Here is a 57,355-nt window from a genome sequence, read left to right on the forward strand (position 1 = left end):
CAGATCCACCGGGTGCAACGGCAGATCTCCGGCCCGCGCCAACTGCCTCGCGATCGTCGACTTGCCCGCGCCCGGCGCCCCACCGATCCAGAGCATGCTCGTCATCCGCCCAGGTTCGCAGACGACCGGCTCGCAGCCTCAGCCTGTGGTTGTTCGGGAGAGGGTTGCTCGGGCGAGGTCGTGGCCTAGTTTGCGGCCGGCGTAGTGGTCGAGTCTGGTGTGGACGCCGGCGTAGATGCGGCTGAGGCCGGCTTCGTCGGCGACGGCCTGGAAGGTGGCGAAGTGGCGGGTGACGCCGGGGAGGACTTCGGAGGTGACGGCGAGGCGGTGGCCTCGCCCGAACTCCGCGGTCAGCACTGTCGCGCTGGTCTGGGAGATGACGCTGTGGGCGCCGGGATAGGCCGGATCCGGCGGTGTGGTGCCGAGGCTGTTCCAGGCCGGGTCCGCCTCGGTGGCGGGGTTGGTGTCGTCACCGGCCAGGCGGATCGCGGTGATCGGTCGCCAGACGCGGTAGTGGTATTTGGCGTCGTAGAACGCGATGACCGCGTCGGCCAAGGCCAGGTTGAGGTGGGCGAAGATGCGGGCGGTCTCCGCCAGATCCTTGCCCTCGGCAAGCACCACGGTCTGGGTGATCTCGTTCCAGTAGTTCCAGATCGGTGCCGCCCAGAAGTGGGCCTGCTCGGTCTGATCGCCGGTACGGCTGGTGCTGGTGTCCTGGCCGAGGCGTTTGACCTCGTTGGTCGCGGCGGCGTACCGGCGGCTGCTCAGCTCCGGATAGGCCTCCGGCAGGAACCGGTCGACGCGGTCGACGACGAACGGGGTGACGTGTGCCCAGTGGGTGAAGACGGCCGGCAAGAACCCGGGCGGTGCCGGCCGGTACTGGCCAGGTTCGGTGCCCGCCGGCAGCGGCGATGGAGTGGCCGACGACCCGTCGTTCCTGCGCAGGTCGAGGAGCCGCCGGGCGGCCAGGCGTCCCACTCCGATCCCGGCTTCGCGAGCGTGCCGCTGTTCAACTGTGGCCAGGTCAGCTGCCAACTGCCGGTCAAGCGACGCAGCCTGGGCCGGGTACAGGGCGACCAGTACGTCGTGGGCCGCCTGCGCGGCGGCCGCGACCGCCGCCCCGGCCGGGTGTGCGAGCAGGTAGGACCTTCCCGAGCTGGTGACAGCGTGGTGGATCGCGGCGTGCAGGATCGCGAAGCTGCGGGTCGGGTGGACGGTGGCCGGCTGAGCACCAGCGGTGCGGAGGATGCGGAGCAAAGTCTGATTCCAGGCGACGACCACACCGCCGCCGCTCCGGCCGCCGTGGTGCGTGCGGAGGTTGGGGGTGGCGGCGGCCGTAGTACTGGCTCCTACGGCCGATGCCGCCACGATCGTGCCGCCGGCGAGGAGGAGATCTCGACGCGAGACCGGAGATGTCACGATGACTCCAGGGAGAGATTTCGATGGACACCAACGGATAGGCGGTGGGGTTACAGCCCGGCCCGTGTAACCCCCTCGCCTATTACCTGGTGTGGTGTCGATCCTGACTTGGAGTGGGCGGTGACGCGTGGCGGGACAACGGTTCTGGGGTCGGCGGAGGGCGGACAGTGAGCCCGCTCCGGATGACGGTGTGGCCGCACCGGTTCACCTGCACGTGGTGAGCGACGACAGGTACCCGGACTGGGAGGCGGTCTACAACGACAACGTCGACCGGGTCTACCGGCTGATGTACGCCAAGGTGGGCAACCGGCCCGACGCGGAGGATCTGGCCGCGGAGGTGTTCGTCACCGCGCTGCGGCCGTTGCGGTTGGCCGCGAGCGTCGGCGAAGTACGGGCGTACCTTCTCGCGACCACGCGGACCGTGCTCGCGGGGTACTGGCGGCGAACGCTCGGCCGTGAGATCACGGTGCTCGAGGAGGACTGGGCACTGGTCGAGCCGGCCGCCGACTCGGGCCACACCGGTGCCGGGGCTCGCGCTGAGGCGATCCTGGCCGAGTTACCCGAGCGGTACCGGCGCATTCTGCAGCTACGGTTTCTCAATGCGTGTTCGCTGAAAGAGGCCGCGGCGGAATTGGGAGTGACGGTGGGCAACGCGAAGGTGCTTCAGCACCGGGCGCTTCGTCAGGCCGCGGTGGTGGCAGACAGGATGGAGGCGTGACCATGCGTGGAGTGCGCCGCTTCGTCAAAGACCTGCTGCGAGGGCGTCGGACCAAACCCTTCACCGTTGACCGGACCGACGAATCGCAGCTCCGGACCGCGATCGCACTGAAGGCCGGCGGCGCTGACACCGGGCCGAGCCCGGAATTCGTCGAGTCGCTTCGCGAGCGGCTACGGACGGAACTGGACGACAACCCACCGGTTGAGCTGCCCCGGGGCAACAGCCGCCGCCGGTTCGTGACGTCGGTTGCGGCGGCGTCGGCGGCTTCGATCGGGCTCGGCGCCGCGATCGAACGGGGACTGAGCGGCGCCGGCAGCGCGGTCACCGCAGAGCCACCACCGGCCGACCAGACCCTGATGCCCGACAACGGGGAATGGCGCGCAGTCGTCGCCGCCAAGGACCTCCCCGACGGCAGCGTGCGGCCGTTCGACGCCGGCACGATGATCGGCTTCGTCCGTCGCACGAGCGAAGGCCTGTACGCCGTATCGGGCGTCTGCACCCATCTGGGCTGCAAGCTGGCCTTGGACGGACCGGCGCGGCAGCTGAACTGCCCGTGCCACAACGCCGCGTTCGCCGTCGACGGATCGGTCTTGCACCACCGCCTCCCGACAGCGCTGGCGCCCTTGCCGAAGCTGATGGTCCGCGAGTCCGAGGGAGTGATCCAGGTCTTCGTGCCGCCGCAACCGGCGTAACCCACGCGCCTATTGACAGGCATGAGAAACAGCCGTGGAACACGACGCTTCATCACCGCGCTCGCCGCGGCCGTCAGCCTGACGGCCGTGGCCGCGTGTGGCGACACGAAGCCCCAGTCCCAGCCCATCCCCTCGGCGTCGGCCGGGGACACCTCGTCGGCGCCTTCAACGATGCCGGGTATGTCGATGTCACCCACCGATGCGCCGACCGGTCCGGCCGTCGCGACCCAGTCGGTGAAGATCAAGGAGTTCGCCTTCGGTCCGGCCAGTATCACCGTGAAGGTCGGCGCGACCGTGACGTGGACGAACGGTGACCAGGATCCGCACACGGTCACCAGCCAGGCCAAGGACGGACCGTTGAAGTCGGCAACGATGAACAACGGCGACACCTACCAGTACACCTTCACCAAGGCCGGCACCTACAACTATCTCTGCACGATCCACCCGTTCATGACCGGCACCGTGGTGGTGACAGCGTGAACGCCGACGGCCAGGACTCAGCACCTGTCGAGGACGACCTGAGTCCCGAAGGGATGACGCGACGCCAACTGCTGCGGCATACCGCATGGTTCGGGGCCGCTGTGGTGCTCACCGTCACCGGCGGCGAGGTCATCAGCCAGATCGCGCGGCCGGACGACGTACCTCCCGCGCAGGCTGCGCCCGGCGCACTGCGGTTCATCCAGATCAGTGACAGCCATCTGGGCTTCAAAGGCCCGGCCAACACCGGGGTCGAGGAGTCTTTCGCCGAAGCCATCCAGCAGATCAACGCCTTGCCGTACCGCGCGGACTTCGTCATGCACACCGGTGATCTCACCCATCTGTCCACCGCCGGCCAGTTCGACCAGGTCAAGCAGATGATGAGCGAGCTGAAGACCGGTCACGTGTTCACCGTCCCCGGCGAGCACGACTCCATCGACGACGCGGGCCAGAAGTACCGCAAGGCGTTCGGTGCCGGGACTGCCGGCGACGGCTGGTACAGCTTCGACCTTCAGGGCGTGCACTTCCTGTCCCTGGTCAACACGCTGAGTCTGGAAAAGCTGGGCCATCTCGGCACCGAACAGCTCGAGTTCGTCGAGAAGGACGTGGCCAAGCTGTCCTCGGACACCCCGATCGTGGTGTTCAGCCACATCCCGCTGTTCGCCCTCTATCCGCAGTGGGGCTGGGGCACGGACGACGCGACCCAGGCCCTCAGCTACCTCAAACGGTTCTCCTCGGTCACCTGCCTCAACGGCCACATCCACCAGCTCTTCACCAAGACCGAAGGCAACGTCACCTTCCACAGCGCGACCACCACCGCCTATCCGCTGCCGCGTCCCGGCGAACGCCCCGCCCCGACGCCGGTCACCCTGCCGGCCGGAAAGCTGAAGGACGCCCTCGGGATCCGCGAAGTCAGCTACCTCGAAGGCACCCGGAACCTCGCGGTCAAGGACGTGAAGCTCGCATGAGGAAGGCCTTCGCGACTCGTCTGGCGGTAGCCCTCTGCCTGGCGACCAGTGGCTACATCCACGCACAGCTCTACGTCCGCGGCTATCACGCCATCCCCACCATCGGGACGTCCTTCCGGTGGGACGCTGCGGCATCGTTCGCTGTTGCCGCGCTCCTCCTGGTCGGCAGCCCCCTACTTCTTCGGCTCGCCGCAGCCGGCTTGTGCCTGAGTGGACTGGCCGGCTTCACCGTCTCCCGCACGATCGGCCTGTTCGGCTTCACCGAACGCGGCTGGCAGCCCGCCCCACAAGCTCTCCTGAGCGTCCTCGCGTGGATCGTCGCGCTGGCGCTCCTCCTCACCTCCTTCCTCAGCGAGCGAAGACACCGCGGAGAGAGACACGACACTCTGAGCGAGCCAGTCAGGGCGTGAGGACGATCCGGCCGAACACGGTGCCTCGGTCCATCAGGTCGTGTGCCTCGGCCGCGTGATCGAGGGGCATGGTCTGGTGGACGACGGGGTGCAGTTCGCCGCGGACGGCGGCCTCGAAGAGGTCGGCGCGAACGGCCGCCCGGGTGGCCGGAGCTGTCGTCGCGAGGCTGAACGTGGCGACGGACCGCGACTGCTGGAACGTCTGGAGCAGCCGCATCCCGAAGTCGGCCGGCGGGAACCCGGCCACCGCTCCGACGAGGATCAGGCGGCCGTTCGGCGCGAGCCGGTCGATGAAGGTGGGCAGGGCGTCCCCACCGACGATGTCGATGACGACGTCGTACAGTTCCGGCGCGCCCTGCCCGCCGTACCCGGCCCGATCCAGCACATGTGTTGCCCCGAGTCTTTCGAGTTGCCGACCCCGGTCAGCAGCTGACGTGGTCACCGCGACTACGGCCGCTCCCCCGCGCGCCGCGAGCTCCACTGTCGCGATACCGATGCTGCCCGCGGCTCCGCGGACCAGCACCGACTCGCCCGCGACGAAATGTGCGTGGGCGAGGGCGAAGTGGGCGACTGCGGCTGCGCTGCCGAGGGTCACCGCGCTGATCGACGTGAGGCCCTCGGGGAGGGGCGTCACGTCCTCGAGATACGCGAGCGCCTGCTCGGCGTACCCGCCTTCGGTGCCGGTGAAGGCCCAGACTCGCCGTCCGATCCACACCCGGTCGACGTCGTCCCCGACCGCGGTGATGGTCCCCGCGACCTCGCTGCCGGGGATCATGCCTCGGGCGAACCCGGCGCCGAGAGTACCGCGACGGATCACCGCATCGACGCCGCCGACGCCGATCGCCTCGGTCGCGATCACCACTTGGCCGGCTCCGGGCACCGGCTCCGGTACGTCGACCAGCGCCATCCCGCTCGGGTCGCCGAACTCCCGGATCGCTATTGCTCGCACCACTTTCTCCTTTTCACCGCGCTACAGTTCGACGGTAGTGGACGCCTCCGTCCACTTATCCCAAGTGAGAACGCCAGGTCAGCAGATGTCTCAGATGCTTCGCGCCGACGCGCAGGACAACCGCGACCGGATCCTCACCGCCGCGCGGACCCTCTTCGCCGACCGCGGACTCGACGTCGGGATGCGCGAGATCGCCCGCCGTGCAGAGGTCGGCCCGGCGACTCTGTACCGCCGCTTCCCCACCAAGCAGGCGCTCATCGACGAGGCGTTCGCCGCCGAAATGGGGGCCTGCCGGAGGATCGTCGAGGAGGGCTGCGGCGATCCCGACCCGTGGCGCGGGTTCACGTCCGTGGTGAAACGCCTCACCGCGCTGAACGTGCGCAACAAGGGCTTCGTCGATGCCTTCCTGTCCACCGGCCCGCCGGGAGCGGCGTTCTCGGAGCATCGACGCGAACTGCTCGCGATGCTCAGCGCGCTCGCGAAGAGAGCACAAGCCGAAGGCAGACTCCGCACGGACTTCGTCATCGACGACCTGGTACTCGTCCTGCTCGCCGGCCGGGGCCTGGCGTCCACCCTCACCAGCGCCCGGGACGCAGCCGCACACCGCTTCGCCACCCTCGCCATCGACGCCTTCCGCAGTACGTCGAAAAGAGCTGACGCGGTATAAAGAAAGTGCGTGTTGACACCACCGTGAAAGGTCTGGCTCGAGGAGGTGCAGTCGTGACCACGCGACCGATTCCTGACCTGTACGCGATCCTCGGCGTGCCTGCTACAGCCTCGGACGACGAGCTCGATCGCGCGTTCCGCCGCCTCGTCCGCCGGCTTCACCCCGACACGCGCACATCGTCAGGGCCGGACGCTGCCGCCGACCAGCGCCTACAGGAAATCCTCGCCGCGTACGACTGCCTGCGGGACCCGGTCCGCCGAGCCGCCTACAACCGCACCCGGCCGGCGACCACACCTCGACCTCACGTCCGGGTCACACCCCGGGCCCCGCTTCGGATCAAGCCCGCCCTCCGGGTCGGCCCGGTGCGCTGGCAACCGCTCCAGAGCCGGCCCCGGAACCGCGCAGAGTGAGGGCGGCCGACGACAACGGTGGCGTTCAGTCTCGCGGCAACTGGTCGTCAGGATCCTCCTCGGCCGGTGTCTCGTCCTCGTCGGGTTCGCCGCTCTCGGCCAGCGGCTCGTCGTCGGGGTCGAAGGTGTCGTTCGCCGCATCGGGGGCCGGGTTGTTGTCCGGGTCTTCCGGCCCCTCGAACGGCATCGGGGTGAACTGGCTGCTGCTCATCAGCGGACTCCTTGTCGATAGCGATTGCCTTCCCGCAGTACCCGGTCCGGTCGTTCGCCACGCTCGCGCTGACATTGTCGTTCGGTGACTGGCTCAGCGGGTCGCGAGGCTCAGCGCCGTCCATGAGGTCGCGGGCAGGGTCACAGTGACCTTGCCGCCGTCGAGCCGAACCGAGTCGTTCTTGGTCGGCGTCACGCGGTCCGGGTGCTGCGCGGTGTTGACGGCATCACGGTCGTCGTCATGAATTCCCAGGGCGTCCAGTACTTCGGTCACCGGCGTGCGGCTGGTGTCGATGGTGATGTCGACCGGGCCGTCGATCGAACGGTTGACCAGGAAGACCGCCAGCTTTCCCGACTCCTCGTCGTACGTCGCGACCGCGTCGACGCTGGGGACTTCGCCGTACTTCGCGGTCCTGATCGACGGGGACTCCAGCTCGATCCGCAGCACCTGCCCCGCCGCCAGCCCGGACGTGATCGCGAACGGGTGGAACGTCGTCTGCCGCCAGGCGGATCCGTCGGGCTCGGTCATGATGGGCGCGATCACGTTGGCCAGCTGGGCGATACAGGCCACGCCGACCCGGTCGCTGTGCCGCAGCAGGGAGATCAGCAAGTTGCCCACGACAACGGCATCGGTGACGTTGTACTCGTCCTCGATCCGTCGCGGTGCCACCTCCCAGGCATCACCCGGGCCGTCGGTCCGCCGGGAACGCTCGCCGTACCAGACGTTCCACTCGTCGAAGGAGATGGTGATCTTCTTGTCCGTCTTGAGTTCGGCGGCGACATGGTCCGCCGTCGCCACCACGGCGTCGATGAAGCGGTCCATGTCGACAGCGGAGGCGAGGAACGAGACGGTGTCGCCTTCCTCGTCGTTGTAGTAGGCGTGGGCCGAGATGTGGTCGACGAACTCGTAGCACTCCCGCAGTACGTCGCGCTCCCAGCTGCCGAAGGTCGGCATCGCGCGGGAGGACGAGCCGCAGGCGACCAACTCGAGGTCGTTCTCGACCATCCGCATCGCGCGCGCGGTCTCGGCCGCCAGCCGTCCGTACTCGGCGGCGGTCTTGTGACCGATCTGCCAGGGCCCGTCCATCTCGTTGCCCAGGCACCACAGTTTGATCCCGTACGGCGACTCCGCGCCGTGCTGGACCCGGAGGTCGGACAGCGCCGTGCCGCCGGCGTGGTTCGCGTACTCCTGCAGGTCGAGCGCCTCCTGGACACCGCGGGTGCCCAGGTTGAGGGCCATCATCGGCTCCACGCCGGCCTTGCCGCACCACCGGTCGAACTCGGCCAGGCCGAACTGATTGGTCTCGACGCTGTGCCAGGCCAGGTCGAGCCGGCGCGGACGGGCTTCTCGCGGTCCGACGCCGTCCTCCCAGCGGTAGCCGGAGACGAAGTTGCCACCGGGATAGCGGACCAGGGAGACGCCGAGTTCGCGGGTGAGTTCGAGGACGTCCTTGCGGAAGCCGTCCTCGTCGGCGGTGGCATGGCCGGGTTCGTAGATGCCGGTGTAGACGCAGCGGCCCATGTGCTCGACGAACGAGCCGAAGATCCGCCGGTTCACCGGCGCGACGCGGAAGGCGGGGTCGAGGACGAGAGAGGCAGAGGTCACGGAGTGGCTCCTGTCGTGGTCGGGGCCGGCTCGCTCAGCGGATGCTGGGCCAGCCGTTGGATCCCCAGCTGAGTTGACGGATGTCGAGACGGACGGCGCCATTGGCATCCGCGTCGTAGTAGTGGTGGGCGAGCCAGTCGCCCGAGACGGACTGGCCGCCGGGCCCGATCTTGCGGCCGGCGCTGCTGAGAATGACGGTGCCGCCCCCTTCGAGCATCGGCTTGCCTGCCTGGTCGGAGTACGGGCCGGTGACGGACCGGGAGCGGCCGACGGCGATCTTGTAGGTGCTCTCGGTGCCGCGGCAGCAGAAGTCGAACGAGACGAACAGGTAGTACCAGCCGCCGCGCGAGACGATGTACGGCGCTTCGATCGCGTTCGGCGGAACTCTCCGATCAGCCAGTCGCAGCGGCGTTGCCTGGTTCGGCGCGGCCAGGCCCGAGGGCCACTGCAGCCGGATCATCCGGATACCGCTCCAGAACGATCCGAAGGCGAGCCAAGGAGTCCCCTGGCCGTCCGTGACCACACCCGGGTCGATCGCGTTGTAGTCGTCGGTGGTCGTCGATCGTTGCACAAGGCCCCTGTCCACCCACCGGTACGCCGGATTGCCCGGGTCCAACGTGGTGTTCGTGGCCAGTGCGATCACCGAGCGGTTCGAGCCGAAGGTCGAGGCGGCGTAGTAGAGGTAGAAGGTGTTGCCGTGCTTCACCACCTCCGGTGCCCACAGGTTCGAGACCCCGGGCACCTCGGAGCTCAGCCAGGAAGGGATCCGTTCGAACACCGTGCCCGCGAAGGACCAGCGCCGGCCGTCGCCGGACTTGCGGAGCTGGATCGTGCCACCGGCGATGCGCTCGTCACCGGTCGAGAAGACGTACCACTGACCGCCGTCGCGAATCAGCGCGGGATCGTGCGCGGTGAGGTCGCCGGTCAGTTCGCCGCCACCCGGGCCGGCGGTCGCGCTGGGCGCTGCGGTGAGCACAGCGAGCAGGAACAGACAACCGAGGAGAGCTTGGATGCGCCTCATCCCTTCACCCCCGCGTCTCCCACTCCCCGGATCACGTGGCGCTGGAAGAGGCCGTAGATGATCAGCAGCGGCAGACCCCCGAGCACGGCCGAGGCCATGATCTGGGCGTACCGCAGGCCGTAGGAACCCTGGACGTTGGCCAGTCCGACCGGGATCGTCATCATCGACGGGTCGGTGGTGACGATGAACGGCCAGAGGAAGTTGTTCCAGGCACCGATGAAGGTGAAGATCGCGACCGCGCCGAGGATCGGCCGCGACATCGGCACCATGACGCTCCAGACGATCCGCAGCCGGGTGGCTCCGTCCACCCGGGCGGCGTCCTCGTAATCACGCGGTACGCCGTCGAAGAACTTCTTCAGCACGAAGACCATCACCGGAGCGACCACCTGCGGCAGGACGACACCCCAGTAGGTGTCGACGAGTCGCAGCGTCGTCATCTCGGCGAACAAGGGCACGATCAGGACCTGCGGCGGCACCAGGATTCCGGCGACCAGGAGGCCGAACAGCACCTTCCGGCCGGGAAAGGTCGTCCGGGAGAACCCGTACGCCGCCAGCACCGAGACGAGCAGGGTCAGGGCGGTCACCAGGACCGCCACGATCGTGCTGTTCAGGAACCAGCGCAGGATCGATCCCTGGTCGAGAACACTCCGGTAGGCGGCCGAGGTCGGATCGACGGGGAACCAGGTGATCGGCGTCCTGGTGGTCTCCGGCTCGGGCTTGAGGGACGTGTCGAGTGCCCACAGCAACGGCACCAGCCAGAGCAGGGCGAGCAGTGCCGCTCCGACGATCGAGGCGACCTTGGCGAAGCTGAATCTCGGCTGCACCGGTCCACTCACCGCCGGCCGCAACGAGATGGCCTGGGCTGTCATCGAAGGTCCTCCTTGCGGCCGGAGAAGAGCTTGAACTGCGCGATCGAGACGATCACGATCACGACGAAGAACAGGTAGGAGATGGCCGACGCGTAGCCGATCCGGTAGCTGGTGAAGCCGCTCTCGTAGATGTACTGGATGATCGGCCGGGTGCTGAAGTTCGGGCCGCCGACGGTCATCAGGTAGATCTGGTCGAAGATCTTCAGCGACGCGACCAGTTGCAGGACGACGATCAGTCCGGTGGTCCGGCTCAGCAGCGGCAGCGTGATGCGGAAGAGTTGCTGCCGGTCGCCCGCTCCGTCGATCGCGGCGGCTTCGTAGAGGTGCTCCGGGATCCCTTGCAGGGCAGCCAGATAGAGCAGGAAGTTGAATCCGACGGTCCACCAGACGGTGGTGATCACGACGGCGAGCATCGCCCGGTTCTCGGTGTTCAGCCAGTCGATCTCGGCGAAGCCGGCCGACGTCAGCAGGCCGTTCACCAGACCGAATCCCGGCTGGTAGATCCACACCCAGATCAAGGTGACCACCGTTGCCGGCAGGACGAACGGCGCGAAGTACGCGAACCGGAGGAACCAGCCGAACACACCGGTCCGGTTCGCCAGCAACGCCATCACCAGCGCGGTCAGGACCAGTGGTGGAGTGCTCATCGCGGTGAACACCAAGGTGTTCTTCAGCGATGACCAGACGGCGGGATCGTGGAAGACCTCGCGCCAGTTGGCCAGCCCGAGGAACTCACCGCCGACGCCGGCCAGGCTCTTGTTGAAGAAGCTGTTCCACAGTCCGCTCAGCGTCGGCCAGAGCAGGAAGAATCCGAACAGCACGAGGAACGGGGCGACGAACAGCAGCCCGCCCCACTTCTCGGTCCACGGCTGCCCGGTCGGCGTACGGGGGCTGCCGGTCGACGTACGGCGGGTCCCGGTCGGCGTACGGGGGCTGGTTTGCACGGCCATGATCTGCTCCCGTTAGACAGGGGACGGGGTGTCGAGAAGCTTCTGGACGGCGGCTTTGAACTGATCGAGTGCCTGCCGCGGGCTGGACTGCCCGGAGAACACACCGGAGAACGCGGCACCGGCCTCGTTCTGCAGTTGAGCGCCCGATCCGCTGAACCAGGCATCCGGATCCAGCAGCACGTGGTTCGCCGCGTCGCGATAGTCCGCCTGGGGCCGCAGGGCGAGGTATTCGGCGCTGGTGGCGACCGGCTGGTACGCCGGGATGTGCCCGCCCTCGGCCCATTCCACGCTGTGTTTCAGCATCCAGGCGATGTACTCGACGGTGGCCTGGGTACTGGCCGCGCTCCGGCCGTTCTGGTGCGGCATCACGAACGTGTGCGCATCGCCCGCGCAGGCGGGGACGTCGTAGACCTGCGGGAACGGCGCCATCCCGAACTTCATCTTCGCGGTCTCGTACGTCGTCACCTCCCACTCCCCGTTGAAGCTCAGCCCCGCGTCACCGTTGGTGAACATCGCGACCAGGGCCGCGTACGGCGACGAGCGCGGGACGAGGCCGTCGGCGGCGAGTTTCGCCATCAACTGCAGGGCTTCCAGGGCCTTGGCGTCGTCGAGTGCCAGCCGCGTTCCCGACTCGTCGAAGAACCGGCCCTCCAGTTGGCCGTAGAGCGTCCACCACAGTCGCCACGGGTTCGTCGTCTCGACCGAGGCCGCGAACTTGCCGGTCGTCTCCTTGACCGCCTTCATCGTCTCGATCAGCGCATCGACACCCTTGATCGTCTTGATCCGGCCGTCGGGCCCGAGCAAACCGGCCCGCCGGCAGATGTCGGTGTTGTAGTAGAGGACGAAGGGGTGCTGGTCGAGCGGTACGGCGTACAGCTTGTCCTCGATCAGACAGCGTTCCCAGGTCTGGGGCAGGAAGTCGGAGGCGCTGATACCCGCCGCGCTCAGCCGGTCGAGCGGGATCGGGTCGAGCAAGGTGGTCGGGCTGAAACCCCGTAGCCGGGAGAGATGGAGCGTGGCCACCTCGGGCGCCCGGCCGCCGGCCGCGGACATCGCGAGCTTGGTGTAGAACGGCGGCCCCCAGGCCAGCGTGTGCGCCTCGAAGGCAATATCCTTGCGTTCGGCAACGAATTCCTGATGGATCTGGAGCAGCCGGGCGCCGTCGCCGCCACCGAACAGATTCCATTCGCGGACCCGCGCCGGGCCGCTCGCCGCGCCGCAGCCCGGCACCGCGAGCGCACCGGCCAGGCCGAGCGCGCCGGCCAGCACCCGGCGTCTGGTCGGGCCCGGTCGAGGGGACACTGGATGGTCGGGCATGGCGGTTCCCCTTCCGGCCGGGCGGTTTCTACACCGGTGTAGAACGGATCATGCCCGGGCTCCACCCATGCCGTCAAGAGCGCGAAAGGCGTTGCTGGTCAGGAAATGTGAACGCGAACACTCGCGGTCGACTCGCGGACGTTCAGCGCGTACGGCGCGACGATCTCCCGGTGCGCCGAGGCGTCGCCGGACATCCGGGCGACCAGCAGTTCGACGGCGGCCGCGGCGATCTCGGTCCGGCCCGGATCGATCGACGTCAAGGTGGGAGTGCTGTACTGCGCCTCGTCGATGTCGTCGAAACCCACCACGGCCACATCGTCGGGGACACTCAGACCGTGCCTGATGAGTACGCGCAGCGCACCCAGCGCGAGGGTGTCGTTGAGACACAGCACCGCGTCGAACTTCGAGCCGGTGGACAGCAACTGCTCCATCGCCTCGGCTCCGTTGGACCGATGCCAAAGACCCGCGGGTACGGCGAGCTTCTTGATCGGGCGGATCCCCGCAGCGGCCATCGTCGAGAGATACGCGCCGTACCGGATGGCCGCAGTACCGACCACCTCGCCGGGGTGGGTGCCGATGACGGCGATCCGGCGCCGGCCTAAGGCGATCAGGTGCTCGACCGCTGCCTGGGTGCCGGCGACATTGTCGATCACCACGTGGTCGACCGGTCCATGGAAGATGCGCTCACCGAGCAACACCACTGGTGTGCTGGTCCGCAACTGGTCCACGTCCTCCGGCCCGAGGGCCAGCGGGCTGAACAGCAGGCCGTCGACCAGCTTTCCCCGTTCGCTGGACAACACCGTCAACTCGCGTTCGCGGCGGGCGCCGGTCTGCTCGATCATCACCGTCAGACCACGCTGCTCGGCCGCCTCGATCACGGCGTCCGCGAGCTCCGCGAAGTACGGCAGGCTCAGCTCGGGCACGGCCAGCCCGATGATCCCGGTGCGGCCGGACCGGAGATTCCGGGCCAGCACGTTCAACTGGTAGCCGAGGGCATCGACCGACTCGAGCACCTTGGAGCGGGTGGCCTCCCTGATGTACGGGTAGCCGCTCAGCACATTGGACACGGTCTTCGGGGAGACGCCTGCGTGCCTGGCAACATCCCGCATCGTGACAGCCATCGAGCCCCCTTCCACCGACGTCCGCCGACAAACCGGCCCGTGCTCCACACCGTAGTACAGGCCTCCCGCGGATCGAGCACAGTCCCCGGCTGCTCAGCCCTTCACGCCGGAGGAGACGATGCTGCGGATGAAGTAGCGCTGGGCGAACAGGAAGATGAGTAGGGCGGGCAGGACGTACAACGCGGCGGCGGCCGCTTGCACGGTGGGGATCGCGTTGCCGTGCGGATCGCGGTACCACGCGGTGATCGCGACCGACAAGGTCGTGTGATCGACGTCGAGCAGCAGCGCCGGCGCGATGTAGTCGCCCCAGGTCCAGACGAAGGACAACAGGAACGACGTGAGCAGCACCGGCCTCGACAGTGGAAGGAAGATGCGGACGAAGATCCGGCCCCACCCGCAGCCGTCGATGATGGCCGCGTCCTCCAGTTCCGACGGGATGGCGGCGAAGAACTGCCGGAACAAGAAGATCAGGTACGGCGACGACGCCACTCCCCACAGCACCCACGGCCAGTACGTGTTCACCAGACCCAAGCGGGAGAACAGGACGTAGGTGGGCAGCAAGGTGAGGATCTGCGGCAACATCATCGTCGACAGCAGCACCAGGAACAGGCCACGTTTGCCACTGCCCCGAAGTCTGGCGAACCCGAAGCCGACCACCGCGCTGGAGGCCGTGACCAGTACGGCATACATCGTCGACAGAAAGAGCGAGTTGACAGCGTACGCCGGGAAGTTGATGTCCGTCAGCGCGTGGGTGAAGTTCTCCCATTGCGCCTGTCGGGGCAGGATATGGGTCGGCACCGCGGCCCACTCGTCGCGGGTCTTCAGCGCGGCCAGCAGCAGCCAGACGAACGGCCCGACGAAGAGCACGGCAAGCGCCATCAGGAGTACGTAGACGGCTCCGGCGCTCAGCCGCGGCTTCCGGGACGACACCCGGTGCACCCCGGTCGGCGCGGGTCGGCGTACATGCACGTGCTTCTCCTATCGGTCCGATTCGGTGTCGACCTGGTAGTGCACCCACGACCGGCTCGAGCGCTGGATCAGCAGCGTGAAGGCCAGGATCACCAGGAAGTAGACCCACAACATCGCCGATCCGTAGCCGAACCGGTTGCTGGTGAAGAACTCCTGGTACACCTGCACCATGTACAGGTGGGTACTCTGCGGCACCTGTCCCACCCCGGAGATGCTGTTGGTCTCCGCGAGCAGCAGCGGCTGGACGACGATCTGCAGGGTCGCGATCACCCCGGTCACGACCTGGAAGAAGATCACCGGCGAGATCATCGGCACGGTGATGTGCCGGAACACCCGCCAGCGGTTGGCGCCGTCGACGACGGCGGCCTCCTCCAGTTCCGTCGGGACGCCCTGGAGCGCGGCGAGCATGATCACCATGCCGCCACCGAGTCCCCACAGGGTCAGGATGATCAGTGCGTAGAAGGCCATCGGGTCGACGAGCCAGGCGATCGGCTTGATCCCGACGACGTGCAGGATCGCGTTCGCGATGCCGGCGTCGCGGTTCAGCACGAGTTTCCACATGATCGCCATCGCCACCACCGGCACCACCGAGGGCAGGAAGAAGATCGTCCGCCACAGGCCGACCGCGATCAGCCGGCGGTTGAGCAACACGGCCAGTCCCAGCGCCCCGGCGACGCTGAGCGGTACGGCGATCGCGGCGTACGCGATCGTCCTGAGCATGGCGTGCCAGGCCTCGGCGTCGCCGAAGAGCTCGACGTAGTTGCGGAATCCGACCCACCGCCAGCGCGGTGAGCTGCCGTCGAAGTTCGTCAGGCTGACCCCGAACGCGTAGCCGAGCGGCACCGCCGTCAGCAGCAGGAAACCCAGCACCCACGGCGAGACGAACAGGTAGAAGGTTCGGTTCGAGTACCGCGACCAGCTGTTCCGGGCCATCTCGCCGTCAGCCGATCTGCTCTTTGCCCTGCTTGAGCACCTTGTTGATCTCGTCGGTGATCGCCTTGCAGGCCTCCTCCACCGTCGCCTGCTTCTTGATCGCTCGCTGCAGGTGCTTGTCCAGCGCGAGGTTCCAGGCATCCACGGTGACGTACGGCGAATCCGGGAGCGGCGCGGCGTACTGCAACTCGTTCTGCGCGGTCTTGAACGCCTGCTTCTGATACGGCAACTCCTGCGGCAGCTTCGGCAGCAGGGACTTCAACGCCGGCAGGCCCCAGCCACTGCTGGCCCGCTCCTGCGCGGGCGGTCCGGCCATGAAGTACTCCATCAGCTTCCACGCCTCGTCCTTGTGCTTGGACTTCGCCGGGATCCAGGCACCGATTCCGGCGTACGTCGGGCTGATCCGGTGATCGCCCATCACCGGCGCCGGAGCCATCCGGACCACCGGCTGCAGGGCGGCCTCCTTGACGAAGTTCCCGCCGTACCAGTAGCCGTCCTGGCTGATCGCCATCCGCTTCGCCATGAAGGTGGACAGGTCGGCGCCGTCCGGCAGCGGGGCCAGCGAGGTCGGGCCGACGCCGGCCTGGGCGAAGTCGACGTACCACGCCACCGCACGGCGAGCGGCCGTGGTGGTGAAGTCGGTGCGGGCCAGATCGTCGGTGTAGATCTTCTCGCCCTGCTGGAGGATCATCGTCGCGAGCGGGGCGTAGAGGTTCCAGGCCCATTCCAGACCGAGACCGTAGACGCTGGTCTTGCCGCCCTGCTTGCTGGTCAGCTTCTTGCCGATGGCAAGCAAGTCGTCGTAGCCGACCGGCTCGGTCTCGCTCAGGTGCGCGATCTTCTGCCGGTCGAACAACTGGGCGTTGTACCAGAGGGTCGCGTCCTGACTCCAGTCCTTGACGATGCCGTAGTACGCGCCCTGGCCGATCTTGGTGCCGTCCCAGCGATAGCTGTCGTTGACCGACAGCAGATCGTCCTTCTTCAGCACCTGGCTCTTCTCCAGGTACGGCGTGAGGTCGGTGGCCAGCCCCCGGGCATTGACGTTGGCGCTGCCGACAGCGGCACCGCGGACGAGATCCGGCGGAGCGCCGGAGGCCAGCATCGCGTTGAGCCGGGTGGTGTCGTTCTGCAGGAAGTTGATCTTGATGCCGGGGTTCTTCGCCTCGAAGTCGGCGATGTGCTCCTTGGTGAGCTCGTTGTTGTTGTACATCACGGTCAGCGTCACGGTGCCCTGACCGTTGCTCTGACCGCCGGTACCCGAGGACGTACCGGACGAATTGGCATTGCAGCCGCTGAGCATCCCTCCGGCGGCCACGCCACCGACCACGGCGGACGTTCCGGCGAGGAGCCGCCGCCTGCTGATCCGAACCGAATCCATCATCTCGACCTCCTGGGTACCGGGACCAGCGTCGAACCGGTCCACCCCATTTTCTGGGAGCGCTCACAGTCTCGGTGTGCGGTATATCCCTGTCAATACTCCAAAAGCTACGACATACCCGTGTCATGATGTGTGCTGTTTCTGTTCGCGCTCCCAGATTGGGCGTCCGCCGATGAGCATCGTCGTACCGGTCCACCCGGAATCGGCCGGCCGGGCCGAGCCCGTCCTGCCGCAGCTGAGCGATATCGCCTTCGGCGGTGACTACTACCCCGAGCAGTGGCCCGAGCACAGGTGGCCCGAGGACGTGGCGCTGATGCGCGAGGCGGGCGTCAACCTCGTCAACCTCGGCATCTTCGCCTGGGCCCTGCTGGAACCGACCCCGGGGATCTACGACTTCGGCTGGCTGGACCGGGTGATCGACCTGCTGCACGAGGCAGGCATCGCCGTCGACCTGGCCACCCCGACCGCTGCCCCGCCGCCCTGGTTCTTCCACCAGAACCCGGCGGCCCGCATCGTCGACCGCGACGGCCGCGTCCTCGGCGCAGGCGGCCGGCAGGCCTTCTGCCCGAACTCGCCGGCCTATCGGCAGGCCGCCACTGCCATCACCGAACGCCTCGCCACCCACTACGCGGGCCACCCGGCGATAACCATGTGGCACGTCCACAACGAGTACGGCGGGGCGAACACCCACTGCTACTGCGAAACCTCGGCGGCGGCTTTCCGGACCTGGCTACGCCGTCGCTACGGCCGGTTGGACGATCTCAACGAGGCCTGGGGAACGGTCTTCTGGGGGCAGCTCTACAGCGACTGGGCCGAGATCGAACCGCCGTACGCGGCGCCGATGGCCGTCAATCCGGCCCACCAACTGGACTTCTTCCGGTTCAGCTCCGACGCGCACCTCGACAACTTCCTTGCCGAGCGCAACATCGTGCACCGGCTCACACCCGGCGTACCGGTGACGACCAACTTCATGATCAACAACTGCAAGTGGATCGACTACCGCCGGTGGGCCACCGAGGTCGATGTCGTCGCCAACGACCACTACCTGTACGCCGACCGGCGCGACGGCCACATCGAGCTCGCGATGTCGGCCGACCTGACCCGCTCGGTCGCCGGCGGTCGCGGCTGGATGCTGATGGAGCACTCGACCAGTGCGGTGAACTGGCAACCGCGCAACGTCGCGAAGCGCCCCGGAGAGCTGCGCCGCAACAGCCTGAGCCACCTGGCCCGCGGTGCGGAGTCCGCGCTGTTCTTCCAGTGGCGGGCCTCTCGCTTCGGGGGCGAGAAGTTCCACTCGGCGATGGTGCCGCACGGCGGCACCCGAACCCGGGTCTGGCGGGAGGTCTGTGAGCTCGGCGAGGAACTGGCCAGACTCGAAGAGCTGCGCGGCACCCGGGTCGTCGCCGACGTCGGAGCGGTCTGGGACTGGGCGTCGTGGTGGGCGCTCGAACTGGAGTGGCGGCCGTCGGTCGACCTGTCGTACCTCGAACGGGTCGGGGCGTTCTACGAGGCGACCTGGCGCGGGCACCTCACCACCGACTTCGTCGACCCCGAAGGAGATCTTTCGCAGTACGGGACCCTCCTGGTCCCGAGCCTGTACCTGACCACGGTGGAGGCGGCGGAGAATCTCGCCGCCTTTGTTCGCAACGGCGGGACGCTCGTGGTCTCGTACTTCTCCGGCATCGTCGACCAGTTCGACACGGTGCACCCGGGTGGTCATCCGGGCGCCCTTCGCGACGTCCTCGGGTTGACCGTCGAAGAGTTCCTGCCGCTGCGTTCAGAGGACAGGGTGTCGCTCGACAACGGAGTCATCGGGGACGTCTGGGCCGAGCACGTCGTACTGGACGGCGCCGAGACGGTCCGCCAATACGTCGACGGGCCCGCGGCCGGCGGTCCCGCGGTTACTCGCCACCACTACGGGAAAGGCGTGGCCTGGTACATCTCGACCCGGCTCGCCGCGCGCGACCTCAGCGCCGTACTGCGGGAGGCTGGGCTCCCACCGGTACTTCGGTACGGCGGGCTCTCCGACGACGTCGAGGTGGTGCGCCGCCTCGGACCCGAGTACGAGTACCTGGTCGCGATCAACCACGGCGACCTCGACGCGAGGCTGCCCGGCGACGGCGACGAACTGCTCACCGGCGCGCCGGCGGCGGGTCAGCTCGTCGTACCGGCGGGTGGGGTGCGGGTACTCCGGTCACCGCGACGCAGAATGTGACCATGAGTTCCTCCACTGGGCCCCGGCGCCCGACCATGGAAGACGTCGCCGAAGTGGCCGGCGTTTCCCGCGGCACGGTGTCCCGAGTGCTCAACGGCGGCCACTACGTCTCCCCCGACGCGCTGACCGCTGTCCAGCGGGCGATCCGCAAGACCGGGTACGTCGTGAACCAGCACGCCCGGAGCCTGGTCACCCAGCGGTCCGACTCGATCGCGTTCATCCTGTCCGACCCGCAGGACCGGCTGTTCGAGGACCCCAACTTCGCCATCCTGCTCAAGGGCTGCACCCAGGCGCTGGCCGAGCGCGACATCACCCTGCTGCTCACGGTCGCGGGCACCCAGGAGGACCGCAAGCGGGTCGGCCGTTGGGTCACCGCCGGGCACGTCGACGGCGTCCTGCTGGTGTCCGAACACGCCGGCAGTCCGCTGATCAACGAACTGCGGGCCCGTGGCCTGCCGATCGTGGCCGCCGGCCGGCCGATCGGGCACGAACGCGACATCTCCTACGTTGCCGCCGACGACCGCGACGGAGCCCGGCAACTGGTGGAGCACCTGCGCTCGCGCGGTCGTCGTCGGATCGCCATCATCACCGGCCCGATCGACACCCCGGGCGGCGTCGACCGGCTGGCCGGCTATCAGGACGTGCTGGGGGAACCGGACCCGCGACTGGTCGCGAACGGTGACTACACGCAGGACTCCGGCGCCCGGGCGATGGAAGAATTGTTGCAGCGGGCACCGGACCTCGACGCGGTCTTCGTCTGCTCCGACCTGATGGCGCTGGGCGCCGTCGCCGTCCTCCAGCGGGCCGGCAAGCGGATCCCCGAGGACGTCGCGGTCGGCGGCTTCGACGATTCCAAGGCCGCCGTCAGCGCCACTCCGCAGCTGACCACCATCCGTCAGGACTTCGCCCGGGTCAGCGTCGAGATGGTCCGCCTGCTCCAGGACAGCATCACCTCCGGCGGCCGCTCCGCGGTCATCCTCCCCACCGAACTCGTCGTCCGCGACTCGACCTGACCTTCGCCGTTCCTGGGTGTTGTGGGTTGTCAGGCGGACTCGCGGACGACCAGTTCGGTGGGCAGGATGACGCTGGCCGGGCCGTCGCCTTCGATCTGGGCCAGCAACTGGCGCACCATCATGTCGCTGATGCGCTGCCACGGCTGCCGCATCGTGGTCAACGGCGGGTTGGTGGCAGTGGCAACCGGCGAGTCGTCGAAGCTGCCCACGGCGATGTCGCCCGGGACACTCAGCCCCGCCCGCTCGATCGCACTCAACGCGCCCTCGGCCATCAGGTCCGACGCGACGAACACCGCGTCCAGATCCGGCACCCGGGCCAGCAACTCCCGCATGCAGGACTCGCCGCTCGCCCGGCTGTAGTCCCCGGTCGCCACCAGCGACTTGTTGTAGCGGATGCCGTGCTCGGCGAGCATCTCCCGGTACCCGTGCAGCCGCTCGAGCCCACCAGGGCCGTCGGCAGGACCGGCGATGGTCGCGATCCGCCGGCGGCCGGAGTCGATCAGGTGGCGCATCATCGTCCGGGCGCCCTCGCGGTCGTCGGCGACCACGTAGGACACCGCACCGGCCTGGTCGTGCGGCTTGCCGCAGCACACGAACGGCAGCTCGGCCTGCTGGAGCAGCTCGATCATCGGCGTACCGCGGTGCGAGGTGAACAGCAACACGCCGTCGACCTGATGGGCGGCCAGATAGGGAGCGATTCGCCGGCGTTCCGCTTCGGTACCTGCCGCGATCAGGACGAGCGGGATGTCGTGCGCGGCGAGCGCGGTCGTGCAGCCACGCAGCAGGGTGGCCAGGTTGGGATCCTGGAACAGCCGTTCATGGGTCTCCGACAGCAGGAACGCGACCGACCCGGCGCGCCTGGTCACCAGGCTCCGGGCCGCGCGGTTCACCACGTAACCCAGCTTGCGGATGGCCGCGTCGACCGCCTGATGGCTGGCCGGGCTGACATTGTGGCCGCCCTGCAGGACGCGCGAAACCGTACCGCGGGAAACGCCCGCGTGGGCCGCGACGTCGTGGATGGTCGGCGGCCGCTTCTGCCGTGGCGCTGTGTCGGTCATAGATCCTCAACTGCAACAGATGGTGACCGAACTCTACCGTCCGCACGGCAGAGGGGTTCGTCAGCGCGCTGACGAACCCCTCCGGCACGGCTGCCGTCAGCCGGTCTTCACCAGGCTGAAGTCGTCGACGTTCACCCAGTTGCCCGCAGTGGCGTCGGACTGTACTCCGACCTGGATCGACCCGTTGCTCACAGTGATGCCGGTGACACTGATCTTCGTCCAACTGCCGATCGACTGACTGATCGAGCGATTCAGCTCGGTCGCGCCGAAGTTCCTGGCGAAGACGGTCGCCTTGCGCTGCCCGCCGCTGCTCTTGACCCAGGCCGACAAGGTGTAGGTCCCGTTCGGAACCGAGATGTTCTGGTAGCGGGTGGCGCTGTACGCCGAGGACGAACTCTGCGCGATCGCCCAGCGGCCGGTGTGCCCACCGAGTTTGTTGCTGTTGACCGCGCCACCGACAGTTGTCCACCCGGCCAGGTTGCTCTGCGCGACCCGGTCGGCCTCGGCGCTCGGATTCAGCACGTAGTTGTTGGCGCTGCCGACCGACCACGTTCCCGCGGCGGCGTCGACGTTCCACTGGTTCAGCGAATGGAAGACCGGAGTCGTCCCGTTGAAGGTGACCGGCACCCAGTCGTTGTAGCCGAGGCCGTTGCCGGCGAAGTCGCTCCAGCGATCGCCGCCGAACATGACGAACGATCCCGCGGACCCGGTCACCGAGAACGCCAGGCCGGTCTGCGTCACGTGGGAGAAGTCGGCGTCGGTGCCCTGCATCACGAACTCCGAGGAATACGGGCCCATGATGTTCTTCGAGGTGATGCAGTACGTGTGCGAGGCGTTCCAGCCGTGCAGGTCGGACGAACAGAAGTAGTACGTCCCGGCGTTCTTGAACATGATGTTGCCTTCACGGCCGCCCGACGAGCTGTTGTAGATGTTCTTCGCGGCTTCGACGTGCAGGAAGTCGGACGTCCGCAGCGGGGACACGTACAGGTGGGACCGGCCGGACTTGTTGCTGAAGATCACGTACGCCCGGCCGTCGTCGTCGGTGAAGATCGACTGGTCACCGGACATGCCGGTGGAGACGTTCGTGATGCTCGACTGGGTGCCGGCCTTGGTGAAATGGCCGTTCGGCGTGCTGCTGGTGGCGAACACGAGCCCACTGTCGAGTTGGGAGACCAGTACGTACTTGCCGGTGGTGGGGTTGCGCGCAACGCCCACCCGGCCGATCCAGCCGCCGTTCACGTCGGCGGTCGTCATCGCGTTGCCCTCGAACTTCCAGTTCGCCAGGTCGGTGGACGAATAGATGGTGATCGCGTTGAAGGAGGTGTTGCTGTTCTTCCCGCCGGCCGGGTTATTGTAGTAGCTGACCGCGCCGCCGTACTTCACGCCGTACCAGTAGTAGGTGCTGCCGACCTTCAGGACACCGCCGCCCTGGGAGTAGATCGGGTTCCCGGCAGTGTCCTTCCAGAACACATCATTCTGGATGGTGGCGGCGGCCTGGACCCTGGGCGCGGGAGTGGCAGCGGCGCCGCCGGCCGACGCGAGGGTCACCGCGAGGGGTAACGCCATCGCGGCGATGGCTCGTCTGGAAATTCTTCTCAGCATTGCAGATCCTCCGTTGTGGACGGTGTTCTGGGGCGGGTCGTCCCATCAGGATTCGAAGGCGCCGAGGTCCGGCGCTTGTCCCTTGTACGGCAGACCGACGTTGGTGCCTTTGTCGATCAGGCTGCTGTTCGCGGCGAGGCGGAGGTTGGGCCGGACGGGCAGGCTGCCGTCGGCCTGGCGAGGCGCGTCCCAACCGGATGTAGAGACGCTCTGGAACTGCGCGTCCGACAGCGCGACGTTCAGGTTCCACGAGTTGTACGCCGCGTTCGTGCCGGACATGTTGGACAGCAGCGTGCCCGCGTAGGCGAGGTTGTTGCGCAGGTTGCCCTTGCCGGTCGCCGCGCCGCTCGACGTGATGCCGAGCATGTTGAAGTCGGGGTGGTTGCTGTAGCCGGTGTTGTCGAAGTAGTCGTTGGCCAGGGTGTGGTGGTTGGCGTAGAAGCCCGCCGTACGGTTGCTGAACGCCACCGAGAAGCGCACGGTGTGCTTGGCTCCGTTGCTCACGTACTTACCGCCGTAGCCGCCCATCTTGAAGCCGTTCCCGTTGCCGGACGCCGTCGTGGTCCCCGGCAGGTAGCCGTTGCGCCAGGCCCATGAGTTCTCGATGGTGACGGAGGAGAACGCGTTGATGAGGTCGAACCCGTCGTCGGAGTTCCACCAGGCGCGGCAGCCGCGGAACACGTTGCCGGGGTGATTGGCCGAGATGTGCGCACCGAAGCCGTCGGCGCTTTCGCCTGCTCCGTTGGAGGTGCGAGGGTCGTAGTTGTCGTGCGAGTCGGAGTTGAGGACCAGGTTGCCGCCGCCGTCCTGGATGAACAGACCGGGTCCCATGTTGTGGTGGGCGTTGATCTGCTCGAAGACGTTGTTGCTGCCCGAGATCCAGATTCCCCACGACTCGTGGTTCAGGTTGTTGTTCTGCGGCACACCCTTGACTTCGAGTCCCTTGAGATGGATCCAGTTGCCGGTGACATCGAATCCCTTGATCCGGCAGTTGTCGCTCACCCGGGAGAAGTCGAAGACGGGCGTCTCCCCCGGCGCTGCCCAGTAGCGGATCGGGTTACCGGAACTGCCGCTCTTGTTCAGGGTGATCGCGTCCACTCGGTCGGTCCCGCTGCTGCACCCCCGGTTCGCCCGCGTGTAGGTGTAGGTGCCGCCGCGGAGGTAGACGGTGTCACCCGGCTGGGCAACCGCCTGCGCATGCGCGATCGAGGCCCAGGGGGCGGTCTGGGTCCCGGTCGCGCTGTCGCTGCCGGTCGGTGCAACGTAATAGACCTTGCCGGCCGCGGCGCTCCCCGCGGCCGGCGCGTTGCCGAGAGTGGCGACAGCCGTCACTGCGATCGCCGAAGCCACCAGCGCACGGGCGAAAATCATGGGTTTCATGTCCTCACTCCAGCCTTCATGTGAACGTACACAGGCGGCTACTCAGCGTTCTAGCTAAGGATGGAAGCGCATGTTGGGGATGATTGCAAGATCGGGCCCGCAGATTCCTGGGAACGTGCACAGCCGTCGCCTTCGCATCTGATCGACTGTGATCGTTTGCGATCGCAGCATTGACAGCAGACCGTCCCACCGACTGCGATGGTGAGTCACACTCCACCAGGGACGGCGCCGACAGTGTGCGCGGTCCCGCAGCGCTGTGCCCGCCCCTTTTCAGCGAGGAGACCGCCCCATGGACTCACCAGCAAAGATCCACCGTCGAACCCTGCTCGCCGCGGCCGGCGTCGCAGCCGCGAGCGGCGTACTCACTACCGGCCCAGCACAAGCCGACGCGACCGTGCGCGTCGACCCCGCCGTCGACCAAGGCGCGTGGGAAGGCTGGGGTACGTCGCTTGCCTGGTGGGCGAATGTGTTCGGCGACCGCGACGACTTCGCCGACCTGTTCTTCACCACCAAAACGGTCAGCTACAACGGGGCCTCGCTGCCCGGCCTCGGTCTGAACATCGCCCGCTACAACCTCGGTGCGAGCAGTTGGAACCAGGTCGACGGCGCGAGCATGGTCGCCTCACCGAACATCCCGCGATTCAAGCAGCTCGAGGGCTTCTGGCAGGACTGGCGCAACGAGGACCCGGCGTCCTCGGCCTGGAACTGGAATGCCGACGCCAAGCAGCGCGCGATGCTGGTCAAGGCGACCCAGCGCGGTGCGATCAGCGAACTGTTCGCCAACTCGCCGATGTGGTGGATGTGCTCGAACCACAACCCCTCGGGCGCGGCGGACGGCGGCAACAACCTCCAGTCCTGGAACTACCGCCAGCACGCGCTGCACCTGGCCACCACCGCCCGCCACGCCCGTGACCAGTGGGATGTCACCTTCCGGACGGTGGACGCGTTCAACGAGCCGTCGTCGAGTTGGTGGAAGGCCGACGGCACGCAGGAAGGCTGCCACATCGACGCCACGATCCAGCGCAGCGTGATCACCAACCTCCGCACCGAACTGGACCGGCTCGGCCTGACAGACACAGCGATCTCGGCGTCCGACGAGACGAACTACGACCTCGCCCGGACCACCTGGAACAGCTTCGATTCGGCGACCAAAGGCCGGGTGGGCCAGGTCAATGTGCATGGCTACCAAGGTTTGAGCGGTCGTCGCGATCTGCTGGGCAACGACGTCCGTGCCGCAGGCAAGGTTCTGTGGAACTCCGAGCACGGCGACAACGACGGCAGCGGCATGATGACGGCCCGTTGCCTGCTGATGGACTTCCGCTGGCTGAAGCAGACGGCGTGGTGCTACTGGCAGGTGATGGACCCCTCGGCCGGCTGGGGAACGATCCGGTACGACGGAAGCTCGGGCCGGCCCGGCGCGGTCGAAACGAAGTTGTACGTGCTCGCTCAGTTCACCCGGCACATCCGGCCCGGCATGCGCATCGTCAACGCCGGCGTGGATTACGCGGTGGCGGCCCACGATCCGGCCGCACGCCGTTTGGTGATCGTTGCCGCAAACAACGGTTCGGCGCAGACCTTGACGTTCGACCTGTCCCCGTTCGGCACGGTGCCGAACGGCACGGCCACTCGCTGGTCCACGCTGACCTCAGGCTCCGGTGACCGCTACACCCGACGGCAGGACCTCACAGTCAGCGGCAAGCTTGTCCGCGTCCCGTTCGAAGCGGGCGCAGTACAGACGATCCAGGTAGACGGAGTAGCCCGGTGAGCTGATCAGCCGGAGCTGTCGAGGTCTTGTCAGCGAGACGCGGGCCTGCTTAAGATCCGGCCCAACCCGATCGGCTCTTCCAGTACCATCCGCCCCCACTGGTCGAAGCGCTTCGACGCTTCCACCACTGCCCCAGGAAGTGAGCATTCGTATGGGTTCGAGAACAGCAAAGATCAGAATCGCCGTCCTTGCCGCCGTGCTGGCGACCGCCGTCGCGGTCCCTGCCTTGACGGACAAGGCATCGGCCGGCACCAGTGCGCAGACGTCGAGCGCTTCGCAGATCGTGGCCGATCTGGGCGCCGGCTGGAACCTGGGAAACCAGCTGGAGGCCAACTCCAACGGGTATCCCAGCGAAACGGCTTGGGGTAATCCGACCGTGACACAGGCCCTCATCGACAAGGTGCAGGCAGCCGGCTTCAAATCGATCCGGATTCCCGTCTCCTATCTGAAGAACATCGGCGCCGGCCCGAACTACGCGATCAACTCCACCTGGCTGAACAGGGTCCAGCAAGTCGTCAACTACGCCTACTACCGTGGCATGCACGTCATGATCAACCTGCACGGCGACGGCTACAAGTCCGTCACCGGCTCCTGGCTGATCTGTGACGCCTCGGACCAGACGACGATCAAGGCCAAGTACGCCAAGGTCTGGCAGCAGATCGCGTACCGGTTCCAGAACTACGACCAGCGACTGATCCTGGAATCGATGAACGAGGAATTCGACGGCCAGTACGGCAACCCGACCCAGCCGTGCTACTCGAACATCAACGCCTACAACCAGCTCTTCGTCGACACCGTCCGGAAGACCGGCGGCAACAACAGTTCGAGATGGCTGCTGGTCCCGGGCTGGAACACCAACATCGACTACACCGCGGGGAACTACGGCTTCAAGCTGCCGACCGACCAGTACCGGTCCTCCAGCATCCCCAGCACCGAACAACGCATCATGATCTCCGTGCACTACTACGCGCCCTGGGACTTCGCCGGCGAGGAAAGCGGCAACATCACCCAATGGGGCCGCAACGCCACCAACCCCGCCAAGAGGTCGACCTGGGGCCAGGAAGACTACCTCGACGCGCAACTGAAGCTGATGTACGACAAGTTCGGCAGCCACGGGTATCCGGTGGTCGTCGGCGAGTACGGCTCGATCGACAAGACGTCGTACGACGGATCCAACAACCGGTATCGCGCGGACTTCGCCCGCGCCGTCACGGCTACCGCGAAGAAGTACGGCGCGGCGACCGTCTACTGGGACAACGGTGCGAACGGCCGGTACGGTTTCGGTCTGTTCAACCGCAGCTCGAACACGATCACCCAGCAGGGCATCATCGACGCCATCAAGACCGGCGTCGCCACTGCCAAGTAGCTTGCCGTCCAGCACCCAGCTGAAAGAGCCCCGCCTGCTGATTGCAGGCGGGGCTCGTTGGTTTCAGCCTCACGTAACCCTATTTCAGGTAGGCCGAGAGGGGAATCTGCTGGTCTCGCAGGGCTTTGGCGACAACGCCGGCGATCTGCCGTGCACCCGCCGCCTCGAAGTGGGTGTGGTCGTTGCAGAAGAACGCACCCACCGGCCCCGACCTGTAGTCGCCGTTGTTCGGGCAGAAATGAAGGGTGTTGTAGAGCGTGTAGCTGAGCCGGTGCAGGTCCACGACCGGCACCTGGTTGGCGCTGGCGGCGGAGTTCGTCTCACTGATGAAGCCGCGGTTGCCCACAGCCGTACTGCCGGAGCAGGTGATCGCGGCGACCGGGGTCAGCAGGATCGGATGAACACCGCGAGCCTTGGCAGCGCTCGCCATCACGCCGAGCAGTTCCCGGTAGCGGGCCGAACCCACGTGCCGCGGGCAGTTCCTGTCCCCGTCGTTGATCCCGAACTGGATGACCAGGTAGTCGCCGGCCTTCATACCGTTCGTCGCATCCAGCATCGCCCGCCAGCGCGAGGAGTAGGTGGCCGGACTGACCACACACTCCCCGGCCGAGTTCATCCTGGTGGTGACATTCGGGTCGTACAACCAGGTCTGGATGCTCCGGCCGGCGACGGCGCTGTTCTTGACGGTGACGTTCGCGTTGAAGTACTGGGCGAACTGGCTGCCCCACCCGACCGGACAGGTCGCGCCTGCCGACGGCGCCGCCATGGTGGAGTCGCCGGCCATCCACACGGTGACCGGTGCTTGCGCTGACGGTGCCGCCGCGGTTGCCGTCGGCGAGGAGCAGCCGGTCTGGTCGAACTGGAGATAGCCGGCCAGGATCGGTGTCAGCCGCTGTGAGATCTTCACGTGACCGGCCTCGGTGGGATGGACGTTGTCGCTCGTGTCGGTGGCCGGATTGATCCACCCGGTGGTGTCGACGAAGTGGACCCTGCCGTCCCCGGCGGCGGTGCGGGCCGCGACGGCGTTGCGGGTCTCCGGCACGTAGCGGTTGCGGAAGGTGCCCATGGCAAAGATCTGCGCGCTGGGATAGGCGCGCCGGACGCGCTCGAGCATGACGACGTAGCTCTGCTGGAATTTCGTCGTCGACACGCCGTGCCCGACGTCGTTGGTGCCGAGGTTGATCACGACCGCGGACGCCTGATAGGTGGAGAAGTTCCAGTCGTCGGTGCTCACCCAGGCCGAGGACCGGCGGAACCAGTCCATCATTCCGTAGCAGTCCTGGCTGACCAGGCAGGCGCCACCCTGCGCGACCTGGGTGTGGCCGGCCTTCAGCGCCTCGCCGGTGAGCCATGGGTAAGCGGTGAAGGGCCGGTTGGCGTTCGGCTGGCCGACGGTGATCGAGTCGCCGATGAACTCGACGAGCTTCGGCGGCCTGCTGATCGGTACGGTCTGTGCGCCGCCGGCCAGCACGAGTCCGCCGAAGACCGGGTCGCCGGTGTAGGAACCGGCCCGTTCCCGATAGCCGATCCGGATCGTGTGCGAGGTTCCCGACAGGCCGGTGGCGAGAGTGACCGTGCCGGAGACGTTGCGCCGCCATTGCGGCGGCTTGTGGTCGATGGAGTAGTACAGGTCGATCGTGTTGCGTTGCCGTACGCCGATGGAGCTGCCGGTGAAGCCGGTCTCGACATACCCACCGGCCCAGCCCATCGAGTACCAGGACGCATTCGACTTGTTCCAGCGCCCGTAGTACTGCAGGTTCGAGTCATCCGGCCGCCCGTTGCCGGCCGCAACGGTCTCGGCTGCGGCCGGGTTCGCGGTCGACTGCGCTGCCGCGGGCGGCATGATGCCCATTCCGGTGATCAAAGTGACGGCGACGAAGGCCGTTCTGAGTTTCATCGGTGCACTCCCTTGACGATGTCGACGACGGCGGTCACCGGTCCGTGGTCGGTCAGGCCGGACACAGTCACCTGGCCCGGAGCATCGGTGGCGCCGGGTGGTAGCGCCTGCCAGCGGACGGCGACGTCGGTGAGCTTCCTGCCCGCGATGGTGAGAACCCGCACGGTGGCAGGCAGTGCCGCCCGGGTGCCGACGACGGTGGTGGCAAAAACGGTGTCTTCGAGAACGTGCCTGGCTCGGCTCGCGTTGTACACGTTGATCGACGCGTACGGTTCCCAGGTGTTCGGCAGTCCTGGCACCGCCCGGAACATGGCCTGGTAGCTCGCGGGCTCCCAGGTCAGGACGCCGCTCCCCCGGTTCCCGACGACGTCGTTGGCAGCCTGGAAGACGCGCTGGATCGCATCCGCCTGGCCCTGGACGGTCTGCGGGAACGGTGAGTTCGGCTGTGGCGTGTCGCCGCCCGACGCGGGGTAGGCGGTCTCGGCGACCTCGAGCTCGTACTGCGGGTAGGTGGTCGCCATCGTGTGCAGATTCACCTCGAGGTCCTCGAGCGTGCCGTGCCACTGCGGGTAGTAGGAGATCGCCAGGACGTCGGGGCGCTGGCCCTTGGCCTTCACCCGGGTCAGGAACTGGTGCCAGAACTCCATGGTCTTGGCCAACCGTCCCTTGTCGACGACGACGTGGATCTCCACCTTGGTCCGCGGCGACGCGTCCCGGACGGCCTTGATCCCGGAGGCCGCCAGCGTCGTGAACCGGTCCCAGGACTCGTTGTAGAGCCGTTGCTCGATGGGATCCGTCGACCCCCAGTACTGCCAGAGCAGACCACCGCCGGGCTTCGACTGGTAGATCGCGGCCTGGTCGACGAAGTACGGCGGACTCGTCGTACCGATGGCGGCGGCTTCGCTCCCGTACAGGAAGCCGTTGACGATCTCGTTGCCAACAGCAACCTTGTCGGGTGTGATGCCCTGTTTCACCAGCCGGCGCAGGTAGCCGGCCGTGAAGTCGTACACGGAACGATTGAGGTCGTTGAAGTCCAGTCGGGCCCAGGCTCGTGGTTTGGGCTGCTTACTAGGGTCAGCCCAGGAGTCGGCGTAGTGGAAGTCGATGCCGAGGCCCATTCCCCGCTGCTTGACCCACCGGGCTGATTCCAGCGAACGATCGGGGCCCTGGCGCGGGACCGCGGTCGGCTCGCCGGTGCTCTCGGCCCGCGGTTCGTTCCAGATCCGGAGCCGGGCGAACTGCATGCCGCGATCCTTGGCGACGTCGAGGAGTCGCGGACCGGCGCCACGGTCGGCGCCGAGCGGGTCGACCCAGTAGTCCCGGGTCTGGAAGTCGTCCACCGAGGACAGGTCGGCGCCGAGAACGAGATCGTCGCGCAGGTAGTTGAAGACCTGGAGTTCGCTGACACCGACCTTCGCGCCCCCGGGGAGCGCGTCGACCGCGAGCCGGACGAAGCGCGTGCGTGGCCGGGTGAACAGCTCCACGGCTCCTCGCGACCGGACGCGGTTGTGCGACCGGTCGGCGATCCGGGTCCACCGGCCGCCGTCGGACGACGCCTCGACGACGTACCGGTGGACGCCAGGGTCGGCGAAGACGACCCGCACCTTGCGCAGGTTGTCGTAGGCGCCACCGAGATCGACGGTCAGCCGTTGCCGGCCCGGCGCGGCGGCGAACCAGGAAGTCGCCGGGTCGCCGTCGATGGCCCGCCCGGCCATGGACGAGTTGCTGGTCGCGGTGGCCGAGGCCCAGAACTTCGCCGCGACATTGCTCTCGATCGGATGGATGTCCGCCGTACCGGAGACGGCCTGCGCTGGGCCGGCAGGCACCTGCGCCGCACCCAGCACGATGGCGAATCCGGTCACGGCCGCCGCGGCCTTCTGTCTGCTACCCATGTCAGCGGCCCATCGCGAAGCTGGGGTGTGGGGGCTGGTTGTAGCCGGTGTTCTGCCAGGCGACGGCCAGGCGGTACTGGCGGTCCTGCATCAGCGACGGGTGACTGATGCTCGTGGTGTCGGTGGTGGAGTAGATCCGCAGGGCCCGGTTGTCCGACGTACGCCAGATCACTTCCTCCCTCCAGTCGCCGAACAGGTCGGCCGACAGAGCGGGGGTCGACTTCGTGCCGTTGTTGGCCACGACGCCGGAGCCGGTCAGGAGGCGGGTGTCTCCACCCGTGCCGTACTTGTCGATGTGCGTGCCGTCGAGCAGTTCGCGTTGTGCGTCGCCGTCCCACCAGATGACGAAGTTGATGGAGCCCGGCTTGCGGGCCGCGACCTGGCTTCCGTTGGTGGCACTGCGCAGGCCACCGACCGCGGCGGACCAGGCTTCCGCGCCCGGGTTGCCCGCCCAGATGTCCTCGGCCACCGCGCGTCCGTTGTCGCAACCGCACGACGGAGCGCTCCACAGGATCTGGCCGGTGCGTGCGTCACCCATCCAGTGCGCCACCTCGCTGGTCGTCTCCGAAGGCTTGAACACCTCCAGGCCCGGACGGGACGGGATGAAGTCGCCGACGTGGTACGCGTCGCCGTGGTGGGTGTTGTTCTGCCACAGGCCGCGCCCGTTGTCGTCGATCGCCATCGAGCCGTACAGCACCTCGTCGCGGCCGTCGGAGTCCACGTCCGCGATGGACAGGTTGTGATTGCCCTTGCCTGTCCACTGACTGCCCGCCGTGTTGGAGTCGAAGATCCAGCGCTGGGTCAGCGCTCCGTTGCGGAAGTCCCAGGCGGTGATGACGGAACGGGTGTAGTAGCCGCGGGCCATGACGATGCTGGGTCGCGAGCCGTCCAGGTAGGCGGTCGCTGCCAGGAAGCGGTCGACGCGGTTGCCGTAGTTGTCACCCCACGACGACACGGTTCCGCGCGGCGGCTGAAAGTTGGCGGTCGCGAGCACGGCACCGTCCGTACCGCGGAACACCGACAAGTACTCCGGTCCGCTGAGGACATAACCGGACGAGTTGCGATGGTCGGCGCTCGCATTGCCGATCACCTGCCCGGTACCGGACCTCGTACCGTCACCGGTCTTCACGGCGACCTCGGCGCGGCCGTCACCGTCGTAGTCGTAGACCTGGAACTGGGTGTAGTGCGCACCGGCCCGGATGTTGCGGCCGAGGTCGATCCGCCACAATCGCGTCCCGTTCAGCTTGTACGCGTCCAGATAGACGTTGCCGGTATAGCCGGCTTGGGAGTTGTCGTGAGCGTTGGTCGGGTCCCACTTCACGACGATCTCGTACTCGCCGTCACCGTCCAGATCGCCGACGCTGGTGTCGTTGGCGGTGTAGGTGTAGCTCTCACCGGACGGTGTCTTGCCGCCGGCCGGCATCTGCAACGGCACGTCCCGGCTGCTTGCGGTTGCACCGGCAACGCTGTTGAGGGTCAGCGAATCGTCACCAGCAGACTTCGCCTGCCGCTCGACCCCACCGACCACAGCCCGTACGACGTACTTCGCGCCCGCGGCGCCGGCGGCATCCTGGTAGCTGGTCGGACCGGTGACCGGTGTCTTGGTCAGCAACGTGCCATCGCGGTAGACGTTGAAAGCGACACCCGCCGGGTCGTCGGCGAGCAGCCGCCAGCTCACGCGATTGCCCCTGGCCGTGTGCACACTGATCACACCGCGATTCAGCTTCTCCAGTTGAGGTTTCGCCGGCTGAGCAGCAACTGCAGGTGCGCTCGCCACTGTGTTCGGCCGCAGGTAGCCGACCAGCGACAAGTTGAGCTCGCGGACACCCTGGACGACGAGACCGGCCATCTGAGTCGCGCCGTACACCGAGAAGTGGGTGTTGTCGCCCGCTTCTCTGGTGAGGTACAGCTGCTGGGATGCTGTCGGGCCCAGTGACTCGACGAGCGCCTTGCTCTTGGCGGTCAGGTCGATCACCGGGACGCTCGCAGTCTTGCCGAGGGCCCGGATCACCGCGGGCAGGTCCACGCCGCGACTGTTGATGTGCAACGCGGTCCCGGTCAGCCGGGTGCCGCTGAACAACCGGCGTACCGGCGGTGTCACCAGCACCGGCGTCCCGCCGCGCTCGCGGACGCCGTTGACCATCTTCGTGAGGTTGTCCCGGAAAGTGGTCGCGGTGGTGTCCTTGTCGTTGTGCCCGAACTGGATCAGGACCAGATCCTTGCTCTTGATCAGCGGCTTCATCTTCGGGAACAGCGCACTGTTGGCCAGGAAGCTGCCCGAGCTCTCGCCGGAGTCCGCGTAGTTCGCGACCACGGCGCCGTTGCGAATGCTGGTCGGCAGGCGCTGGCCCCAGCCGGTGTACGGCGCGGTCGGCTGATCGCAGACGGTCGAGTCGCCGGCCAGGTACACCACCAGCGGAGAGACGGCCGGCTTGACTGTCAGCGAGCCGATCGCGGGTGCGGTGCCGTCGAAGGTGATGCTCAAGCCTGAGGTCCCGGTGCCGCCCTGGCCGGTGGGCTGACCTTCAGGGTTTCGGACGTTGACCGTCGACGTACTGCGGATCACCTGGCCCGCGCTGGTCGAGACCGCCGTCAGCATCTGCCGGCGCGCCTCCACCCACATGGCGGCGTTGGCGGCCCGGGTCGAAGAGCCGAGATCGACGGTGACGTCATAGTTGCCGGGGGCAACATCGAAGTGACAGCGGATCGGCGCCGTTCCCGAACACCCCGTCGGCAACGCGGTCGGTGCCGTCTGTGCTGTTGGTGCGGCCACGCCCGGCAGCGGGCCCAGGGCAGCGGCGGTCAGCGCCGAGGTGAGGATCATGATGCGAGTGAGTTTCATGGCTTCTCCCGGCTAGACGTTCAGGAATCCGTCGAGGGCGGCGGTCGGCCGTCTGGTGCCGGAGCTCCAGGCGGTCATGGTGTAGCCGGTGAAGGGCGAGTAGCCCTCGGGCTCCCAGTAGAAGGTGCCGAGGCCACCGAAGCCCTTGATGCCGGTGGCGAACTGATGCAGCGCGTCCCGGGTCTGGGTCGCCCTGTCCACGGGTCCGCCGAACTCGACCTGCATGATCGGTTTGCCGTAGGTGGACTGGATGGTCCGCATGTTGCCCAGGATCGGCGCCACGTTGCTGCCGCCGGCGTACGACGAAAGGCCGGTGACGTCCCACTTGCCCCCGTTGCCGCGGTAGGCATTCATGAACGTGCGAATGCTGTCCATCTTCTGTGGCTGAGCCAGATGGATCATCACCGGTGTGGTCGGGAAGATCTGCTTCGACGCGTCGTAGGCCGCGTTCAGCAGGCCGGTCATCTGGCCGGGCTTGCTGACGCTGCCGACCGGGTGACAGATCCCGGAGTTCTGCTCGTTGCCGATCTTCACCCAGCCTGGCGTCACGCCGGCGGACTTGATGACGTTCAGCGAGGTGGAGACATAGCTGCGCAGAGCGCTCAGCATCTGGCTGTAGGACATGTTCGCCCACGCCTTGGGTGGATTCTGCACGCCGACCGAGTTCCAGGTGTCGCCGAAGTGGAACCCGAGCAGGACCTGCAGACCGGCATCGCGGCAGCGCGCGGCCATCTTCGCGGTCTCCTGGATACTGCAATGCCCGTTGGCGGGATCGCTGGACGGATTCACCCACGTGCGCAGGCTGATCGCGCCGATCCCGTAGCTCTTCAAGATCGTGAACAGGTCCTGGCGCTGCCCGGCCTTGTTGTTCCAGTAGTAGCCGTGCGCCTCCATCTGCGGCATCCAGCTGATGTCCGCGCCCTTCACGAAGGTGGCGTCCGTGGTCGCTTCGGCCAGGCTGCCGACGCCGAGCGCAAGGGCGCCGGCGCCGGCGGCCGCACCGGCCAGCAAGGTGCGTCGGGAGATCCCTGGCGGGGCGCTGATGATGGGTTGTGCTGGTTCGTGGTCACTTCTCGACATGGGGCGGTACCTCTTCCTGGGGGCGGAGGGAAGAGCGCTAGCGAGATCGGGCTTTACTGGTGCCTGTGAACGCGCACACGCTCCGCAATCGCATAATCACCATGATGAAAGCGCAAGTTCACTGACCTGACAAGGCTTTGTGGTCGCAAATCTGTGCACGTGCACAGGGGCTTGCGAGATGGTTTGATCCACGCTAATTTGTTTGGCTCCCATCCCAACTAACCCGTCGCCCGAGTCGCTTCGAGGTGGCGGACAGGCTGGTCGGGACGCCCGTGGCCGCGCCGTCGTCGCCGTCCCGAGTCAGTGCCGCGACACTAGACTCGCCAGGGTGGAACTCAGCGGTGGCCGCAGGCGGCCCACCATCAAGGACGTGGCGGCTGTCGCCGGCGTTTCGCGCGGCACGGTCTCGCGAGTGCTCAACGGCGGCCACTGGGTGTCACCCGAGGCACTGACGGCAGTCCAGTCCGCGATCAAGTCAACGGGGTACGCCGCCAACCGGCACGCCCGGAGCCTCGTCACGGGCCGCGCGAACTCGGTGGCGTTCCTGCTCACCGAACCACAGCAACTCCTCTTCGAGGACCCGAACTTCTCGGTGCTGCTGCGCGGCGCGGCCGACGCCCTGGCCAAACGCGACATCCCGTTGCTGTTGATGGTCGCCGGAACGCCGGCGGAACGGCGGCACGTCACCGACTACATCACGGCCGGCCACGTCGACGGCGTACTGGTGATCTCGTCCCACGCCGACGACCCGGTGATCGCTTCGCTGCTGCGCGAGCACATTCCCGTGGTGGCCTGCGGTGTACCGCTCGGGTACGAAGGCCGGGTCGGCTACGTCGCCGCCGACGACGTGACCGGCGCCCGGGAAATGGTGAGGTATCTCCGCGACTCGGGTCGCCGGCACATCGCCACCATCACCGGGCCGCTCGACACCCCCGGTGGTGTCCTGCGCCTCAAGGGCTACCGGGAAGAGCTGGGCAGGGCGTACGACGAAGGCTTGGTTGCCCACGGCGACTATTCGAGACTGGGCGGTCAGCGGGCGATGGCCGACCTGCTCGCCACCCGGCCCGAGATCGACGCGGTCTTCGTCGCCTCCGACCTGATGGCCGCGGGCGCCCTGACCACCCTGTCCGCCCACGGCAAGCGAGTCCCTGAAGACATCGCGGTCGGTGGTTTCGACGACTCCTGGCTGGCCGCCACCCTGTCGCCCGCGCTGACGACGATGCGGCAACCCTTCGAGCGGATCAGCAGCGAGATGGTCCGCCTCCTGACCGAGATCGTCGGCGGCGAGCAACCGGCCGCCGTCCTCCTCGCCACCACCCTCGTCCGCCGCGAATCCGCCTGACTCGACGGCTCGACCACGGCTGCGGCCGCCGCGTCCCAGCACGCCGCCATACCCATCGGGTTGACATGGGTGGGAGCGTTCACACATCTATCCAGGTCATGGCCGCATTGCTGCAAAGCGCATCAGACTCTTGACATCCTCTCGGGCGGCTTCAAGACTGTGCACGTTCACAGCATGCGAAACCGCCCTCAGATCACGCAGGCTCTCCGCCCCCATCTCTGCCTGTTTGGAGTTCACATGACCATGCGACGTCGTACGTTCCTCAGCATGACTGCCGCCGGTGCCGGCCTGACACTGCTCGGTGCAGGCGAGGCGCTCGGCACCCTCCTTCCCCAGGCCGCCGCACCGACCACGCCGTTCGCGGTCGGCGTACGCAAGTACAACTGGACCCGTGGCAGCCGCCCGTGCACCACCTACGTCTACTACCCCGCCACCGGCACCCCCGGCGGCAGCCCGGTGACCGATGCCCCGGTCGCCGCCGGTGTCTTCCCGATCTACAACTTCACGCACGGCTTCGGGAGCAGCCCACAGAACTCACTGTTCATCATCCGGGCACTCGCCGCGGCCGGCTTCGTCGTCCCCGCCCCGTACTTCAACCACAACTTCACCGACGTCAACAACGGCAACACCTCCAAGGACGTCTCGCAGATCCTCACCAACACCCTCGCGCTCAACACCAGCGGACCGCTGGCCGGGCACATCAACACCGGCATCGGCGTCGGCATCTCCGGTCACTCCCTCGGCGGCATGGTCACCCACGGCCTGCTCACGCGCTGGCCCGACCACCGTGTCGTCTCCGCCAACCCGCAGTCCTGCGTCGACATGGGCAACCCCTCCAGCACGGTCTCGGCCAAAGTCTTGTTCGTCCACGGCGACCACGACACGACCTGCGCCTATTCCTCAGCCCGCCAGGCCTACAACGAGATCACCTGGCCGAAGGCGTTCCTCACCTTCATCGGCGGCACCCACACCAGCTTCTGGAGCGACCAGCGCTTCCCGCGGACCGTCGTCGACTGGGCCCGCTGGACCATGTACGGCGACACCGCCGCACGCGACCGCCTGCCGGCCGACGCATCCGGCACCAAGATCAAGTGGGAATCCCGCCTCTGACGCCTTCAACCACGGGGTACCGCTCGGACGCCAGGCGAGCGGTACCCCAAACCTACCGACGTACGCGCTGACGCCAGACGGCTACGCCGCTGTCGGTCAGCACCTCCAAGGCCCCGTCTCGCCGATGCGGGCCCGCAAGTTCAGCAGCTCCTCGACAGCACGCGAGATGGTCAGCGTTTGGCGGGGCCGGTGCTGTCGCGGATCACCAGGGAAGTGCGGAGGAGCTGGGCGGAGTTCACCGGGGCTGTGCCTTCGGAGATCGCTCGCAGCAGCAGGTTGGTCGCTTGCTGCGCCATCTCCCGGCTCGGGATCGCCACGGCGGTCAAGGCCGGATGCGTCAGGCCGACGGGAGCTGTGTCGTCGAATCCGATCACCGAAACGTCGCCGGGCACCGACCGGCCCGACTCCTTCACCGCCTCGAGCACGCCCAGCGCGAGCAGATCATGTGAAGCGAAGATCGCCGTCAGCGACGGATCCGCGGCGAGCGCCGCCTGCGCGGCGGCAAAGCCACCAGCAGGCGTCGCCTCCGGCGGCGCGAAGACCATGTCGTCGCGGACCTGCACCCGATGCTGCGCGAAGGCGTTCCGGAACCCGGCCAGCCGGCGCTGATGTGTGGGCAACTCGACCACTGCCGCCACCCGCTGGTGGCCCAGACTGCGCAGATGCTTGCCGGCCAGGAATCCGGCGTGCTCGTAGTCGATGGTCACCACCGGCAGCGAGTCGGGTACCTGCGTCTCCCAAGCACACAAGGCGATCGGGAACCGGGGGTCGGGCAGCAGCGCGAGCGGATCGGTCAGGTCCCGGTCGCCGGCGATCAGCAGCGCGTCGACCAGCCGGCTGGACAGTCCGGCCAGTTGCCGCTTGGCGCGCTCGCCGTCGGCGCGCGTCGTACAGAGCACGAGGTGGTAGCCGTGCTCGTCCAGCACGTTCTCGACCTCCTCGACGATCTCGGAGTAGAACGGACTCGCGACGGTCGGCACGATCAGGCCCACCGTCATCGTCGTACCGGTCGCCAGCGATCGTGCCACCAGGTTGGGCTTGTAGCCCAGGTCGGCGATCGCCGCGCGGACCCGCGCCGCCGTGTCCGGGCGGACGGCCGCCCGGCCGGTGACCACGTTCGAGACGGTCTGTTTGGTGACGCCGGCCCGGGTGGCCACGTCCTGCATCGTCACCATCGGGCAACCTCATCTGTTGGACCGGTCAACTGACTGGTCCGAGTATCGGTCCCAGCGCAACCGACCGTCAACCGCGAGACGCCTTAGGAAGCACATTTTTCTATTCAGCTCGATCTTGTTTACCGGTCAAATGACTCGTACTGTCCCGCTAACCCGCAGAGACGGCGACGTCCCGACCCCAAGGAGTTCTCGTGTCACGTTCTCGGAAGACAGCTGTGGTGGCGCTGGCAGGCCTGGGGATTGTCGTCGGCGGGATCGGTTCGGCGGCGTCGGCGACGCCACCGACCGCGACGTACACCATCAGCGTCGGCGCCAAGGGCACCTGGAGCACGCCCACCGACACCCCGGCCGGCACGTACATCGACAAGGACGGGACGTTCTACTTCCAGCAGTCCGCGGCGCTGTACGGCGCTACGGAGCCGCGCAAGTGGGACTTCTACACCGGCAGCAACCTCGACACCGCCACCAAGTCGAGCGTCCTCAGCAACGCGATCAATCCGGCCAACTCCAGCGACAAGAACAACGACACCACCTGGCGCTGCAACAACAGCCCGACGGGGCTCGAGGCAACCTTCGCTCCGGCCGGCTCGGGTTACTCGCAGAAGAACTTCTGTGACCTGGCCGGGGTCTGGGTCGACCCGGACACCGGCGACTGGTACGGACTGGTGCACAACGAGTTCACGCCGCAGCCGTTCGGCGACGGGCTGCACTACGACGCGATCGACTACGCCGTCTCCACCGACCAGGGCAAGACCTGGACGATCAAGAGCCACGTCATCACCTCGCCGTACAGCACGAAACGCAACGACAGTACGGCGTTCCCGAACCAGACCTACTCGTACGGCGACGGCGACCAGCGGCTGTTCGTCGACACCGCGTCCGGCTACTTCTACGTGTACTACGGCTCGCGGATCATCGACAAGTCGGGCGGCTGGAAGAACTTCCGGCAGCACGTCGCCCGGGCCAAGATGTCGGCGAAGATGGCACCCGGCTCGTGGCAGAAGTGGTACGACGGGTCGTGGTCGCAGGCCGGCGTCGGTGGCCTCGAGAGCAACCTCGTCCCGGTCGACGCCGCGAATCCCAACGGCTACACGCCGTTGGCGAAGGAGTACAACCCGGCCAGCACCGGCAGCGTGGACCAGCAAGTTGCCGCAGGCACCCTTTCGCCGACCTCGCCGCTCTTCGTGATGGACATCGCCTACGACGCCTACCTCGGTCTCTACATCGGCGAGCCGCAGGCGGTACGACAGGACGGCAACGAGCCGCAGCACTTCTACGTCACCGACGATTTGACCAGTCAGAAGTGGTACTCCATCGGCGACACCGGCAGCTACACCACGGCCTCGTGGTACCGCTGGTTCCTGGACAGCGTGAACAAGACGAGCTCCACGATCATCGGCAAGAGCTTCCGCTCGTACTGTTCCTTCGGCTGCTCCGGCGGCTCGTCCGGCGAGTACGTCAACCTCACGGTCACCTCGACCTCCCCCGCCGCCGCACCCTTCGACCTGACCAAGACCTATCGGATCGCCAGTGCCGGCGGCCGGATCCTCACCCAGCAATCCGGGACCACGGCAACCACGTCCGTCGGCACCGCGTCGGGCTCGGCCCTCGAAGCCTGGTACTTCGTTGCCGCCGGCGACGGTTCGTACCAGATCCGCAACTCGTCGACCGGCCAGGCGCTCGGTATCGACGCCGGTACGACGAGCAGTCGCGCCTGGGGCACCAAGCCGAGCGTCACCGCGGTCGGGTCGACGGCCGGCCAGCAATGGTGGCTGATCAAGAACACCGGCGGGACCTTCCGTTTCGTCAACCGGCACAGCGGTCTGGTCCTCGGCCTCTCCGCGGACTCCGGCCGCTTCGCCGAGACCACCCCGACCCGGGACTGGACCAACACGACCGGTAACGCCGTCGGCGGCACCCGCACGGGGGCCGAGCAGACCCTGGCCGTGACCGCGGTCGGAACTGCACCCCAGAACCTCAACGGCGTACACACCGTCACCACCAGCGGGAAGGCGCTCGACGACCCCGACCGCAGCACCGTCGCGGGGACGCAACTGATCACCTGGACCAGCCACGGCGACACCAATCAGCAGTGGACTTTCACCCAGCAGGCCGATGGTTCCTACACGCTGAAGAACAACTCCTCCGGCCTCTGCGCCGACGTCAACGGCGGCGCGACCACCGCCGGTACGGCCATCATCCAGTGGACCTGCACCGGCAACCCGAACCAGCACTGGATCGCCACCAAACTCGCCAACGGCGCCTACACGCTCAAGTCGGTCAGCAGTGGCCTCCTTGTCACCACCGCCTCCAGCACCGACGGCGCGAAGGTCACACAACAGCCCGACACCACCGACCCGCTCCAGCAATGGACGATCAGCTAAGTGCGTTTCGGCCAGGTGAGTGCGGTGACGACGATGGATCCGGCGGTCAGCGCGATGCCGAACCAGAAGACGCTCCGCACTCCCGCATGGTCGGCGAACAGGCCACCGACCAGCGCGCCCAGGGCGATCGAGGTGTTGTAGGCCATGGTGTTGAGTGACATCGCGGCTTCGAACGTACTGGGCGCGGCGGCTTGGGTGAGGTTGAGCTGACACAGCTGCACGATGCCGAAGGACATGCCCCACAAGGTGACCGCGACGACTGCGGCAGCAAGCTGGTGACCGGCCGTCAGCAGCAACAGCAACGACACCACCACGCCCCCGCTGCCGACGACGAAACCGGCACGGAAGTTGCTGGTGACAACATGTCCGGCGAGGAAGTTCCCGGCCGCGCCACCGATCCCGTACAGCATCACCAAGATGGTGACGGCGGTCGGTGTCGTGGCGGACTCGCCCTCGAGGAACGGCCTGATGAAGGTGTACGCCCCGAAGTGGCCGAGGACGAACAAGACGACCATGACCATCACCAGTCGAAGCTGTGCGTTCGCGCGCGGCAGCCCGAACACCGCCCGGACCGGTACGGCGTTGTCGGACGGCAGGGACGGGACGAGGACGGCGACCGCGGCGAGGACGAGAAGACTCAGACCGGCCCAGATCAGGAACGTCCTGCGCCAGCCGGTGAGGCTCTCGACGAAGATGCCGAGCGGGATGCCCACGACAGCGGCGATGGAGATGCCGGACATCACCACCGCCGCTGCCCGGCCGGCCAGCGGTCCCGGCACCATCCGCATCGCCATGCTGACCCCGATGGCCCAGAACACCCCGCTGGCGAAGCCCATCACCAGGCGGGTCGTCAGCACCAACGGGAAACTCGGGGCAACGGCGGTGACGAGGTTCCCCAGCGTCAGCACCACCAGCAGCAGCGAGAGCAGGAGCCGGCGGTTGACCCGCCGGGTCCAGGCCACGATGAAGGGAACGCCGAGGCCTGCCGATACGCCGTACAAGGTGACCATCAGGCCGGCGACTCCCACCGGGACCCGCAAGCTGGAACTCAGCGGGGTGAGAAGGCCGACGGGCATCAGTTCGGTGGTCAGGAAGACGAAGAGACTCGCGGTGATCGCGGCGACGCCGAACCAGGCTTTCCCGGTCGCCTGCGGCTGGTGAGTCATCGATCGGTGCGTCATTCCAGCAGTCTCGGCCGAGCGCTATTGATGAGTCCAACACATGCTCTTCATCTCATCGATCGTGATTTAAGATAGATGGGTGGAACTGCAGCAGTTGCGCTATGTCCTTGCGGTCGCGGAGACCAACAGCTTCACGCAGGCTGCCCGCCGCTGCCTGGTGGTGCAGTCCGCGCTCAGCCATCAGATCGCCCGGCTGGAGCGCGAGCTGGGCACCAGGCTCTTCGAGCGCACCAGCCGCAGAGTGCGGCTGACCCCCGCGGGCACGGCCTTCCTGCCGGCCGCGCGACAGTGCCTCGATGCGGCCGACCGAGCGGCAGCCGAGGCTGCCGCGGCTGTCGGTGAGATCCGCGGGCGGCTCGCCGTCGGACTGATCCCGACGGTCGCCGCCGTCGACATCCCCGCTGCGCTGGGCACGTTCCGTGAGCAGCACCCGGACGTCCGCATCTCGCTGCGGGTGGGCGCGAGCGAGGATCTTGTCGAGCAGGTGAAGGAAGGAAGCATCGAGCTGGCCTTCCTCGGACTGCCGACGACGGCGCGGCCGACCGGTGTCGAGGCACGCGAACTCGCCCGCGACCGGCTCGTCGCCGTGGTCGCACCGGACCACCCGCTCGCGGGACAGGCCACCGTCAGTCTTCGCAGGCTCTCCAAAGAGGTCTTCGTCGACCTGCCCGCCAGAACGGCCGGCCGCGCGCAAACCGACCAGGCCTTCCAGGCTGCCGGCCTGGACCGGGACGTCGCCTTCGAGGTCACCTCCGCCGATTTCATGGCCCGGCTGATCGCCGCGGGCCTCGGCGTCGGCCTGTTCGCCAGCAGCTACGCGCCACAGCTGACAGGAGTGATCACGATCGAAGTCACCGACGCACCAGCCCGCATCGAGTACGTCGTCTGGAGCCCCACCGGCCGCACGCCGGCAGCGACCGCCTTCTTGACCTTGCTCGACATCCGGTGAGGCATGAGCCGGCAGTGGGATCATGGCGGGATGATCGGACGTCTGCATCATGTGGTCATTGACTGCCCGGATCCGGCTGGGCTGGCGCGGTTCTACTCGGAGCTGCTCGGGCTGCCGGTGACGTACGAGAGTGATGACTGGGTCGTGATCGCGCCCAGCGACACGAATTCAGGGCTGGCGTTCCAGTTGGCTCCCGACCATCAGCGACCACAGTGGCCCGATCGGGAGCGGCCTCAGCAGTTCCACCTCGACGTGATGGTCGACGACATCGAGACCGCCGAACCGTTGGTACTGGCTCTGGGCGCGAAGAGGTTGTCGGAGCATGTCTTCGAGGATCCGGCCGGTCACCCATTCTGCATCATCCCGCGGCCGGGCTGGGCAGCGCCGGTCAATCCGGCCTGAGCCCGCAGCCGGGCAGCACCGCGTTTCCGGCCGGGGTACCCGGGGTCGAAGGGGGAACTCATGGCCATCGACGACGGAAGCTCGACTCCGGACTTTCCGCTGTGGAAGTTCCGGACTGGCACCGAGTTCGGCGACCAGGCGGACGTGATCGGCTACCACGTCGTCGGGACCGATGAGGAGATCGGCTCGGTGGCCGACTTCGTCGACGCGAACGACCAGCCGGCCTTCGTCGTCGACACCGGCGCGTGGGTCGTCGGGCAGCGGATCCTGTTGCCGGCCGGCGCGGTCGAGTCCATCGACCATGCCGCCCGGGAGATCAGGGTCGACCGCACCGGGACCGACATCAGGGAAGCTCCGCCGTACGAGGTCAGTACCGGCGAGAGCGAGGAGTACCGCAATCGCCTCACCCATTACTACTGCGACCTCTACGCCGATCACCACGAAGATCATTCCCCGCCAGGCTGACCCGACGGGCACTTTCCGAAACGTTTAGCCCCCTTTTCACGGCGGATTCCGGCGTCCTACGCTGCCACATCTGGGAGCGCTCCCAAACGCTCCCGGACCCTTTCCTGCCAGGCATTCCGAAACCCGCCCTTCGGAGGCTCTCGTGCGAAGCCGCATCCTGCGAGTGGTGACCGCCCTCGCCATCCTGTTCACCGCTCTCATCAGCCCGCCGCCGGCCGCGTCGGCGGCGGCCGCCTTCAACTACGGGGAGGCGCTGCAGAAGGCCGTCTGGTTCTACGACGCGCAGCGCTCCGGCAAGTTGCCGGCGAACAATCGCGTCAATTGGCGCGGCGACTCGGCACTGCAGGACGGCAGCGACGCCGGGCTCGATCTCACCGGCGGCTTCTACGACGCGGGCGACCACGTGAAGTTCGGGCTGCCGTTCGCGTTCAGCATGTCGATGCTCGCCTGGGGCGTGGTGGACAACCGCGACGCCTACGTGAGCTCCGGCCAGCTCGGACCGCTGCTGGCGAACCTGCGCTGGGGTACCGACTGGATCATCAAGGCGCACCCCTCCCCCACCGTGGTCTACGGCCAGGTCGGCGCGGGCGACGCCGACCACTCCTGGTGGGGCCCGGCCGAGGTGATGCCGATGGCACGCCCGTCGTACAAGGTCGATCCGTCCTGTCCCGGGTCGGACCTCGCGGGTGAGTACGCCGCGACGATGGCCTCGGCCTCGATGGTGTTCCAGCAGAGCGATCCGGCGTACGCCGCGACGCTGCTCACGCACGCCAAGCAGCTCTACGGTTTCGCCGACACGTACCGCGGCAAGTACAGCGACTGCATCACCGACGCCGCCAAGTTCTACAACTCCTGGAGCGGCTATCAGGACGAGCTCGTCTGGGGTGCGATCTGGTTGTACCGGGCAACGGGTGACGCGGCGTACCTGACCAAGGCCAAGACGGAGTACCTGAAGCTCTCGACCGAGCCGCAGAGTTCCGAGCGGTCCTACCGGTGGACGATCGCATGGGACGACAAGTCCTACGGTGCTTACGTCTTGATGGCCAAGCTGACCGGTGAGCAGATGTACGTCAACGACGCCGACCGGTGGCTGGACTACTGGACCACCGGCTACAACGGCAACCGAATCCGCTCCTCGCCCGGCGGCCAGGCAGTGCTCGACACGTGGGGTTCGCTGCGCTACTCGGCCAACACCGCGTTCGCGGCCCTGGTGTACTCCGACTGGCTGTCCACGCGGGACAGTGCGAGAGCCAGGACGTACCACGACTTCGGCGTACGGCAGATCAACTACGCGCTCGGCGACAATCCCCGAAACTCCAGCTATGTCGTGGGTTTCGGCACCAATCCGCCCCGCAACCCACATCACCGCACAGCACACGGCTCCTGGAGCGACAACATTCAGGACCCCGTCATCAGCAGGCACATCCTGTACGGCGCGTTGGTCGGCGGCCCGCAGTCCAACGACGACGCCTACACCGACAGCCGCAGCGACTACGTGATGAACGAAGTCGCGCTCGACTACAACGCGGGCTTCACCGGTGCACTCGCCCGGCTCTACAAGGAGTACGGCGGCACCCCGTTGACGAACTTCCCTGTTGCGGAGACCCCCGACGGCCCAGAGCTGACTGTGCAGGCCGCGGTGAACCAGGCAGGCGCCCAGTTCACCGAGATCAAGGCCTTCGTGATCAACAAGAGCGCCTGGCCTGCCAGGAAGTTCAACGGCACACTGCGCTACTACTTCACGCTCGACGGTGCCACTACGCCCAGCCAGCTGAGTGTCACGACCAACTACAACCAGTGCGGCGCCGCGAGCGCTCCGACGCAGTACAGCGGTTCGACGTACTACGTGGAGATCCCGTGTACCGGCGTCGCCCCGGCCGGCCAATCGGCGTACCGCAAGGAAGTCCAGTTCCGCATCACCAGCTCGGGGACCTGGGATCCGACCAATGACTGGTCCGCCACGGGTCTGGGGGCAACGGTCGCCCAGACCGACCGGATGGTGCTGCGCCAGAACGGCAACGTGGTCTGGGGCGTCGAGCCGAACGGCACAGTCGACCACGAGCCGCCCAGCACACCGACATCCCTTGCAGCCACCGCGGTGAGCGGCAGCAGTGTCACCCTGAACTGGGCCGCGTCTACCGACAACGTGGGCGTAAGCGGCTACGAAGTGCTCTCCGGTACGACGGTCATGGGCGCCACCGCCGCGACCAGTCTGCAGGTCACCGGCCTGACCCCGGACACCTCCTACACGTTCTCGGTCCGCGCGAAAGATGCCTCTGGCAACCTTTCGGCGGCGAGTGCCCCCGTCGCCGTCCGTACCTCCTCGGCGCCGGCGAGCACGCTGACCGTGCAGCAGAAAGGCACCTCGTCGGCGGTCGCGAACCAGCTCGGAGTCACCCTCCAGGCGACCAACCGCGGTACGACGAGCATCGCACTGACCGGCGTGAAGCTGCGGTACTGGTTCACCGGCGACGCTCCCTCACCCAGCTATCAGGTGTGGTGCGACTGGGCTCAGGCCGGCTGCGCCACTATCGGCGCCCAGGTGGTCAAGCTGGGCACCGTCCGCACCGGTGCGGACGCCTACCTGGAGGTCTCGTTCGCCGGGGGCAGCCTCGCACCCGGCGCCAGTACCGGCGACATCCAACTGCGCGTGGCGAAGACGGACTGGTCCGCCTTCAACCAGGCCGACGACCACAGCTACCGGGTGAGCAGCTCGCTCACCGATTTCGATCGGGTCACCGCCTACTCCGGCGGTGCCCTCACCTGGGGTATCGAGCCCTGACCGAGGAGGATGTATGAAAGACCGGACGAGAGCGAGACGGTGGCGCATCAAGCCGTTCGCCTTGGTAGCAGCGGCCGCGACAGCGGTAGGGATGATGCCGATCGTCGCGCCACCGGCTCACGCCGCGGTGGCCTGCTCGGTGAACTACAACGTCACGAGTGACTGGGGCGCGGGCTTCGTCGCCGACGTGACGATCAAGAACGAAGGCGATCCGATCAACGGCTGGACCCTCACCTGGACCTTCCCGGACGGCCAGCAGGTGACCAACCTGTGGAACGGCGGCTACACGCAGTCCGGCGCCAAGGTCACGGTGACACCGGTGGACTTCAACCGGAACATCGGCACCGGCGGCACCGCGACCGTCGGCTTCCAGGGCACGAGAGGAGCAACCAACGGCAAACCGTCGGACTTCGGGGTCAACGGTGTGCCCTGCACTGGTGGCAACAAAGCACCGACGGTGGCACTGACCGCACCGACCTCGGGACAGAGCTTCCAGACCGGGCAGGCGATCCCACTCGAGGCCACCGCGTCCGACAGCGACGGCACCGTGTCGAAGGTCGAGTTCCTAGCCGACGGCGTCTTGGTCGCCACCGATCAGACCGCGCCCTACCAGGGCTCGTGGTCGGGCGCGTCCGTCGGCGATCACGCCGTCACGGCTCGCGCGACCGACGACCGCGGTCTCGCCACCACGACGGCGCTGGTGCCGATCAAGGTGCTGGCCGGGCCGTCCATCGTGGCCACGCCCGGGACGATCAACGTCAAGCAGGGTGGCACGGCCACGTTCGGCGTGACCCTGGCGAGTCAGCCCCCGTCCTCGGTGACCGTGGCAGTGGCCCGTACCTCGGGCAGTACGGACCTCACCGCGGCACCGACGTCTCTCACCTTCACCACGACGAACTGGAACACAGCGCAGAACGTCAAGGTCACCTCGGCGGCGAACGGCGGCGACCTGGTGACTGCCGTCTTCTCCGCCACCGCCACCGGGTACGCCGCTGCTTCGGTGACCGCCAAGGAGGTCTCGGCGAGCATTCCACCTTTCCAGGAGGCGTTTCTGACGCAGTACAACAAGATCAAGGACCCGGCCAGTGGCTACTTCCGCAAGTTCGGCGACCTGCTGGTGCCGTACCACGCGGTGGAGACGCTGATGGTCGAGGCACCGGACCACGGGCACCAGACGACGTCGGAGGCGTTCAGCTACTACCTGTGGCTCGAGGCGAGCTACGGCAAGATCACCGGCGACTGGGCTCCGTTCAAGGCGGCCTGGGCCTCGATGGAGAAGTTCATCATCCCGGCCAAAGCGGACCAGCCGACCAACGACAAGTACAACCCGGCCAAGCCCGCGACGTACGCGCCCGAGCACGACAAGATGACCGGGTACCCGTCGCAACTGGACTCGGGCATCGCGGTCGGCTCCGACCCGATCGCCGCCGAGCTGAAGTCGGCGTACGGCAGTGACGACGTCTACGCCATGCACTGGCTGCTCGACGTCGACAACACGCTCGGTTTCGGCCGATGCGGCGACGGTACGACGGCGCCGTCGTACATCAACACCTACCAGCGCGGGTCGTCGGAGTCGGTGTGGGAGACCATCCCGCAGCCCTCCTGCGACACCTTCAAGTTCGGTGGACCCAACGGCTACCTGGATCTGTTCACCAAGGACAGCTCCTACGCCAAGCAGTGGAAGTACACCGACGCGCCGGACGCCGACGGTCGCGCGGTCCAAGTGGCGCTGCTGGCCAACCAGTGGGCGACCGCGCAGGGCAAGCAGGCGGAGATCGCGCCCGAGCTGGCGAAGGCAGCGAAGATGGGTGACTACCTGAGGTACGCGATGTTCGACAAGTACTTCAAGAAGATCGGCAACTGCGTCGGGGCCGCCGCCTGCCCGGCCGGCACCGGCAAGGACAGCGAGCACTACCTGATGTCCTGGTACTACGCATGGGGTGGCGCGACCGACACGTCGGCAGGCTGGGCGTGGCGCATCGGTGACGGCGCCTCACATCAGGGCTACCAGAACCCGCTGACGGCGTACGCACTGGCGAACGTGCCCGCGCTGAAGCCGAAGTCGGCCACCGGCCAGCAGGACTGGGCGAAGAGCCTGGACCGCCAACTCGAAGTACTGCAATGGCTGCAATCGGCCGACGGCGGTATCGCCGGTGGTGTCACGAACAGCTGGGAAGGCAATTACGGTACGCCGCCCGCGGGCACCCCGACGTTCTACGGGATGTTCTTCGACCCGCACCCGGTGTGGCGCGACCCGCCGTCGAACCGCTGGTTCGGCTTCCAGGTGTGGCAGATGGAGCGGACGGCGTCGCTGTACCGGCTGACCGGCGACCCGAGGGCGAAGAAGATCCTCGACAAATGGGTGCCTTGGGCAATCACCAACAGCACGGTCGGCACGAACGGCGCGTTCCAGATCCCGTCCGACCTGTCCTGGACGGGTGCTCCGGACACCTGGAACCCGACCGCGCCGGGCGCGAACGCGAACCTGCGGGTGTCCGTGCTCAACCGCAGCCAGGACGTCGGGGTTGCGGCGTCGTTCGCCAAGACCCTGCTGAACTACGCGGCCAAGTCGGGCAACACCACGGCAAGGACCACGGGCGAGGGTCTGCTGACGGCGTTGCTGGCGCACCAGGACGCCAAGGGCATCGCCGTTCCGGAGACGCGGACCGACTACAGCCGGTTCGACGACAAGTACGACGCGACCACTGGCGAAGGCCCGTACGTCCCGTCGGGCTGGACCGGCAACATGCCCAACGGTGACGTGATCGACCAGAACTCCACGTTCCTGTCGATACGGTCGTACTTCAAGAACGACCCGGAATGGCCGAAGGTGCAGCAGTACCTCGACGGCGGCCCGGCACCGACCTTCACCTACCACCGCTTCTGGGCCCAGGCCGAAATCGCCACCGCCTTCGCCCTCCAGGCCGAACTGTTCGGCTGACCACCACCAAGCGCGTGCCCCCGACCCATGGCCCCGGGCCGGGGGCACGCACCGGCCGACCCTCAGCCGCCGAACGCCCAGGCGACCATCAACGGGAACTCGGCCTGCCAGAACGGATCGCCGTGATCGCCGGCCCGCTCGGTCAGCACGACCTCCGCATCGACTGCTCGCAGCGCATCGGCCCACCGGGTCGCGTTCTCGAGAAACCACGGCTCCTGCGTGCCGGCCACAAGATAGGTCCGCGGCAGCGAACCCGGCAGCACAGCAGGCGGCCGATAACCACCGCCGGGCGAGGCACAGAAGACCGCGCCGTACACGTCCGGATGCCGAAGCCCCATCGCGAGCGCGAGCTCCCCACTCGCCGACACCCCGCACACCGCCGTACGTTCGGGAGGGAAGGCGACCCCGAAACGCGAGCGCACCCAGGCGCGGACGTCGTCGAAGAAAAAGCTCTCGTGCGCTGCGAACCGGTCCTCGTCGAACGACGGTGAGTACTCACGGATCCGCGCCATCTCGTCCGGATCATCCGTGTGATGGGCACCGACGATCATCGTGGGCGGTCCGTCGGCCGCCTCGAGATACCCACCCCACTGCGAGATCAGCTGCCCGTCACCGGCGAAGACGACCGCCTCCGGCGGTTCCGGCGGCACGTACGCCGTGACGCGGCGACCGCCGTCGTACTCGAACACCTCGCTGACGAGCTCACCCGCGATGGGCTCAACCCGAGCCGGCCCGGACCCTTGATCATCCATCGACCGAACCTACCGTCCCCGGACCGGCTCCGGCAGATCGCTTGAACAACCTGGGGTGCCTGGTCGGTCATTCCGTCTCCGGCGGCGCCGCCACCATCGCGGTCGCTCAGGCGCCCGAGCTGATCTCCGCTGTGGTCGAGTTGACGCCGTTCACCCGCAAGCAGTCGTTCAAGCTGGGCGACCTGCGCGTCGGCCGCTACCGCAAGGGCATGTTCCGGCTGTTCGGCACCGTGTTGTTCGGCAGTCTGTCGCGGTGGCACGGCTACCTCGACCTGGCGACCCCGGGCACCAAGCCGGCCGACTGGACCGACTGGCTGGCCCAGATCGACGCCAAGCTGAACGATCCGGGCCGGATGAAGGCGTTCCAGAAGATGGCGCAGTCGGCACCGACCGATGCCGGCGCCCAACTCGGCAACGTGCGCTGTCCCGTCCTGGTCATCGAGGGCTCGCTCGACCCCGACTGGGCGGACCCGCGCCAAGAAGGCGAGGCGATCGTCGCTGCGCTGCCGGCCGGTCTTGGCCGGCTGGAGATGATCGAGGGCGCAGGCCACTACCCGCACGTCCAGTTCCCCGACCAGGTGGTGGCTCTGGTGTCTGCGTTCGTGCAGGCCAACAGCCGTGCCTAGAGCCGGTCTCGGGCCGGCCGCGGTCGTCTCGGCCGGCGCGGAGCTCGCCGACGAGGTCGGCTTCGCGGGGCTGACGATGGGGTTGCTGGCCGACCGCCTCGGCGTACGGACCCCGTCGTTGTACAAGCACGTCGATTCCCTCGAGGCACTTCGCCGCGGGATCTCCATCCAGTCCAAGCACGAACTCGCCGGCACGCTGGCCCGCGCGTCCGTCGGCCGGTCCGGCCCGGACGCGGTCCACGCCTTCGCCGACGCCTACCGCCGCTGGGTCCTCGACCACCCGGGCCGGCACGCCGCCACCGTCCGCGCCCCCGCACCTGACGACGAGGAAGACCTCGCCGCCGCCGGTGCACCCGTCCAGGTGCTGTTCGACATCCTGGCCGGCTTCGGGTTGCGGGACGCCCAGGCGATCGACGCCGCCCGCGCGCTGCGATCGGCCGTCCACGGCTTCACGAGTATCGAGAGCTCGGGCGGCTTCGGCCTCCCCCGCAACATCGACCGCAGCTACCGCTTCCTCATCGACACCCTCATCGCCGGCCTGCAAACTCCTCAGTCCTGACGATCGTTTCGGCCTTGGCCGGCAGGGAATCGGGTAAGAATGCCGAGCCTGCGACACAGCGAATTGATCCGGTACCTCGTGGTGGCCGTCGCGATGCGGGTGGCCAACGACGGTGCCGTGGTCGGTCTCTCCTTGCTGGCCTTCGAGGTGTTGCCGGGGACCGCGGAGCCGACGACGATCGCCGGCTTCCTGGTCGCCGCCCTGGTCGCGCCTCACCTGGCCGGGCCGTGGATCGCCAGCATGCTGGCGAAATGGCGAGACACCAGGCCGCTGCTGGCCGGCGCCTTTGCCGGGTACGGCGTCGCGGTCGCCGCAGCCACCGTCCTGCTCGGATCGACCGCAGCCGTGTTCCCGATCCTCGCCGCGCTGATCGCGGGCTGCGCGGGACCCTTCCTGGGCGGCGGGCTGACCAGCCGGCTGCCGAAGGATGCCACTCGGGCGCTTGCCCTGGACAGCGCGACCTGGGGAATCGCGACCGCCGCAGGACCGGCCACAGCGGCAGCACTGGCGCTCACCGTCGGCACCCGGACCGCGATGCTGATCTTCGCCGGTACTGCGGTGCTGGCGGGTGTTCTTGCCCTCGCGCTCCCCGCGGTCACCGGCTCACTGACTGACGCGCCAGTACTACGAACAGCCGACGTGGTGCGCCTGGTGAGCCGGAACCGCTTGCTGATCCGTGCGATTGCCGCCATCGGCATTGCCGGGCTGGGGATGGGAACCCTCCGCGTCGCGGCTCCGCTGCTCGGTCTGGAACTCGGTCGCGGCTCTGCGCAGGGCGGTGTGCTCATTGCCTTGTACGGTCTCGGCAGTCTCGCCGGCAGTCTGTTGGTCGCCGCGCGGCCGTTCAAGGCGAGGCCCGATCGTGCGACCGGATTGTGTCTGGCCGTGATGGCTCTCGCGCTCGCTGGAGCTGCCGCGGCACCGGCGTACTGGCTGGCCCAGGCGTCCTTTGTCCTCCTCGGCCTCGCGAACGGGCCCTTCCTCGCCGCCACGCTCACCGCTTGCGTCGGGGCCGCTCCGACCGAGGCGCCTGCCCAGGTCCTGATCCTGAGCTCCACCCTTCGAATTCCGGCGGCCGCCGCGGCGGGTGTCCTGGCCGGCTTCGCCGGTGGCGCAGGGGCGTCACCGATCCTGCTCGCGTCGGCAGTGGCTCTGGTTCTCGCCGCTGCCGCAGCAAGCTTCCTTCGACCGCTTCCCCAATCCCCGGCCCTCGACGCCGAACCCGCCGGTGAGCCGAGCCGTTGCGGCCAATAGTCCGCGGTTGGTCTGTTGATGCTGACATACTGACAAACGGGATATTGGGTGGGCTTGTCAGGAGGAATCGGTGCAGAGTCTCGATCGGCTGGTGGAGATCGACAGGTCGAGTCCGGTGCCGCTGTACTTCCAGATCGCGCAGCGGCTGCAGGAGTTGATCGAGTCGGGCCAGCTTCCTCCGGGCACCCGGCTGGACAACGAGATGATGGTGGCCGAGCAGCTCGGGTTGTCGCGGCCGACGGTCCGGCAGGCCATGCAGTACCTGGTGGAGAAGGGGATGCTGAGCCGCAAACGCGGCGTGGGCACCTCCGTCGTCCACAACCGGGTGCGCCGCAAGGTCGAGCGGACCAGCCTGTTCGAGGACCTCCAGCGAGCCGGCCGCCGGCCGCGCACCGAGGTGCTGTCGTGTGAGGTCGTGCCAGCGCCGGACAAGGTCGCGGCGGCGCTCGGCCTCGCCGCCGGCGCCGAGGTGCTCGCGATCGAGAGGCTTTGCTTCGCCGACGACGAGCCGCTCGCGATCCTGCGCAACCATGTCCTGCCAGATCTTGGGGTGACGGCCGAAGGCCTGGCCAGTCGCGGGCTGTACCAGCTGCTGCGCGCCGCGAAGACCGAAGTGAAGGCGGCCGAGCAGACCGTCGGGGCCCGCAAGGCGACACCGGAGGAAGCGACCCTGCTGAACGAGCCGGCCGACGCCACCCTGCTCAAGGTGCACCGGACCGCCTTCGACGGCAGCGGACGGCCGATCGAGTTCGGCCGCGACCTGTACCGCGCCTCGCTCTACTCGATCGACATCTCCTTCGGCTTCGACTGAGCCTTCAAACGCTGCGTTTCAGTGGCTGCGTTTCAGCATCGCGTCGGACAGTGCGTCGGCGCATTCGCCGAGCCGCAGCCCCACCACGTCGAGCCGGCGCAACAGCTCCCGTCGCTTCAGCAGATCGGTCGACACCTCCTGCTCGAAGAGGTCCGCCACCGAGGACTGATAGAGCTGACGCACCCGGCCGGCACATTTGCGGACGGCGAGCGTCGTCATAGTCGCCTCGGCCAGCGGCGGCAGGCTCCCGATCTCCGCCGCACCGCCGACCTGGTCGTCACCACCTGCACCCGAGGCGCCGTAGCCGACCTCATCGACAACCACCTACTCCGCCCGACCTGATCCCCAACATCGGACGCTAGAACGTCTGTGGCTTCCCCGCGGTCGGGGGCTTTCCCGCGGTCGGCGGCTTCCCAGTGGCCGGCGGCAACGTGCCGAGGAGCGCGGCGAGGCTCTTCGGGTCGCGGCGGGCGATGTTGTGGCCGACGGGGATCTCGTGAACCTGCCAGGCAGGGTCGTTGCGCAGCCGGTCGGTGAGTTCCAGGAAGGGGCTGCCTTGCCACGCGCCGCCGCTGACGTAGGTGCGACGGAGCGCGGGACTCGGGTTGCCTTCGAGCCTGATCGTCTGGACGAAGCTGGCCAGGGGATGCCGGCGCGCGCGGGGATCGAGCCCGTCCGGTACGGCGACCCACCGGCCGTCGGCGGCGGCACCGACGATGAACAGCTCGCGGAAGGTGTCACTGGTCAACGACCAGCACGAATCTCCGTCGGCCGGGACGTAGGCGTCGATGAAGACGAGCTGATCAAGGCGATCCCCGAGCCGGTCCGCGACACCGGCGATCACCATCCCGGCGTAGCTGTGCCCACACAGCGCGATCGGCTGCTCGTTGCTTCGTGCAACGACCTCGATGACCTGCGCGATGTGGTCGTCGAGATTCGGCGGCCGGTCCCGCTCGACCGGCCCGTCGGCCTCCAGCCCGGCCAGTGTCACCGCCTCGACCTGATGACCGTCCGCGCGCAACTCGGCCGCCACCGCGTCGAACACCCAACCGCCCTGCCACCCACCCGGCACCATCACGAACATCACCGCCTCATCTTAGGCCCCTGGACCGATCGGCGCGTCTGATATATGAATGAGTCATGCATGAGAGCAATCTGTGGGCTGCCTGGACGGTGCGTAGTCATGATGCGTTGACGGCCGGGTTGCCCAGCGGGCTCGGGTTGCGGGATGCGTCGGCGTTGACGTTGATCGGCAGCCACCCGGGCTGCTCGGCGGATTGGTTGTGGGCCCGGATCGGGCTCACCCAGTCGGGCACCGTCCGGTTGGTGGATCGGCTGGAGGGGCTGGGCTATGTCGCGCGGGAACGGGCCGGGAGAAGCCTTCGGTTGAGCCTGCTTCCGGCCGGTGAGGAAGCCTTGCTGGCGTGGAATCAGGCGCGCGAGGACGCCAGCGCCGCCGTACTGGCTGGGCTGACGCGTGCACAACGCAGTCAGTTGGCCAAGCTGCTGGAGTTGGGATTGCGCGGTACGGAGCGGGTTCGTGTCGAGGCCGATGCGACCTGCCGGCTCTGTGACTGGCAGGCCTGCAAGCGGTGTCCTGTCGACAAGTCGGTGAGAGAGCCATGAAGCTCGCGACCCGCAGCCCCGCACCCAGGCTGACTGTCGCGACGTGGTGGCTCGCCGCAGCCTGGACCCTCGCCTCGACCGCCGACAGCTTCCTGTTGTTCGTGCTGCTCTGGATCGCTGAGCCACAAGGCTGGAGCGGGACGCAGACCGCGGTGCTGGTGATCGCGATGCGGCTGCCGACGCTGGCCGGCGGCATCCTGGGCGGGCGGGCCGTCGACCGGTTCGGCCCGGTCCCCATGATGCTGCTCGACGGCATGGTACGAACCGCCTTGATGGGCGGCCTGATCATCGCCGGCATCGGCGGGACGTTCGACCTCCGGATCGTCCTGGCGCTCGGAGCGGCCGCCGGTGTGACCGCGCCGCTCAGCTACGCGGCCGCGCGGACTCTCGTGCCCCGGCTCGCCCCACCGGAGTCGCTGGCCAAGGCGAACGCCCTGCTCAGCGTCGGTGACCAACTACCGATGCTCCTCGGCGCGATCCTCACCGGGCCCGCCCTTGCCCTGCTCGGCACGGGAACGGCCTTCGTCCTTCCACTGCTGATGATGCTCGGCGTGACAGCCCTCGCGATCCGCCTGCGCAACGCGCCGCAGTACGAGCAGACCCCTGCCCCACAAGGCGTCCGGTCACGCGGCACCCGCCGGTCGACCCGCGTGATCGGTCTGATCGCCCTGTCGGTCGCCTACTACTTCACCTACGGGCCGTACGAGACCGTCCTCCCGTACTACGTACGCGAGCAACTCACGTCGGGCCTAGGCGGCTACACGTTGCTCTGGGCCCTCTTCGGCACCGCAGCCCTGCTCACGTTGCCAACCGCAGCCGCCCTCTCCCGTCATCGCCCCGGACTGGTCAACGCGGCCGGTGCGATCGTCTGGGGTGTGGTCATGCTTCCGCTCGCCTTTACCGACCACCTGGTCGTCGCCGCCATCGGGTTCGCCGCGGCCGGCGCGATCTGGGGGCCGTACTCCGCCGTCGAAACCACCGCGCTGCATCGCTGGACCGACCCCGCGGACCACGGCCGCATCTTCGGAACCCAGCGCGCTCTCCTCGCTCTGGCAGCGCCGTTGGGGGCAGCGGTCGGTGCGGTGGCCGCCGATCACTTTCCACCGGCACCGATTCTCGCCGCCTCCGCCATCGGCTGCACCCTGGCAGGCCTCGGCGCGTGCGCGATCCCGGACCTGCGCCGACGCTGACCGTCGGAGTACTAGTGCTTCGAACGAGGCGACGTCTCGCGGTAGCCGTAGAACGAGAGGAACATGTCGACCCCTGAGTCGACCAAGCGCTCGGTGGTCCGCTGGTCGAGGGCCATGCCGTACGTGCTGTGCACCAGATGGGGATAGAGGACCAGCGCATAGAGCTGGAGGATCGCGGTGTCCACGTCGGGCATCGTCAGCCGACCGGCGTCGATGAGGCGCTCGAACGCCGCCACCAGCGCCGGACGCGCGCGATCGGGACCATGCTGTCGCCAGGCGTCACCGAGCTCGGGGAATCTGCGGACCTCGCTGGCGACGAGCTGCCGCAAGGCCACCATGTCGGGCTGGGTCATGCTGGCCACCCAGGCGTTGGCCGTCCATTTGAGCGCGACCCGCAGATCGTCCGAGTCCTGCAGGCGTTGCGCCGTTCCGGCGATGGCACCGGCAAGGCTCTCCTCCAGGGCGTCCCCGATCACGGCCATGAAGAGGGTCTCCTTGGTGCCGTAATGGTTGTAGACGGTCACCTTGGAGACACCTGCGTCTGTGGCGATGGCATCCATCGCCGCGTCGAAGCCGTCCCGGACGAACGCGGACCGAGCCGCCTCGATGATC

51 protein-coding genes (2 of these 51 running past the window's edge) are annotated in these 57,355 nt (G+C 67.5%); 25 read left to right on the forward strand and 26 right to left on the reverse strand.

Translation table 11 applies throughout. From position 1 onward, the window contains the following. Together EV138_RS07345 and EV138_RS07350 are read right to left on the reverse strand one after the other, a co-directional pair. A protein-coding gene (locus EV138_RS07345) for a hypothetical protein (RefSeq protein ID WP_202866650.1) crosses the window boundary here: on the reverse strand, window positions 1-105 show its 5' portion. It extends 708 nt beyond the left edge of the window; 105 of the gene's 813 nt are visible here — the first part of the coding sequence; the start codon lies at window positions 103-105; the stop codon falls past the left edge of the window. A 33-nt stretch (window positions 106-138) separates the two neighbouring features. Further along, a complete protein-coding gene (locus tag EV138_RS07350) occupies window positions 139-1,419 on the reverse strand; it encodes a vanadium-dependent haloperoxidase (RefSeq protein WP_133977653.1) in 1,281 nt (426 codons plus the stop codon). A gap of 217 nt (window positions 1,420-1,636) precedes the next feature. Here EV138_RS07350 and EV138_RS07355 point away from each other — a divergent pair, with 217 nt between their 5' ends. The 5 genes from EV138_RS07355 to EV138_RS07375 are packed head-to-tail and all read left to right on the forward strand — an operon-like array spanning window position 1,637 to window position 4,684. After that, the gene (locus EV138_RS07355) at window positions 1,637-2,137 is read left to right on the forward strand and encodes an RNA polymerase sigma factor (protein ID WP_202866651.1); all 501 of its coding nucleotides are present in this window, start codon (window positions 1,637-1,639) and stop codon (window positions 2,135-2,137) included. A gap of 2 nt (window positions 2,138-2,139) precedes the next feature. Further along, window positions 2,140-2,829, forward strand: coding sequence for a Rieske (2Fe-2S) protein (locus EV138_RS07360; RefSeq protein ID WP_238158406.1), 690 nt, complete (start codon window positions 2,140-2,142; stop codon window positions 2,827-2,829). 21 nt (window positions 2,830-2,850) lie between these two features. Then, window positions 2,851-3,309 (forward strand): cupredoxin domain-containing protein, encoded by a 459-nt coding sequence (locus EV138_RS07365; protein WP_133977655.1) that lies wholly within the window; start codon window positions 2,851-2,853, stop codon window positions 3,307-3,309. Further along, window positions 3,306-4,274 carry a metallophosphoesterase family protein gene (locus EV138_RS07370; protein ID WP_202866652.1) on the forward strand — a complete coding sequence of 323 codons (969 nt, stop codon included), beginning with the start codon at window positions 3,306-3,308 and terminating at the stop codon, window positions 4,272-4,274. Before EV138_RS07365 ends, EV138_RS07370 begins: the two co-directional genes overlap by 4 nt. Then, a complete protein-coding gene (locus EV138_RS07375; RefSeq protein WP_133977656.1) occupies window positions 4,271-4,684 on the forward strand; it encodes a hypothetical protein in 414 nt (137 codons plus the stop codon). The genes EV138_RS07370 and EV138_RS07375 overlap by 4 nt, the downstream gene beginning before the upstream one ends. Here the strand turns inward: EV138_RS07375 and EV138_RS07380 are convergent. Next, complete coding sequence (locus EV138_RS07380; RefSeq protein ID WP_133977657.1) at window positions 4,674-5,633, reverse strand: zinc-binding dehydrogenase; 960 nt, start codon at window positions 5,631-5,633, stop codon at window positions 4,674-4,676. The genes EV138_RS07375 and EV138_RS07380 overlap by 11 nt on opposite strands. Window positions 5,634-5,718: 85 nt before the next feature. Here EV138_RS07380 and EV138_RS07385 point away from each other — a divergent pair, with 85 nt between their 5' ends. Together EV138_RS07385 and EV138_RS07390 are read left to right on the forward strand one after the other, a co-directional pair. Continuing rightward, on the forward strand, window positions 5,719-6,300 hold the full coding sequence (locus EV138_RS07385) for a TetR/AcrR family transcriptional regulator (protein WP_133977658.1): 582 nt from the start codon (window positions 5,719-5,721) through the stop codon (window positions 6,298-6,300). 53 nt (window positions 6,301-6,353) lie between these two features. Continuing rightward, entirely contained in the window at window positions 6,354-6,710 is a 357-nt protein-coding gene (locus EV138_RS07390; protein ID WP_133977659.1) for a J domain-containing protein, read from the forward strand. Window positions 6,711-6,735: 25 nt separating this feature from the next. Here the strand turns inward: EV138_RS07390 and EV138_RS07395 are convergent, their stop codons facing one another. The 10 genes from EV138_RS07395 to EV138_RS07440 form a co-directional block, all read right to left on the reverse strand. After that, window positions 6,736-6,921, reverse strand: a complete 186-nt coding sequence (locus tag EV138_RS07395; RefSeq protein WP_133977660.1) for a hypothetical protein — start codon at window positions 6,919-6,921, stop codon at window positions 6,736-6,738. Window positions 6,922-7,014: 93 nt separating this feature from the next. Continuing rightward, complete coding sequence (gene arfA, locus EV138_RS07400) at window positions 7,015-8,526, reverse strand: arabinosylfuranosidase ArfA (protein ID WP_133977661.1); 1,512 nt, start codon at window positions 8,524-8,526, stop codon at window positions 7,015-7,017. A 34-nt stretch (window positions 8,527-8,560) separates the two neighbouring features. Beyond that, window positions 8,561-9,547: an arabinan endo-1,5-alpha-L-arabinosidase gene (locus tag EV138_RS07405; RefSeq protein ID WP_133977662.1), complete on the reverse strand. Its 987-nt coding sequence runs from the start codon at window positions 9,545-9,547 to the stop codon at window positions 8,561-8,563. Further along, entirely contained in the window at window positions 9,544-10,416 is an 873-nt protein-coding gene (locus tag EV138_RS07410; RefSeq protein WP_133977663.1) for a carbohydrate ABC transporter permease, read from the reverse strand. The genes EV138_RS07405 and EV138_RS07410 overlap by 4 nt, the downstream gene beginning before the upstream one ends. Beyond that, window positions 10,413-11,366 (reverse strand): carbohydrate ABC transporter permease, encoded by a 954-nt coding sequence (locus EV138_RS07415; protein WP_133977664.1) that lies wholly within the window; start codon window positions 11,364-11,366, stop codon window positions 10,413-10,415. The genes EV138_RS07410 and EV138_RS07415 overlap by 4 nt, the downstream gene beginning before the upstream one ends. A 12-nt stretch (window positions 11,367-11,378) precedes the next feature. Beyond that, window positions 11,379-12,683, reverse strand: coding sequence for an extracellular solute-binding protein (locus EV138_RS07420; RefSeq protein ID WP_238157997.1), 1,305 nt, complete (start codon window positions 12,681-12,683; stop codon window positions 11,379-11,381). A 98-nt stretch (window positions 12,684-12,781) separates the two neighbouring features. Beyond that, window positions 12,782-13,804, reverse strand: coding sequence for a LacI family DNA-binding transcriptional regulator (locus EV138_RS07425; RefSeq protein ID WP_133977665.1), 1,023 nt, complete (start codon window positions 13,802-13,804; stop codon window positions 12,782-12,784). 93 nt (window positions 13,805-13,897) lie between these two features. Beyond that, window positions 13,898-14,773, reverse strand: coding sequence for a carbohydrate ABC transporter permease (locus EV138_RS07430; RefSeq protein ID WP_202866653.1), 876 nt, complete (start codon window positions 14,771-14,773; stop codon window positions 13,898-13,900). Between the two features lie 9 nt (window positions 14,774-14,782). Beyond that, a complete protein-coding gene (locus EV138_RS07435) occupies window positions 14,783-15,706 on the reverse strand; it encodes a carbohydrate ABC transporter permease (RefSeq protein WP_133977666.1) in 924 nt (307 codons plus the stop codon). Window positions 15,707-15,713: 7 nt separating this feature from the next. Next, window positions 15,714-17,087 carry an ABC transporter substrate-binding protein gene (locus tag EV138_RS07440; RefSeq protein ID WP_133977667.1) on the reverse strand — a complete coding sequence of 458 codons (1,374 nt, stop codon included), beginning with the start codon at window positions 17,085-17,087 and terminating at the stop codon, window positions 15,714-15,716. A gap of 169 nt (window positions 17,088-17,256) precedes the next feature. On the opposite strand from EV138_RS07440, the gene EV138_RS07445 reads away from it, so the two are divergent. Together EV138_RS07445 and EV138_RS07450 are read left to right on the forward strand one after the other, a co-directional pair. Continuing rightward, window positions 17,257-19,299 carry a beta-galactosidase gene (locus tag EV138_RS07445; protein WP_133977668.1) on the forward strand — a complete coding sequence of 681 codons (2,043 nt, stop codon included), beginning with the start codon at window positions 17,257-17,259 and terminating at the stop codon, window positions 19,297-19,299. A 2-nt stretch (window positions 19,300-19,301) separates the two neighbouring features. Further along, complete coding sequence (locus EV138_RS07450) at window positions 19,302-20,312, forward strand: LacI family DNA-binding transcriptional regulator (RefSeq protein ID WP_202866654.1); 1,011 nt, start codon at window positions 19,302-19,304, stop codon at window positions 20,310-20,312. 29 nt (window positions 20,313-20,341) lie between these two features. Here EV138_RS07450 and EV138_RS07455 read toward each other — a convergent pair whose 3' ends face one another. From EV138_RS07455 to EV138_RS07465, 3 genes are all read right to left on the reverse strand, one after another. Then, on the reverse strand, window positions 20,342-21,370 hold the full coding sequence (locus EV138_RS07455) for a LacI family DNA-binding transcriptional regulator (protein WP_133977670.1): 1,029 nt from the start codon (window positions 21,368-21,370) through the stop codon (window positions 20,342-20,344). A 96-nt stretch (window positions 21,371-21,466) separates the two neighbouring features. Further along, on the reverse strand, window positions 21,467-22,972 hold the full coding sequence (locus tag EV138_RS07460) for a family 43 glycosylhydrolase (RefSeq protein WP_202866655.1): 1,506 nt from the start codon (window positions 22,970-22,972) through the stop codon (window positions 21,467-21,469). A 45-nt stretch (window positions 22,973-23,017) separates the two neighbouring features. After that, window positions 23,018-24,352 (reverse strand): right-handed parallel beta-helix repeat-containing protein, encoded by a 1,335-nt coding sequence (locus EV138_RS07465; protein WP_166678525.1) that lies wholly within the window; start codon window positions 24,350-24,352, stop codon window positions 23,018-23,020. 289 nt (window positions 24,353-24,641) lie between these two features. Between EV138_RS07465 and EV138_RS07470 the strand changes: the two genes are divergently transcribed. Both EV138_RS07470 and EV138_RS07475 read left to right on the forward strand, forming a co-directional pair. Continuing rightward, window positions 24,642-26,117, forward strand: coding sequence for a glycoside hydrolase (locus tag EV138_RS07470; protein WP_133977671.1), 1,476 nt, complete (start codon window positions 24,642-24,644; stop codon window positions 26,115-26,117). A gap of 151 nt (window positions 26,118-26,268) precedes the next feature. Further along, complete coding sequence (locus tag EV138_RS07475; protein ID WP_133977672.1) at window positions 26,269-27,483, forward strand: glycoside hydrolase family 5 protein; 1,215 nt, start codon at window positions 26,269-26,271, stop codon at window positions 27,481-27,483. A gap of 79 nt (window positions 27,484-27,562) precedes the next feature. On the opposite strand, the gene EV138_RS37605 is transcribed toward EV138_RS07475, so the two are convergent. The 4 genes from EV138_RS37605 to EV138_RS07500 are packed head-to-tail and all read right to left on the reverse strand — an operon-like array spanning window position 27,563 to window position 35,194. Beyond that, window positions 27,563-29,380, reverse strand: a complete 1,818-nt coding sequence (locus EV138_RS37605) for a GDSL-type esterase/lipase family protein (RefSeq protein WP_202866656.1) — start codon at window positions 29,378-29,380, stop codon at window positions 27,563-27,565. Continuing rightward, window positions 29,377-31,272 (reverse strand): glycosyl hydrolase 53 family protein, encoded by a 1,896-nt coding sequence (locus EV138_RS07490; protein ID WP_133977673.1) that lies wholly within the window; start codon window positions 31,270-31,272, stop codon window positions 29,377-29,379. The genes EV138_RS37605 and EV138_RS07490 overlap by 4 nt, the downstream gene beginning before the upstream one ends. A gap of 1 nt (window position 31,273) precedes the next feature. Beyond that, the gene (locus tag EV138_RS07495) at window positions 31,274-34,114 is read right to left on the reverse strand and encodes a rhamnogalacturonan lyase family protein (RefSeq protein ID WP_133977674.1); all 2,841 of its coding nucleotides are present in this window, start codon (window positions 34,112-34,114) and stop codon (window positions 31,274-31,276) included. Window positions 34,115-34,126: 12 nt separating this feature from the next. Then, entirely contained in the window at window positions 34,127-35,194 is a 1,068-nt protein-coding gene (locus EV138_RS07500; RefSeq protein WP_133977675.1) for a glycosyl hydrolase 53 family protein, read from the reverse strand. A gap of 328 nt (window positions 35,195-35,522) precedes the next feature. Here EV138_RS07500 and EV138_RS07505 point away from each other — a divergent pair, with 328 nt between their 5' ends. Beyond that, window positions 35,523-36,536 carry a LacI family DNA-binding transcriptional regulator gene (locus EV138_RS07505; protein WP_133977676.1) on the forward strand — a complete coding sequence of 338 codons (1,014 nt, stop codon included), beginning with the start codon at window positions 35,523-35,525 and terminating at the stop codon, window positions 36,534-36,536. Window positions 36,537-36,803: 267 nt separating this feature from the next. Next, window positions 36,804-37,646: an alpha/beta hydrolase family protein gene (locus EV138_RS07510; RefSeq protein ID WP_202866657.1), complete on the forward strand. Its 843-nt coding sequence runs from the start codon at window positions 36,804-36,806 to the stop codon at window positions 37,644-37,646. A 170-nt stretch (window positions 37,647-37,816) separates the two neighbouring features. Here the strand turns inward: EV138_RS07510 and EV138_RS07515 are convergent, their stop codons facing one another. Further along, window positions 37,817-38,821, reverse strand: coding sequence for a LacI family DNA-binding transcriptional regulator (locus EV138_RS07515; RefSeq protein ID WP_133977678.1), 1,005 nt, complete (start codon window positions 38,819-38,821; stop codon window positions 37,817-37,819). 191 nt (window positions 38,822-39,012) lie between these two features. On the opposite strand from EV138_RS07515, the gene EV138_RS07520 reads away from it, so the two are divergent. Beyond that, the gene (locus tag EV138_RS07520; RefSeq protein WP_202866658.1) at window positions 39,013-41,205 is read left to right on the forward strand and encodes an RICIN domain-containing protein; all 2,193 of its coding nucleotides are present in this window, start codon (window positions 39,013-39,015) and stop codon (window positions 41,203-41,205) included. Here EV138_RS07520 and EV138_RS07525 read toward each other — a convergent pair. Further along, window positions 41,202-42,386, reverse strand: a complete 1,185-nt coding sequence (locus tag EV138_RS07525) for an MFS transporter (RefSeq protein ID WP_133977679.1) — start codon at window positions 42,384-42,386, stop codon at window positions 41,202-41,204. The genes EV138_RS07520 and EV138_RS07525 overlap by 4 nt on opposite strands. 79 nt (window positions 42,387-42,465) lie before the next feature. Here EV138_RS07525 and EV138_RS07530 point away from each other — a divergent pair, with 79 nt between their 5' ends. From EV138_RS07530 to EV138_RS07550, 5 genes are all read left to right on the forward strand, one after another. Beyond that, window positions 42,466-43,335 (forward strand): LysR family transcriptional regulator, encoded by an 870-nt coding sequence (locus tag EV138_RS07530; RefSeq protein WP_133977680.1) that lies wholly within the window; start codon window positions 42,466-42,468, stop codon window positions 43,333-43,335. Window positions 43,336-43,365: 30 nt separating this feature from the next. Beyond that, window positions 43,366-43,737, forward strand: coding sequence for a VOC family protein (locus tag EV138_RS07535; protein ID WP_133977681.1), 372 nt, complete (start codon window positions 43,366-43,368; stop codon window positions 43,735-43,737). Window positions 43,738-43,797: 60 nt separating this feature from the next. Further along, entirely contained in the window at window positions 43,798-44,202 is a 405-nt protein-coding gene (locus tag EV138_RS07540; RefSeq protein ID WP_133977682.1) for a PRC-barrel domain-containing protein, read from the forward strand. Window positions 44,203-44,344: 142 nt separating this feature from the next. Then, window positions 44,345-46,984: a glycoside hydrolase family 9 protein gene (locus EV138_RS07545; RefSeq protein ID WP_202866659.1), complete on the forward strand. Its 2,640-nt coding sequence runs from the start codon at window positions 44,345-44,347 to the stop codon at window positions 46,982-46,984. A 13-nt stretch (window positions 46,985-46,997) separates the two neighbouring features. Then, complete coding sequence (locus EV138_RS07550) at window positions 46,998-49,925, forward strand: glycoside hydrolase family 48 protein (protein WP_133977683.1); 2,928 nt, start codon at window positions 46,998-47,000, stop codon at window positions 49,923-49,925. A 62-nt stretch (window positions 49,926-49,987) separates the two neighbouring features. Here EV138_RS07550 and EV138_RS07555 read toward each other — a convergent pair whose 3' ends face one another. Next, entirely contained in the window at window positions 49,988-50,677 is a 690-nt protein-coding gene (locus tag EV138_RS07555) for an alpha/beta hydrolase (RefSeq protein ID WP_133977684.1), read from the reverse strand. A gap of 41 nt (window positions 50,678-50,718) precedes the next feature. Between EV138_RS07555 and EV138_RS07560 the strand changes: the two genes are divergently transcribed. The 4 genes from EV138_RS07560 to EV138_RS07575 all read left to right on the forward strand — a co-directional run bounded on the left by EV138_RS07560 (window position 50,719) and on the right by EV138_RS07575 (window position 53,927). Then, on the forward strand, window positions 50,719-51,303 hold the full coding sequence (locus tag EV138_RS07560; RefSeq protein ID WP_133977685.1) for an alpha/beta fold hydrolase: 585 nt from the start codon (window positions 50,719-50,721) through the stop codon (window positions 51,301-51,303). Continuing rightward, window positions 51,296-51,862, forward strand: a complete 567-nt coding sequence (locus EV138_RS07565; protein WP_133977686.1) for a TetR/AcrR family transcriptional regulator — start codon at window positions 51,296-51,298, stop codon at window positions 51,860-51,862. Before EV138_RS07560 ends, EV138_RS07565 begins: the two co-directional genes overlap by 8 nt. Before the next feature lie 39 nt (window positions 51,863-51,901). Next, window positions 51,902-53,116: an MFS transporter gene (locus EV138_RS07570; RefSeq protein WP_133977687.1), complete on the forward strand. Its 1,215-nt coding sequence runs from the start codon at window positions 51,902-51,904 to the stop codon at window positions 53,114-53,116. 70 nt (window positions 53,117-53,186) lie between these two features. Continuing rightward, complete coding sequence (locus EV138_RS07575; protein WP_133977688.1) at window positions 53,187-53,927, forward strand: GntR family transcriptional regulator; 741 nt, start codon at window positions 53,187-53,189, stop codon at window positions 53,925-53,927. An 18-nt stretch (window positions 53,928-53,945) separates the two neighbouring features. Here EV138_RS07575 and EV138_RS07580 read toward each other — a convergent pair whose 3' ends face one another. Next, window positions 53,946-54,251 carry a hypothetical protein gene (locus EV138_RS07580; RefSeq protein ID WP_202866660.1) on the reverse strand — a complete coding sequence of 102 codons (306 nt, stop codon included), beginning with the start codon at window positions 54,249-54,251 and terminating at the stop codon, window positions 53,946-53,948. Between the two features lie 34 nt (window positions 54,252-54,285). Next, window positions 54,286-55,011 carry an alpha/beta fold hydrolase gene (locus EV138_RS07585; protein WP_133981772.1) on the reverse strand — a complete coding sequence of 242 codons (726 nt, stop codon included), beginning with the start codon at window positions 55,009-55,011 and terminating at the stop codon, window positions 54,286-54,288. Between the two features lie 56 nt (window positions 55,012-55,067). Here EV138_RS07585 and EV138_RS07590 point away from each other — a divergent pair, with 56 nt between their 5' ends. Next, window positions 55,068-55,553, forward strand: coding sequence for a MarR family winged helix-turn-helix transcriptional regulator (locus EV138_RS07590; protein ID WP_133977689.1), 486 nt, complete (start codon window positions 55,068-55,070; stop codon window positions 55,551-55,553). Next, a complete protein-coding gene (locus EV138_RS07595; RefSeq protein ID WP_133977690.1) occupies window positions 55,550-56,743 on the forward strand; it encodes an MFS transporter in 1,194 nt (397 codons plus the stop codon). The genes EV138_RS07590 and EV138_RS07595 overlap by 4 nt, the downstream gene beginning before the upstream one ends. Window positions 56,744-56,754: 11 nt before the next feature. On the opposite strand, the gene EV138_RS07600 is transcribed toward EV138_RS07595, so the two are convergent. After that, a protein-coding gene (locus EV138_RS07600; protein WP_133977691.1) for a TetR/AcrR family transcriptional regulator crosses the window boundary here: on the reverse strand, window positions 56,755-57,355 show its 3' portion. Its footprint extends 89 nt past the window's final position; 601 of the gene's 690 nt are visible here — the last part of the coding sequence; its start codon lies off the right edge, out of view; its stop codon occupies window positions 56,755-56,757.

This window comes from Kribbella voronezhensis, from assembly GCF_004365175.1.
GTDB lineage: Bacteria > Actinomycetota > Actinomycetes > Propionibacteriales > Kribbellaceae > Kribbella > Kribbella voronezhensis.

Excerpts from the sequence above, each read along its gene's own strand:
- EV138_RS37605 (WP_202866656.1), bottom strand. The coding sequence starts at position 29,380 with ATGAAACTCAGAACGGCCTTCGTCGCCGTCACTTTGATCACCGGAATG.
- EV138_RS07385 (WP_133977658.1), top strand. The coding sequence starts at position 5,719 with ATGTCTCAGATGCTTCGCGCCGACGCGCAGGACAACCGCGACCGGATC.
- EV138_RS07450 (WP_202866654.1), top strand. The coding sequence starts at position 19,302 with ATGAGTTCCTCCACTGGGCCCCGGCGCCCGACCATGGAAGACGTCGCC.
- EV138_RS07515 (WP_133977678.1), bottom strand. The coding sequence starts at position 38,821 with ATGGTGACGATGCAGGACGTGGCCACCCGGGCCGGCGTCACCAAACAG.
- EV138_RS07475 (WP_133977672.1), top strand. The coding sequence starts at position 26,269 with ATGGGTTCGAGAACAGCAAAGATCAGAATCGCCGTCCTTGCCGCCGTG.
- EV138_RS07590 (WP_133977689.1), top strand. The coding sequence starts at position 55,068 with ATGCATGAGAGCAATCTGTGGGCTGCCTGGACGGTGCGTAGTCATGAT.
- EV138_RS07500 (WP_133977675.1), bottom strand. The coding sequence starts at position 35,194 with ATGTCGAGAAGTGACCACGAACCAGCACAACCCATCATCAGCGCCCCG.
- EV138_RS07395 (WP_133977660.1), bottom strand. The coding sequence starts at position 6,921 with ATGAGCAGCAGCCAGTTCACCCCGATGCCGTTCGAGGGGCCGGAAGAC.
- EV138_RS07550 (WP_133977683.1), top strand. The coding sequence starts at position 46,998 with ATGAAAGACCGGACGAGAGCGAGACGGTGGCGCATCAAGCCGTTCGCC.
- EV138_RS07360 (WP_238158406.1), top strand. The coding sequence starts at position 2,140 with ATGCGTGGAGTGCGCCGCTTCGTCAAAGACCTGCTGCGAGGGCGTCGG.
- EV138_RS07540 (WP_133977682.1), top strand. The coding sequence starts at position 43,798 with ATGGCCATCGACGACGGAAGCTCGACTCCGGACTTTCCGCTGTGGAAG.
- EV138_RS07470 (WP_133977671.1), top strand. The coding sequence starts at position 24,642 with ATGGACTCACCAGCAAAGATCCACCGTCGAACCCTGCTCGCCGCGGCC.
- EV138_RS07455 (WP_133977670.1), bottom strand. The coding sequence starts at position 21,370 with ATGACCGACACAGCGCCACGGCAGAAGCGGCCGCCGACCATCCACGAC.
- EV138_RS07570 (WP_133977687.1), top strand. The coding sequence starts at position 51,902 with ATGCCGAGCCTGCGACACAGCGAATTGATCCGGTACCTCGTGGTGGCC.
- EV138_RS07405 (WP_133977662.1), bottom strand. The coding sequence starts at position 9,547 with ATGAGGCGCATCCAAGCTCTCCTCGGTTGTCTGTTCCTGCTCGCTGTG.
- EV138_RS07410 (WP_133977663.1), bottom strand. The coding sequence starts at position 10,416 with ATGACAGCCCAGGCCATCTCGTTGCGGCCGGCGGTGAGTGGACCGGTG.
- EV138_RS07375 (WP_133977656.1), top strand. The coding sequence starts at position 4,271 with ATGAGGAAGGCCTTCGCGACTCGTCTGGCGGTAGCCCTCTGCCTGGCG.
- EV138_RS07595 (WP_133977690.1), top strand. The coding sequence starts at position 55,550 with ATGAAGCTCGCGACCCGCAGCCCCGCACCCAGGCTGACTGTCGCGACG.
- EV138_RS07440 (WP_133977667.1), bottom strand. The coding sequence starts at position 17,087 with ATGATGGATTCGGTTCGGATCAGCAGGCGGCGGCTCCTCGCCGGAACG.
- EV138_RS07535 (WP_133977681.1), top strand. The coding sequence starts at position 43,366 with ATGATCGGACGTCTGCATCATGTGGTCATTGACTGCCCGGATCCGGCT.
- EV138_RS07585 (WP_133981772.1), bottom strand. The coding sequence starts at position 55,011 with ATGTTCGTGATGGTGCCGGGTGGGTGGCAGGGCGGTTGGGTGTTCGAC.
- EV138_RS07425 (WP_133977665.1), bottom strand. The coding sequence starts at position 13,804 with ATGGCTGTCACGATGCGGGATGTTGCCAGGCACGCAGGCGTCTCCCCG.
- EV138_RS07365 (WP_133977655.1), top strand. The coding sequence starts at position 2,851 with ATGAGAAACAGCCGTGGAACACGACGCTTCATCACCGCGCTCGCCGCG.
- EV138_RS07525 (WP_133977679.1), bottom strand. The coding sequence starts at position 42,386 with ATGACGCACCGATCGATGACTCACCAGCCGCAGGCGACCGGGAAAGCC.
- EV138_RS07420 (WP_238157997.1), bottom strand. The coding sequence starts at position 12,683 with ATGCCCGACCATCCAGTGTCCCCTCGACCGGGCCCGACCAGACGCCGG.
- EV138_RS07555 (WP_133977684.1), bottom strand. The coding sequence starts at position 50,677 with ATGGATGATCAAGGGTCCGGGCCGGCTCGGGTTGAGCCCATCGCGGGT.
- EV138_RS07490 (WP_133977673.1), bottom strand. The coding sequence starts at position 31,272 with ATGGGTAGCAGACAGAAGGCCGCGGCGGCCGTGACCGGATTCGCCATC.
- EV138_RS07435 (WP_133977666.1), bottom strand. The coding sequence starts at position 15,706 with ATGGCCCGGAACAGCTGGTCGCGGTACTCGAACCGAACCTTCTACCTG.
- EV138_RS07415 (WP_133977664.1), bottom strand. The coding sequence starts at position 11,366 with ATGGCCGTGCAAACCAGCCCCCGTACGCCGACCGGGACCCGCCGTACG.
- EV138_RS07495 (WP_133977674.1), bottom strand. The coding sequence starts at position 34,114 with ATGAAACTCACTCGCATCATGATCCTCACCTCGGCGCTGACCGCCGCT.
- EV138_RS07465 (WP_166678525.1), bottom strand. The coding sequence starts at position 24,352 with ATGAAACCCATGATTTTCGCCCGTGCGCTGGTGGCTTCGGCGATCGCA.
- EV138_RS07445 (WP_133977668.1), top strand. The coding sequence starts at position 17,257 with ATGAGCATCGTCGTACCGGTCCACCCGGAATCGGCCGGCCGGGCCGAG.
- EV138_RS07510 (WP_202866657.1), top strand. The coding sequence starts at position 36,804 with ATGACTGCCGCCGGTGCCGGCCTGACACTGCTCGGTGCAGGCGAGGCG.
- EV138_RS07460 (WP_202866655.1), bottom strand. The coding sequence starts at position 22,972 with ATGCTGAGAAGAATTTCCAGACGAGCCATCGCCGCGATGGCGTTACCC.